Here is a 41,494-nt window from a genome sequence, read left to right on the forward strand (position 1 = left end):
AGCCGCAGGGCTTGCGGTGATAGTCTGTGGAGCGAACATAAGACCCGATGGATATAAGTCCAAAGGGCAGTTGCGAAAAACCCCTGAGCTTCGACAGGCTCAGCTACCGCGTAGTCTCAGGGGTAGGAAGCAGAAACTCAACACCTCGACTCCGTTCGGTGTTGACGCGCTCGCGGAGTCGAAGCGTCAAATCGTGAGGTTTGGGAATCCCTCGTCTCCGGCGAGGGAGGATGTCAACCCTGCAACTTCCCAGGAAGATGTGCAATAATCGGCAAGAGTTGCTATAGTGCGTCTAAGTTTTGTGAACTGACCGCAACGTTATATGAAGTTTTATCGATTTTCAGTAAATCTTGCGGTTCAATAAAAAACTGAAGGGACAGATTGTTACACCTTCATCCCCAAATGCAAGTTTAGCCACTGGTGTCAATGCTTTTTTCTAAGGATCTGGGTATACATTCTGTAGACTGTACTAAGAAATGATAAGGAGCCTCAAATCCTTACAAAGGACAAAGGACGAATGACGAATGACGAATGACGAATGACAATCCTCACCGTTAACTTTACTTTTGTCCGACTACTTATACCGAGCTGGCGTTCCCTACTTAAATGGCTAGCTTTCAACCCAAAATTTGTTTAGTAATCTCTCAACTAATCCCTACTCTCAGCGAAAATTAGTAGAGTAAGGGAATATGTCTGACTACGTTTTCTGTGGAATTTGGTGATCTAAATGACTTCTGCTGCTGAACTTTCAGCTTCACAAGCTGTGGCAAATCCCATCCCTACCTTATCCGAGGAGGCTGGGCGAGACCATGATCCCCTACAGACAGCTAGGGGCGTCTACATAACCGTTCACGGGCATTTTTATCAACCCCCCCGTGAAAATCCTTATCTGGATACGATTGAACGTCAGCCCTCGGCGGCACCGTTTGATAACTGGAATGAGCGGATTCATCACGAATGCTATCGCCCCAACGCCTTTGCCCGGGTGTTAAATGGTTACGGCGAAGTGGTGGGGATCGTTAATACCTTTGAATATCTCAGCTTTAATATTGGTCCGACGCTGATGTCGTGGCTAGAACGCTACGACATGGAAGTGTATGAGCGAATCATAGAGGCGGATCGCAAGAGTTGTCAACGGCTCAACGGTCACGGTAATGCGATCGCCCAAGTCTATAACCATATCATTCTCCCCCTCGCCAATGAACGAGATAAATACACCCAAATCCGCTGGGGAATGGAAGATTTCCGCTCTCGCTTTGGTCGTGATCCCGAAGGGATGTGGCTAGCGGAAACGGCGGTAGATTATCCCACCCTGGAAGCGTTAGTGGCAGAAGGGATTAAGTTTATCATTCTTGCCCCCTCCCAAGCCGAACGCTGTCGCCCTCTGCCAACCGAAGACAATCCTGATCCAGACTGGCATGAAGTCGGTGGGGGTCAGATTGATCCCAGTCGTCCTTACCGTTGTTTCCTGGAAAGCGGTGAATATATCGATATCTTTTTCTACGATGGTCCCATCTCACGGGATATGGGGTTTAGCGATGTTCTCAGTAGTTCGGAACATTTCGCGGGTCGTTTGGGGATCGCGATTCATGGAGATCACCGTCCCTCCCAGATTATTAGTGTGGCAACCGATGGGGAAACCTTCGGACATCACAAACGCCACACGGAAATGTGTATCGCCCATGCCTTTACCCAAGTCTTTCCCCGCCGTAACTGGACAGTGACTAACTTTGCTCATTACCTCAGTATCAGTCCGCCAACGTGGGAAGTGATTCTCAAACCCGTCACCGCTTGGAGTTGTTCCCACGGTGTCAACCGTTGGCAAGATGACTGCGGCTGTGGTGGCGGCGGGGGTTGGCATCAAAAATGGCGGCGTCCCCTGCGAGAAAGTTTGAACTGGCTGCGGGATCAGTTGATTCCGGTGTATGACGAAATGGGACGGCAGTTTTTCCGCGATCCCTGGGCGGCGCGGGACGAGTATATCCAAGTGCTGCGCGATCGCATCGCGTCTCGGAACGAGAATCGCTCGGCGGAAAATGTGAAGCAATTTCTCAACCGTCACAGCGTTGCACCCCTCTCTCCCACCGACCAAATCGATGCCCTGCGGCTGTTGGAAATGCAACGCCATGCCATGCTCATGTATACCAGTTGTGGCTGGTTCTTTGAGGAAATCTCCCGTCCCGAAGGGGTTCAGATTTTACGCTATGCAGCACGGGCGTTGGAGTTAGCTGGGGAAGTGGCGGGTATCCAGCTTGAGCTAGGGTTCTTGGAACGCCTACTTGTAGCACCCAGTAATGTAGACTGCTTTAAAACTGGGGATGTGGTCTATCGGCAATTGGTGGTGTCGTCGCAAATTACCTTTCAACAAGTAGCCGCCCATTACGCGATTAGTTCCTTATTTACCAACTATTCCCAACAAGAACGCCTCTACTGCTACGAAGCCCACCAGCTTGACTATCAACTCCAACGCATGGGTTCACTGACGTTAGCAGTGGGTCAATTGCGACTGGTGTCGGAGATTACCTGGGAAAATATGGAATTGGTGTTTGCCGTTCTCCATATCGGCGGCTGGGACTTCCACTGCTGTATTCAACCCTTTACCGGACGTCGGGCATATACCCAGTTGAGGGATAAGATTTTTGATGCCCTCAAGCAAGCCAGTGCTGCCCATACGATTCTGGCAATGAATCAGATGTTTGGTGAGCAGTCGTTCAGTTTACAGAATCTGTTTGCTGAGGAACGGCAACGGATTATGCAGCTTATTAGTCAGGAAACCCTGACCCGATTAGATCAGCTGTATAACCAGATGTACCGGGATAATTACGGCGTGTTGATGGCATTCCATCGGGATGAATTGCCCGTACCGAAGGAATTGCAAGTGGCAGCAGAAATTGCGTTATCTAACCGTTGTTTAATTGCAATTAAAGCCCTAGACATGGAGGGGAGTGATCCCCAAGCGATCAATGCTCAGATCGCCGAACTGGAAGCGATCGCCATAGAAGCAGGACACCTACGCTGTCATCTGAATATCCCAGAAGCCAAGCCAACGCTGGAAACCTTAATTTGGCGATCGCTGTGGCAACTGTTGCATGAGGGTGATCCCGATACCCTCGGCGAGGATATCCGCCAGATTGATCGGCTGATTGAGATTGGCAATCGGTTAAGCCTCGGTTTAGCGTTAGACCGTTGTCAGGAACTCTATTTCAACTGTTTACATACCTCAATCGTGCCCCAGTGTGAACTGGCAATTCAAGCCCAGCGCTTGAGTGACCAAAAGAATGGACATGATCAGGCGCAGCTTATGGCGGCAAATCCTTGGACAATTATCCGACTACGCCAGTTGCTTCAGCTTGGTCAACTGTTGTCTGTGGAAGTGAGTCCTTGGTTAAGTCATTTGATGTAGAGACGTGATCTGCTACGTTTCTAGATTTCGGTAGGGGCGGGTTTAGTTACTTTAGAGGGTTTTTCCTGAACGTTATCGGTAAAACCCGCCCCTACGTGCCTCTACACTTCCCCAATCCACATTAGGGTAATAGAACCCCGTTAAGCCCGTGAATCATGCCGTTAGAGGCAGGAATATCTGCCATCACGACGGGTATGCCATTGACAGAAACTTCGCTAGCATCGCTAACTCGTATGGTTACGGGTTTACCTGCTAGAGTGGTTAACCGTAAGGTCGAACCGGGAGTTAAGCCAAAGGTGTTAATGTTACCGGGGACAACGTGATAGGTAAGGATTTCAGTTAATCGCGATCGGTTTTGGGGTTGAAGTAACGTTGCCACAGTTCCCTCTGGTAAAGTATCAAAGGCTTCATCAGTGGGAGCAAAAATAGTAATGGGTCTCCTTTGTGCCAGTGCGGAAGTGAGTCCGGCGGTTTTAATTGCAGCCGTGAGGGTAGAAAACGCATCGTTGGCGGTTTCGAGTTCATCGGCTATATTGCTCACCCCCCGTTGAGCAATCAAGTGGAGTCCAGGTTCTGCCTTTAAGAGGCGAGGGGAGTCGGTGACGCTGTTGGCGGGTAATGCGATCGCGGTACCGAGACTGGCTAGACCTAAACAGGCGGTTAGTTTCCTCAATGTGGAAGTAAAAGCGTGGGCTGGCATGAATTTTTCTCCTTGGAGCAGGTATATATAACGATTTGTATACTACTTTAGTCTGAATTCTGACCCTATGCTTCTTTCTCAGGTATAATTTCGCTTTGGCTTTGATTCAGGAGTGGCTTGGATTATGGCGCGATCGGATCACGAACGAGTAAATTTAGATTTCTAAGCCAAGTTCGGGTTAAGCTGCGATCGCAGTAGGATCAAGAGCAAAAGACATTTGACTAGCCCAATGACTCCTCAACTCATGGTTCAGCCTTCAGTCCTAATGACCTCTGGCATTGGAATCAGCGAATTCGGCAACATTTACCTCTTCAGGTTCACTTCAGAGCTACAATTTCGCTTTGAAGAACTTTTAGAAAAGAAAAAAACTGATAGACTCACCCCTGAAGAAGAAGCTGAATACGCAGGAATATCGGAACTAGAGCGTATTTTTACCTTAATTAACGCTCAACTTGCCGCTAAAAGTAAATGGTGTCCAAGGCATGGGATATGATTACGTTGCTTTAGGAGGACTTGCCAGAACACCCAGCCACAAAATTATCGAAATTCTTGAAGCCATTTCCCCCTACTTAACTCCGAACACGCGGATGCATTTGTTTGGCGTTGGACGAATCAATGCAACTCCAGCTTTCCGTCATTCAGGAAGTCAATTGTAGGGGCGGGTTTAGACGCTTAATTTTGGTATATACCGATAACTTCAAAGGCAAAACCCGCCCTTCCTCGTGGTCAACTCAAATTCATTCTTGATATTAATATTTTCTTGGGTAATGTCTGGCAAAGGTAAATGATTTAGGCGTTTAATCTCTTTTGGAGAAATTTGAGGCAGTAAAGCCGTGTGAAAAGCACTCATGCCAATATGCCGAATTAATAAAATTGTACTAGCCGTTACTGACTGGTATGCTGGTGGGCAATGCCCACCCTACGGTATATCAAAGGTTTCGGCGAGCCACAAATGCTTATTTCAATGCCATGAGTAGTGTCCGGTTTTTCACTCAGCGGAAAAATCTCCCTGGGGTATCTCTTGGAGTTGCCCTTTTGGAAAAGCGACTTTTTGCTGACGTTGCGACAAAGAACGCTGCAGATAGATTTTCGCCACCGTATCTTGGGGGTTGATTCGCAAAACCTCTTCAAATCGTAGCTGGGCTTTTTTAAATGCCTGCTTTTTGTAGAGAAATAACCCTTCTTCAAACGTCGTCAGCGTTTCTAACTTGCTCTGCTTAAGCCCTAAATTATCCCCATCAAATACTTCAAACACGGCGACGGCTTTGGATTTGCCTTTAACTTTAACCTGCTCGATGAAGCGAATATTGTACCCGGTGGGATTGTGTAATCGTGCCAAAGTTTGCCCAGAAATTAATAGAGGGACGCCATACTGTTTCGTGAGTCCTTCCAGACGGGCGGCTAAATTTACGTCATCACTAATCACCGTACCATCCATGCGGTTTTGTCCACCGACAGTGCCTAACATCAATGATCCTGTATTAATGCCAATACCAATACGGATGGGCGTATAACCAGCGCGAAGCCGACATTGATTATAGTCACCTAGGCGTTGTAACATGGCAATTCCAGCTTTCACCGCATCATCAGCAATGCCACTAAATAACGCCATAATCGCATCGCCAATATACTTATCAATAAACCCCTGATGTTCAACAATCAGCGGTTCCATACGCTTGAGATAGGCATTGATAAATTTAAAATTTTCCTGGGGAGTCATCCGTTCCGAGAGGCTTGTAAAGTCGCGAATATCCGCAAAGAGGACGGACATCTCTTGCTGGACTTGATCCCCTAATTTAATATCAACAACGCTTTTTTTATTTAAAATCTGTAAGAATTGACCGGGAACAAACCGAGAGAAGGCTTGATTCAGTTGACAGAGTTCATTGGTGAACTTGACTCGCTCGGCTTCGGCTTGTTTGCGAGCGGTAATATCTTCCACAAAACCTTGATAGTAAAGGGGGTTGCCAGAAGCATCATAAATCGTCCGGGCGCTCTCACTAATCCAAATAATTTGACCATCTTTGCGACAAATTCTGGACTCAAAGTCGCAGACGCCACCATGGTGCTGCATTTGGGTGATGAATTCCTGACGACGGCGGGGGTCTACATAAAGTTGATGCTGAGGACTAGAGAGAGTTGTCATCAATTCTTCCGGGGAATCGTAGCCGTAGATTTGAGCTAAAGCGGGGTTAGCATTGAGATAATGACCGTCGAGTGTCGTTTGAAAGATACCTTCTTGAGCATTCTCAAAGATAGACCGATATTTTTGTTCGGCTTTCAATAAAGCGGCTTCGGCTTGTTTGCGTAATTCTAGTTCTTTGTAGACATCGCTAATGTCTCGACCTTCGATAATTAGAAAGTCAATTGTGCCACTTTCATCAAAAATCGGCTTAATCGAAAAATCAATTTTAGCGACGCAATGATTTGCGCCTAAGATTTCCACCTCATACCGAATAAACTGACCTTCAACGGCTTGGCTAATTGCCGCTTGTAACTGGATTTGGGTCAGAGGGGAAATTGTCCACCAGTAGCATTCCCAAAATGGCTTGCCAACGACATCCGCAAGCTGCACGCCACCAAACTCTAATGCAGTTTGGTTCACTTCTAGAACCCTACCATCCAGATGCAGCATTCCTGTAAACTGGAAGGTTTGATTGAAAATTGCCCGAAATTTGCGCTCATTGCTACTGAGTAATTGAATGGAGTGTTCTAATTCCTGATTCAAACGCTGGAGTTTTTGGTTTTGTTCAGCCAGTTTTTTATCCTGGAGATAACTGTTGACGGCTTCTTGAACGGTTAAGGTTAAGTCAGAGGATTGCCAGGGTTTAGCAATATAACGATAGAGTTTAGCATACTTAATCGCATTGCCGATCGCTTCAATATCGGCTTGTCCGGTGAGCATGATTTTGAGGGTTTTAGGTGAGAGACGATGAACCTGTTTTAAGAGTTCATCCCCTTTCATTCCCGGCATAATATGATCCGAGATAATTAACGGGATTTCATAGCCATCTTCTAGGAGTTCTTCGACTAACTCTAACGCCTCCTCCCCCGCTTCAGCAATTTCGATGAGGTATTTTTTATCAATCGCTTCCTTGAGTTCGGCTTTGAGGCTGCTGAGGACTGTTTTTTCATCATCCACACAGATGATTACTTGTTTCACCATGGTTCGATTAGGGGATTGTTATTGGTCAAAACACTGATTTCACGGATTTATTGGAGGGATTGGGGTAGGGGGGTGAGAGGTTAGTTACACTGATTTCACGGATTTATTAGAGAGATTGGGGTAGGGGGTGAGAGGTTAGTTACACTGATTTTACCGAGAACAAGTAATTTGTTATTCTTAACATTAAGGTTTAAATGCAAAACCGCTTAAGATGCACCCCCACTTATAACTTATAACTGATATAATCCTGACTTGATGGTTTCCACTAATTCAGCTTCTGACCAAGGTTTATATAAACATTGATGCAAATTTGCCTGTAATGTGGCTCGTTCAATAGCGGTTTCATCGGCTTGACCGGTGAGCATAATTTTAATTACTTCGGGGAATTGCTGATGAACCTTAATTAGAAACTCGTCTCCTTTCATTCCTGGCATTAACCAATCGGACACGATTAAGATAATGCTGACCTCCTCTTCAGCGAGTTCATCAATTAAATCTAAGGCTTCATCCGCATCTTCGGCGACTTCATAGCTGTAAGTATCACCAAAGGCTTCTTTGAGTTGAGTCTTCAGGCTTTTTAAGACTACTTTCTCGTCGTCAACACACAAAATAACGGGTTTAGTCATTGGTCATTAGTCCTTTGTCATTGGTTATTGGTCATTGGTCGAATGTCACTCATTTAAAGCGGAATGGTACTGACTTAAGCTGGGTTCGTAGTAGGCACGAAGCGTGCCAGAAGCGCTCGCATCGCTGACTACAAACATTAATCATTGCTCATGGATGGTTCATGGGTAGTAAAATCGTAAACGTGGTTTGACCCGGAATAGATGCAACATTAATCTGTCCCTGATGCTTGTCAATAATCTTTTTAACAATATCGAGTCCTAATCCACTCCCTTCTCCGGCGGGTTTGGTGGTAAAGAAGGGCTGAAATATTTTCGCTTGGATCTCTGGGGGAATCCCTTTGCCACTGTCGGTGATGCTAATCTTTGCCTGATTGTCTTGCTGCTGGATTTCAATGGTTAAAGTTCCTTTGTTGTCCATGGCTTGCAAGGCATTATGAATGAGATTTGTCCACACTTGATTTAATTCATCCGGATAACACGTAACTGGGGGTAACTCATGATAGTGGCGGATTACGTCTACCCCATGTTTGAGTTGATTGTAATAAAGGGTGAGTACGGTTTCCATTCCTTCGGTTAAATTGGCGGGAATCATTTCGCCGGAGTGGTCATAACGGGCATAAGTTTTTAAGGCAAATACCACTTTTGCTGCCCGTTCGGTGGCGGTATAAATAGTTCGTGTTCCCCGTTGAAGCCCGGAGAGTTTGTAGGCGGTGTCTAAGAGTTGACTACTATCTGACCGTTTCAATAAGGGGAAATAGGATTCAACTTGGTCGTAAATTCCCATATCGACCAATGTATCCGCGAGGCTATCAGCATTTTCAATTTCTTCTGCTTCCAATTGTCGAGTTAAGCCGCGTCTGAGTTTCCGTTCTTCTCTAGCACTGAGATTCGATTCATAGTCCAAAGACTGTTGGAGTAACGTTAAGAATTCCTGCCCTTGTTCGGGGGAGAGGGAGTGAAATAGTGTGGGCAATTGGGTTAAGGTTTGGGCTAAGAACTTTGCCATATTTCCGGCGGAGGAGCGAATGGCGCCTAAGGGGGTATTAATCTCATGAGCAACTCCGGCAATCAGTTGCCCTAGGGCTGCCATTTTCTCGGATTGAATCAGTTCATCTTGGGTGGCTTTGAGTTGTTTTAAGGTGGTGGCAAGTTCCTGATTTTTATCCTGAAGCGCTTGTTCTGCCCGTTTGCGTTCGGTAATATCAAACATTGCCCCATCTAACCACAGAAGGTTTCCGGCTTCATCAAAGATGCCTTGACCTTTTTCGTAGACCCAGTGAATGGTTCCATCACCATGTAATATTCTGTACTCTAAGATAAACGATCGCCTTTCATTGACGGCGTGATGAATCATCCTTTCAACTGTTTCTCTGTCATCCGGATGAATCACACTGGCGATGGTACGGACTGGATTGTCCATAAAGTCAGTCGCCGGGTATCCATACACGTCTTCGATGCGATCGCTAATATATAAGGCTGTCCAATGTTCGTCACAGAGGACACGATACACGGCACCGGGAATATTGCCGACTAAGGTTCTGAATTGTTCCTCGCTGTCTCGTACTGCTTTTTCAGTTTGTTGACGGTGGCTAATGTCTTTGAGCATTACAGTATAGAGCATCCCCTGACTCAATTTGAGCTTTGAAATTGAGGCTTCTGCTGGAAATTCTTCGCCCGTTTTGCGTCGCCCAAATACACCACCCGTATTAGGACGATCTGCCATGCGTCGAGATGGGGTTTTAGTCTGACCAAAGTGCTGAATATGATGTTGATGACTGTGCCGCACTGATTGGGGCAGGAGGATGTCCAGGGGTTGATTTAATACCTCATCTGCCCGATAACCAAAAATTCGTTCTGCCCCTTGATTAAATAGTTGAATGCGTTGGTCTTCATTAATGGAAATAATCGCATCTTCGGCAATATTAACAATGCCAAAAAACTTAGCTTGGCTTTGCTGCAATGCCTCAGTTCGTTCAGCAACTTGGGCTTCTAAGGTGGAATTATAATCGGCTAATAATTGTGCCGCTTTTTGGCGATCGCTAATATCCTGGAACGCCGCGATCGCATAAGCCACATTTCCCTCGTCGTCATAGATCGGCATTCCGGCATTTTCGATGGGAATCGTCTGATCCGGGCGGCGGATTTCCATATCATCCACTTTGGTACTGTCGCCCTGGAGTGCCTTAACAATGGGATCGCGATCGCTGGGATAGATTTGGTCGGTTCCCGCGAGATAGGCGTGGTATACAGTCGTCATGTCCTCGGCGGAGGTCGCTTCCACCACGTCTTGACCTAAAATCTGCTTGCCCACTTGGTTAGCGTAATAGGGTAAGCCATGGCGATCGATGACAAATACGCCCACAGGCATCGCATCCAGGAACTGTTTAAGCTGAGATTCGCTTTTTTTCACCTGGGCATAGAGTTGAGCATTTGTTATTGCGATCGCGGCTTGTCCGGCGAGGAGTTGAATAACTTGGGTGCGGTTTGAGGTAAATGCCCCTGGGGTGAGATTATTTTCCAGATAAACAATTCCTCGCAGTTTCCCTTGGTTAACTAAGGGAACCGATAAAATGGATTGGGTTTGATGGGTTTGAATGTAGCGATCACTGCTAAAACTTCCTTGGGTGCTAGCATTCTTTAATACGATAGTTTCTTGAGTATGGGAGACATAGTTAATCAGAGAAACTGGAACCTGTTCCGCTAGCGCCCTAGAGGACAAAACAGGAACCGTTGGATGATCCACATCACCCACCACTTCAATCCGCCATTGTTCTCCCTCCTGATCAGACGGCAGTAGCAAAACCCCCCGTTGCGCCCCAGCATTTTCAATCAGAATTTGCATTAATTTAGTCAGTAACTGCTCCAATACAATTTCCCGCCCAATGGCTCGATATGCCTTAAAAACCGTATTTAAATCCAACAGTTCAGTGGATTGAGAGGACGTGCTACTGGTTGTTTGATCAGGCTTTAAATCCTCTTGGATAGTGACTTCAGTGGTGAGAAACTGAGGATAGTGATGATAAAGCTGTTTCACTTTATCCGTTGCGCCCCATCTTAGATAGGCATAACTCGCCTCTTGCCAGTACACCTTGGCAATTTGTTCCTTTCCCTTTGCCATAAAAAAGTGTGCCGCGAGTTCATTGGCTAGTGCCTGGTTTTGGATATAACCATTCTCCCGTGCCGAGGCGATCGCCTGATCATAGTAGTCTATTGCATCATAGCCTTGCTGGGTAATCCGCGCCAGTTCAGCTTCAATGAGTTTAAATTTATGCTGATAGTTCTCCGGACAATGATCTGCCCACTGTTGGAATTTTTCCCGATTCCGATACAAAATTTTCAGGTAATGTTTTTGCGTGTCAGTATCCACTTGGGGATACGCCCGCGACAGGGCAATACTTTGGTGGAAATAGAACACCGGGTTCGTAAAAATTCCCTCAGATCCTTCTACATACTGTTCAGCGTTTTGGGCATAGTCTACCGCTTCGTGTATCTTACCATACCAGTTAGCTAACGCCAGTTTATACACATAGACAACAAAGACCGTTAATAAATCATTAGAGGTTAAGCCAAAGTTCAAAACTTGCTCCTCTGACACCCATTCTCCCACCAGTCGTTCCGGCTGTTCTGCGCCTTGAGTCAGATTGACAATCGCTTCCCTAGCAATGAGTTGATAGTTTAGCATATTGGGATCAATCTTCGTCAAGGTCGGGATAAAGTCTTCAATTATTTCCGCTGTGCGTAGCAAGGATTCATCGCCAAAAAAGCACTGGAACATATAGTTAATCGAACAGTAACCCGACCATTGATAGGAACCCGTTTCAATGCCGCTATTCAACCCCGTTAATAAATAGGGCTTACAGTCACGAATATGTTGTTTATAGAGTAAGATTAATCCCCCCCACATATCTAAAATATTTGCCTCTAATTCCTTGGTGTGAAATCGTTCATGTAGGGTTAAGGATAACTGTCCCATTTCACAGCCCGCTTCAATTTCGCCATAGCGAAACACCAAGTTAAAGGCATAAAGCATATAGCCAAGAACCGAAATTGGCGAGTTTCCATATTGAATCGAAAGTTGGGTGATTTTCATCGCACAGACGTGCAACCCCTTGGAACCGATAAAGTAAGCAATGGGCCACACTTCTTTTAAAATCCGCTGCGCCATTAACTTTTCTGGATCTTGCATAGGGGGCAAGTTTGCCAGGGTGGTAGGGGTTTGGTCTCCAAACCCCATTTCCGATGTAGGAAAAGATAGGGAAGAAAATTCGCCCGTATTTTCTTTATCTCGATCAAGAACCTGATGAATCAGGGCTTTAGTATGATGCAATTCTTGGAGAATATACGCCTGATCAGGATAAGGAGGAAAGTCAATATCCAACAACTTCAACGTCTCTAAGCCCACTTGATACGCCGCGTCTAGTTCATTTCTCATCCGATAACAGACAATTTTGTACTCGTTGATGCGGCATCGATCGAGAATGCTTTTGGCGTGGGATGCGGTATAGTCTAAAACTTGTATCCCTGCTGCATTATTCCCATTTAAATATTCCGCTTCCCCAGCTTCCAAATAGAGTCTCAAGGTTAAGGAATAATTATCCTGCCAACGGGTTTCAGGCAAAAAACGAATCCCAATCCTAAGTAGCTTCAACGCCGTTTTAAAGGCAGACGATGACTTAGCTTTCTGGGCAGCTTGGAGATTCAGTTGGGCAACGTGGTAGCGTTCATCACTATCTGTAATGAAAGCGTCTCCAGCATTGAGGTGACTGATAACATCAAATATATTTTCCTCCAATTCCTCTGGATCAAAGTTATTCAGTAACAATCGCCCCACTTGCAAATGTACCTGTTGTCGATCCGCCTCCGGAATCAGTGAATAAGCCGCTTGCTGAACCCGATCATGTAAAAACTTATAGTCAACTTCCACCGCAGCCGCACAGAATTTCTGTAACTCCGCCTCCTCCAAAACCAGAGGAATCTGATAGCGATCGCTTAAGGGTAAAATTAATCCCGCCACCAACCCTTCCCAGAGTGCGATCGCGGTTTGATTGACGGACTGTTCACTGACAACGGCGAGGATATCTAAGCTGAATCGATTGCCAATGCAAGCGGCGAGTTTTAATATATCAATGGTTGCCTGAGAAAACTTTTGAATTTTGCCAACCATTAATTCCACCACATTATCCGTAATCTCTGCCCGTTCAATCTGCTGAATATCCCACGTCCATTCTCCTTTTTGTCCATCAAACCGAATCAGTTCGTCTTGGTAAAGGGACTTGAGTAACTGAGTTAAGAAGAAGGGATTCCCCTGAGTTTTCCGGACAATTAATTGGGCTAACGGTTGAACCTGCTGGGGCGATGAATTCAGGGTATCTGCAATTAATTCAGCAATATGGGGAACCTGCAAGGCGTCCAGCGTAATCGTGGTAACAGTTCCGCCAGCCGCTTGAATCTCGTCTCGGGTTAAAATAAACGGATGGGTAGGACTCACTTCATTATCCCGATAAGCCCCAATTAGCAACAAATACTCACTCTCCGGATCACTCATCAAGCGGTGAATAAATTGCAAGGATGCAGCATCCGCCCATTGCAAGTCATCGAGAAACAGGACTAAAGGGTGTTCTGCGGCGGTAAAAACATGAACAAATCGTTTAAAAACACGGTTAAAGCGATTCCGGGCTTCAGAGGGCGTCAGTTGGGGGACAGCAGGTTGAGATCCAATTACTAATTCCACTTCCGGAATCACATCAATAATCACCTGACCATTTTCCCCTAAAGCCTCTAACAGTTGCTGTCGCCATTCCTCTAGGCGGTGTTGATTTTCTGTGAGTAACTGCGCCATGAGTTCTTGAAAAGCCTGGATGAGGCAAGAATAGGGGATATTCCGTTTATATTGATCAAACTTCCCCGCAATAAAATAACCCCGTTGGCGTACAATCGGTTTATGAACTTCATTAACCACCGAAGTTTTACCAATTCCAGAAAAGCCAGCCACTAGCATCATTTCCGCCCGCCCTTGGCTAACCCGGTCAAATGCAGCCAGTAAGGTAGCCACCTCTGCTTCCCGACCGTATAGCTTTTCACTAATCACAAAATTTCCAGAAATATCCCGATGTCCTAAAACAAAGGGGAAAATCTTTCTTGTTTCTTGCCATTGATCATAACATTGTACCAAATCCGCTTTCAATCCAGCCGCACTTTGATAACGTTCCTCTGGGGTTTTTGCCATCAATTTTAGAATCAATGCATTCACCATGAGGGGAATAGTGGGAACTAATTCTATAGGCGGTGTTGGGGTTTTAGCGAGATGATAGTGAACCAACTCCATGGGGTCTTGAGATGTAAAAGGAAGTTGTCCGGTCAGGAGGTAATAAAAGGTGATTCCCAAGGAATAAAAATCGCTGCGATAGTCAATCCCACGATTCATCCGTCCCGTCTGTTCGGGGGACATATAGAGGAGAGTCCCTTGTAAAACATCGGGGTGTTGAAGTTCCTGTTTCTGTTTGGGTAAGCGAGACGCAATGCTGAAATCGGTGAGTTTAACCTGTTGGGTGGTGGGATGAATCAGCAGGTTTTCAGGTTTGATATCTTTATGAATAATCCGATGATCATAGAGTCCTTCGAGAATTTGGGAAATTTGCTGGGCGATGTGCAGAAATGCCTGAATACCATCGGTTGTCTCTCCCATCCGTCCATTCGACCATCGCTTCATCTCATCCTTGAGGGAAATACCACTGTCTTCCAGGACTAAGACCAGGCTATTGCGGTAATTTTCCAGGCTATAGGGTTGCACGACGCCAGGTAGATTCAGGCTTTTAGCTAGGGTGTATTGATGGCGAAACTGGACGAGTTCCGAGAGGGTAGGATACTCGCTTTTTAGGCGTTTGATGATTACTGGATGTTGGTCGGATTCACGAATGGCGCGATAGACCAGGGTTTTACTGCTTTCGTAAATTTGGGTAACAATACGGTAGCCGGTGATGTCTAGTGTCATGGATTATTCGTCTTATGTCTTATGTCTTATGTCTTATGTCTTATGTCAAACTTGCTCCCGAAAAGACGGAAGCTGCGTTTAATGACCGATGACAACCGATTCAGTAACGGATGTAATAAGTAGGTGGACACAATTAAAGTTAACGGTTGAGATCAGGGAACAGGGAACGGGGAACAGTAAGGGTTTGAGGGCGATTTACAAAAATTTACACAGTACCGTTTTCTTTTGTCCGACTACTTAGATGCTTTATCGCGGTTAGCACATACGGAACGGCTGCAACGGCGAAGTATCCTATAACCCTTCTGTCCTGAAGCCTTCTCCTATCGCGATGGAAAATTGACTAATTAATCCTTCTGCAAGCACTGGGAAGCAGAAGCAAATCTTTTACCCTTGGTATCGATCATTGCAGCCAATCTACACGAGTCTCCAATCACCCGGAAGACTCAATGCTGACGTTCATTGGCACCCTGGAATGAATCGCTAGCGCACTATATCGACTAATCTTTGCCTAAAATTATACACCGTCAAGGTTTTTTTTCAATTCCAAGGGGAGGTCGGTTTTGGAATATCAATGTAATACAGCCATCGTACTTGTAATACGTTATGGTGAGGATATAAATGACGATTTTGTGAAAAAAATAATAGAAAGATTGCCCACAAAAATTATGGGTTTATTCAACCCATCAATAGTTATTAAGGATTACATCAATAGGCTGATGGAAATAAACTGAACTCGGTGAACTTCTGTAAATCTTCCTCAAACCCTTACTGTTCCCTGTTCCCTGTTCCCTGTTCCCTGTTCCCTGTTCCCTAATCTCCACCGCTCACTTTAATTGTGTCCACCTACTTATACCAATAGCGAGTCTGACCAATGACATTATGAAGAACAACCGAGAGAATCGCTGGTGGCTACGCCAGTTTTAGAATTAATTCCTGACGCCTGCTGACATAAATGTTTCAGTTGTGCGCCATCTAAGAGAGCATCAGTGAAGTCAGCCCCCGTAATTAATGTATTATCAAACACTGAACCCAGTAAGAGAGTTTCGACTAAAATCACATCACTTAAATCTGCACCCGTCAAATCTGCCTGATCTAACATACCGTAGCTTAAATCCGCACCATGCAAATTGGCATGAGTCATCACCGAACCACTAAAAATAGCCCCTCGCAAGTCAGCATAGGCAAAATTACTTAACTGTAAATTAGCATTAGCAAATTCAGCCGTCTGTAAATTTTGACCGGAGAAGTCTTTGCCTGTGAGTTGGGCGTGACTGTAGGATAAGGGAGGCGGATAGTCAGCCGCTTGAGCAGATAGAGGATGAACGACTAGAGCGATCGCGACTAGGAATGCTATCAGTTGGCGAAGAATCATCTCAAATTGCCTGATTGACCTTAATGCTTGTCCCCTATTAAATCGGATTGGTGTTGAGTCGGTCAAATTCAGACGATGGGGGTAGCAAGTGTGCAAGACTTATGTAGTGGCTTGGCACACCTTATTTGGGTATAGTTGCTGACATAAGACCTAATAATGACCAATGACCAATGACCAATGACCAATGACCAAACTTCGAGCATTAATCTTTGACGTAGATGGGACATTAGCCAATACAGAACAAGACGGACACCGCGTCGCCTTTAACCGTGCCTTTGCCGAAGCGGGATTCGATTGGGATTGGTCTGTTTCCCTTTATGGTGAACTATTAGCGGTTGCTGGCGGTAAGGAACGTATCCGCTATTATTTGAAGCAATATCGCCCCGATTTCCAACCTCCGACTAATTTCGACGAGTTCATTGCCAATCTGCACCGGGCGAAAACTCACCATTATCAGCAACTTATCGCCACGGGTTCTATCCCCCTACGTCCGGGTGTGCAACGATTGATTAAAGCGGCGCGATCGCAAGGAATTCGGTTAGCGATCGCCACAACTAGCGCCCTGGCTAATGTAACGGCGCTTTTGCAGCATACTCTGGGGGATGAGAGTCTAAGTTGGTTTGATGCGATCGCGGCGGGTGATATCGTCCCCGCCAAAAAACCCGCCCCCGATATTTACAACCATGTACTGCGGCAAATGGATTTGCCGTCCCAAGACTGTTTGGCGATCGAAGATTCTGATCAGGGTTTAATTGCAGCGACGCAAGCAGGTATCACCACACTAATTACAGTCAACAATTATACAAAAGACCAAGAGTTTACCCAAGCGGTACTCGTGTTAAATCATCTCGGAGAACCCGATCAACCCTTTACTGTTCTCGCTGGAGATGCGGGAGATAAGCGATACGTTGACATAGAACTCCTGAACAATCTCCATCACCGTTAGAACGGCTTAATAGAGTTGAGTTTATTTCCATTAACCTACTTAGGGGTGAAAAGACTATAGTTAATAGCGGATCAGACGCCACCCCAATCACTAATTCTCAATCACTAATCGCCTAACTTTACAAATTAAAGTCCAAAATTCTATTACTATAGCAATTAGCTCTCAGTCATGATATCATGTCCGTCTAGACAGTGATTTTTGACTTTCACCTTGCCACCTTACTTCTTACCTTCTGCCCTAGAGCCTTCTGCCCTAGAGCCTTAAAGAGTACCAACGTGTAGGTATTCAACCGAACCTGATAATGATCTGCTTGTCTCGGAGTGATGGGGTAGCGTTATGACCTATAGCCTTAGAATTACCGATATTCCTGCTAGCGAACGTCCACGCGAACGACTAATGGCGATCGGTGCCAAAAATTTGGCGACAGCGGAATTGATTGCTATTTTGCTTGCCACAGGTCAAGGCAAAGGTAAACTTTCGGCAGTCGGTTTGGGACAATATATTTTGCAGCAATTGAGTCAAGATGAGCGCGATCCCATGGCGGTATTGCGAGATATCTCACCCCAAGAGTTGATGCGTATTCATGGCGTCGGACCTGCCAAAGCTGCCACCATTTTAGCCGCCATTGAACTGGGAAAACGCGCCTTTCAGTCTCGCCCCACAGAAGGTACTATCATTGACAATCCCATGGCAGCGGCGGCGGCTTTCAGTCATGAGTTAATGTGGCAAACTCAGGAACGGTTTGCTGTGTTGCTGTTGGATGTGAAAAATCACTTATTAGGGATTAAACTCATCTCCGTAGGTACCGCCACACAGACATTAGCATGTCCGCGCGAGATTTTACAAGCTGTTTTGCGCCATGGAGCGACGCGGTTTATTGTGGGGCATAGTCATCCAACGGGTAGTGTTGAACCTTCTGAGGATGACATTGATTTGACCAAACAGCTTTTGCAGGGGGCGCTGATAATCGGCGTAGCCGTAGTGGATCACCTGATTTTGGGAAATGGTAATCACCGGAGTCTAAATCACACTACTTCATTGTGGAAGGAATATCCCCAAGATATTTAATTGTGTGAGTTGTAGTTTCAGGCGGCGCTATGTTAATTTAGGGGGCTAGGGGCGATTAGCACAGTGGTAGCGCACTTCCTTCACACGGAAGGGGTCACTGGTTCGAGTCCAGTATCGCCCATTTAAGTTGAATAGCACTGAAATAAGCATTTGGGGAGCGTCAAAACCCTTTATCTATCGTAGGGTGGGCATTGCCCACCAGCCTTAAGTCAGTGACATTCCATTTAAGTTTCATGACAATACCTAATAATTGCGCTTTCAGCGATTAGCTTCGCTAGTGCCAAAGGCAATCGCTGATTTTTCTCTACAAAAATCAATAGAGTGCTGTTTAGTTTTCACTCTCAGAATTTCCACTCTATCAGAAACTGGTATTCCTTCAAAAGAGGATAAATCCTCAATTAACTGATTACAGCACAGCCCAAATAAAGTGACTATTTACGCATTGCTGAAACGCTGACGATACAAGCATTTTCAAAGTTTAATTTTCAGGAAACGACACTCGATTAAGAGCCTCCTGGAACATAAGTTAGTAACACTTTGTCAGAGGATGTAGTTACGGAAAAATCATGTGATGCCCAAGGTCAATGCGTTTGTTAACTAGCAAACGATTCGGACAATTTCATTGAAGTGCTATTTTTAAACCTGGTGAATTATGACTCCCCCTTCAATCGTGAAAAAGTTTTTCCTGACCCCGGTTATGATTTTGGGTTCTACCTTCTTCATTTTAACTTCTCCCCTTCTATTTGTGGGATCTTCGCCGATACAAATTTCCTCGGAAAATGAACCGATATTTTCCGGTAAAGTTAAAGATATAGCCGCTCCTTACCTGGGTTTGGCAACCTTGCTCAGTTTAGGAGCGTCTGTGGGATATGTTTCAGTTAGGGGTTGGCGACAGTCTGCTCATCAGGCGGCGATAACTGCACAGCAGATGTCTATTTTAGAGCAAGAAATCCAGGCGAAAGAAACAGAGTTAGTGGAGTTGAAGGCTTCACAACTCCAGTTAATGGCAGAAGGACTCGATGGATTCTTGGAATAAAAGCATCGTTCATTTAAGGCTCTTAATGTCAATAATGACTCTCATCCTTGTAGTGCGTTAAGCGAAGCCATGCCGCAGGCTTTGCATCTTGCTCGCTACTAACATCCAATTTAAATGCATGACAGCTTGTTAGACTAAGCGACACTCCCCTTTTTTAGATCCCCCTGCTCTTCCTATCTACTACATTTGAGCGCAACTCGGTATTACTTGTCTCCCTTGTCCTCTCTATTAAGCAGGGAGTAGAGTGTCCCCAGAACCACAACGAGGGCGAGAAGTGGAGCATATTCTGGAAACGTGAGAAAGATTACAATGATTTCCAGGATGATTTTCATAGCTTCTACGTTTTGCATGAGTGGTTTTCTGATGGGTTCGACATTTTCATCAAACTCGGCGACTGTCGGAATCAGTGTCGTTCCGACAAAAGTCCGACAAAAACGACAAAAAATCGACATGAGTGAAGCCAGGGGTCAAAGATGAGCGATGTCGGTTAGAGTGGCTCCACAGTACATCCGGGAGGTTAAGCAAGCTTATAAACGTCGCTGTCACACTCAGCAACGTTTAGCTGAGGCGTTGGGGATGAACCGAGACACGATTAGTAAATTTGTCAATGGCAAGTTCATCAGTTACTCCTATTTCGAGGAAATTTGCCAAAAATTAGGGCTAAGTCTGGAAAAAATCGCTGATTTTGAGATTGAGGAGCGTGAACCGTCAGACTCGTCTGAGCGACTTTCTTCCCTAGAAGAACGGTTGCTGGGGTATGGGGGACTTTCTGATCTTCAATCCCCGTCTGATCCGGTAGAACCGCCACCCCAGCAAACTTTTCCGGTTCTGTTTGATCGAATTCTTGAGATTGACTTTAAGGAACAGTCTCAGCGATTTAAACAGGTGATTGAACTTCAGCGCACCGCAGGCTTTTTGGTTCATGGTGAGCCTTGCTATGGACAGCAATTTTTGCTGAATCGACTGTTGCGGTTGATCCCAGGGCGGCAGAATCAATCTCCGATTAAAATTGATGTCAGCTCTAGTGGTGTGGGTAAGAGTATCCCAAACTTGTGGCGAGAACTTACTGCTTGTCTCCAATTACCCAGAGAAGCGACACCTACGGAGATTATGGATCGAGTTTGCGATCGCTGGCAAACTCAGGATGTTATTTTTGTCTTCTATACGGTGGATTATATGCCGCTAGGTATACTTTCTGAATGGCTACAGGAGTTCTGGGAACCGTTGGTGACAAGGGCAAAGAAAAGTTTACCCCAAGGCGACAGGCATTTGTTGATGTTTCTGGTGGATAATTGTGGCAGTGTTGGTCAATCGAATGTTAGGTTAGCTGAGAACTTTGAGCAACCGGAATGCGGTAAGACACGATTAGCGGAGGCGGTGGCTTATGAATTAGGCTTACCTTATGAGCCGTGGTATGTTAAATCAACCAGTCAGGCGCAAGATGGACTTTATACCTACGATGCGGTGCGCCGTCTACACGATGCTCAACTGGTGCGGATGGGTGAAAAAAGCCAGTCTCAGGTGGAGAATTTAGAGCATTATATCAAAATGGGGGCGTTAGGACGGGCGTTTCAAAATCATCAGCGCACCGTGGTGCTAATTGATGAAATTGATAAGGCGGATATCGATTTCCCTAATGATTTGTTGCGGGAACTTGACGAGCAGACATTTGTTATTGAGGAAACGGGGGAGAAGGTTAAGGCAGTTTATCCGCCGATTGTGTTTATTACCAGCAATGATGAAAAAGATTTACCCGATGCTTTTTTGCGTCGTTGTCTGTTTCATTATATTGAGTTTCCGGGGTCAAACCAGTTAGTTGAGATGATTAACGCTCATTTTCCGGTATTGGCGCCAGGGTTAGTTGAGGCGGCGGTAGAGCGATTTGCTAAGTTGCGAGAGAAGATGGTGAAGGGGAAGTCGGGGAAAAAGGTGAGTACGAGTGAGTTATTGGATTAAACCCGATGCCGAATGAGAGTTGGTTGTATACAACGGCGGCGGAAATTGCCCGTTTTGTGCCAATGTTTGAAATGAGTCGTCAGGGGATGAATGCGGCGATTAGCGTATTGCGGGGGCGATCCGGAGTTGGGGATAAAATGTATAGATGAGGGGTAAATCAACCCCTAAATCAAGCCGGGAAATAAATTTCCGGAACCTAAAGCTAAAACCCGTTAAAACGGGTTGAATCATTAGGATGCATGTCAACTTTATAATGGCATGGCACACCTAACTTGAGGGATTTGAATTACGTCCATAAACCGTAGGGGCGCACTGACGTGCGCCCAAAAAAACATCAAATCTATTCCACCATTTTAGCTGTATCATTCCGCCATTGTGAGGAGAGCGAAGCGTAAGCTGTCATGCATTTAAATTGGGCATTAGTAGCGAGCAAGATGCTCGCTCTACGGCAAGGCTTTCGCTATTATTGACATTAAGGTTTAAATGCCGAACAGCTTAACGCACTATTACTCAAGGTTATCATAGCTTACCAAAGCTAGCTTATACTATTAGTCAGTATTGTGTCTGCCTCAATTCCCAATCCCAATCCCCAATCAAAATCATGGCAACAACGAACCAAGAACGAGAAAAGCGAGTCGCTGTTGAGCGGATTGTGGGGTTTGCCAAACAATTTGGGGAAGCCCATCTAAATCTAGCTTGTCACGCCGCCTTTCCTCTAGTTCTCACCCCTGACTTACTCTACCAAATTTGGGCAACCTTCATCCCGGAAACACCTTGGACGGCGGTAGCGCGGGTATTGCTGTCGCGTTTATGTCGGCAGGTTGGCTATGATATGTATGAGATGGATATTCCAGTTCGCAATCTGTTGCTCAGGGAATTGAAGGAACAGTTTGGGCAACAAAGATTGGAGGAATTGGGTGCATTTTTGATTGATTATGTAGCGCAGCAGCTTACTGAAGATGATCCGGCTACGCAGGATTTACGAGAAGCGCAGGAGTGGACGGCATTGGCGTATACGCAACCTGCTGAAGCAGGGCGAAAATTGGCAGAGGTTCTCAGTGAACGTGTGAAAAGAGAGAACATAGATATAGCAGAGGTATTACGCCTAACTTCATTAGTAGAAACCTATGCAGAACCGTTAGAGGAATTTGGATTTAAACCCTTACTGCGTTACAGTCAGGCAATGAAAAGCTTTGTCATTGGTGACATAGCCGATGCAACAGCTAAATTTGACAAAGTGCTTGAAGATGGTAGTCAGGAGGAGATTATTGGGATACAATTACCGATACCATCATTAGTTCCGACCTCTACCAAACAACCTCCCTTATATTCTTACCATGTTGGCGGAAGTTTACCTCTGGATGCTACCAGTTATGTCGTGCGTCAAGCAGACCAAGACCTTTATCAGGCGTTGAAAGCAGGGAGATTTTGTTACGTCTGCAATTCCCGACAAATGGGTCTATCTAGCTTACGAGTGCGAACGAAGAAACGGTTAGAACTTGCAGGAATTGTCTGCCCGGTGGTTGATTTGACTCGCATTGTTCGTCCGACAAATGAACGACAATGGTATAAGGCAATTGCTTACCGTTTAGTCAGTGAATTACAATTGGCGTCTCGGGTCAATTGGAAACAGTGGTGGCAAGAGCATGAATTTTTATCGCCTGTACAGCGCTTAGGTGAGTTTATTGAGGAAGTCTTGTTAGCTATTATTCCTCAACCAATTGTTATTTTTATCGAGGAAATTGATTGTATACTGAGCTTAAGTTTTCCGACTGATGATTTTTTTTCCCTAATCCAATCCTGCTATAACAGACATGACCAGAATCCAGAGTATAAGCGTTTGACGTTTGCGCTGTTGGGTGTAGCCACGCCCTCTGATTTGATTCAAGACAAAACAAAAACGCCTTTTAATATTGGTCAAGCGATTGAATTACGTGGCTTTAGCCTAGAGGAAGCGATGGTGTTAACACGAGGATTAGAAGGTAAAGTAGAAAAGCCTCGCTCTGTCCTCAGAGAAATTCTGAAATGGACAAACGGTCAACCTTTTTTAACTCAAAAGCTTTGTCGGATTACCCAAATGATTACCTATACTATTCCTGCTGGTAGTGAAGCACAGGACATCAACAACTTAGTCAGGTCGCAAATTATTGAAAATTGGGAAGAAAAAGATCATCCTGAACATCTGAGAACTATTCGCGATCGCATACTCCTAAGTAATAAGATTGGTGCAGAATCATTACTTCGCTATTATCAGCAAATTTGACAAAGAGGAGAAATGTTAGCTGATGATAGTCCTGAGCAGGAAGAATTATGTTTATCAGGATTAGTGGTTGAGCGTAATGGTAAATTAACGGTTCAAAATTTAATTTATCAATCTATATTTAATAAGGATTGGGTCAAAGGAGAGTTAGCAAAAATTTCCAGGTAAAAACAGAAAAGATCATTCCCGATATCTTGCCTAATAGCCATCAAATTAATGGGGTGTATAAAACGAGCGATCGCTCCCTTTAAAATCATTACCTCTACCAACCCGTTTTAACGGGTTTCAGCTTTAAGCCGGAAATTGATTTCCCGGCTAAATCTTGTGGCGAGAACGACTAACTCGTTATAACGGCTTTCGCCTCTGGCTAAATCTTATGGCGAGAACAACCAACCCGTTTTCCCTTGCGCCTTGGCTTTGAGGAAATTGATTTCCCGGCTAAATCTTGTTGTAACGGTTTTCGCCTGGGCTTTGAGAAAATTTATTTCCCGGCTCAATCGCCTCATTTCATCAACGCCAATACGGAAAATTATAAAAATAAGGTCAAGATTACCGCACTCCCCAACTGGGCATCCTTTGTCATCATAAAAATAACTCCTCAAGAAATCCATAATCCAGGAGTTTATAAGGCAGCGTTCCGTTATTGGCTAGGAGCGCTGCTTTGTATAATGAAAATGGCAGAGAAAACTACTACACAACCGCCTAAAAAGCGACCACAAAAATGGGAATTGCAACAACAACCTCTACTCGCTGGTGGCATCCAAACTCTCAGAACGGGGAAGTCACCTGCACATTATGTCCGCGAGAATGCCGCATTCGAGAAGGAGACCGAGGGTTTTGCTTCGTGCGGGCGAATGTGGACGGACATCTCGAACTCACCACCTACGGACGCAGTTCTGGATTCTGTATCGACCCGATTGAGAAAAAACCCCTGAACCATTTCTTACCCGGAACACCTGTATTATCATTAGGAACGGCTGGTTGTAACCTGGGCTGTCAATTCTGTCAAAACTGGGATATCTCCAAAAGTCAAACAATGGATACCTTGGCAGATATCGCCACTCCAGAAGCAATTGTCGCGGCTGCTAAACGAACAGGCTGTCGCAGTATTGCCTTTACCTACAACGACCCCACAATTTGGGCAGAATACGCCATCGACATTGCCAAGATTGCCCGCGCCGAGGGAATTGCCACCGTAGCCGTAACCGCAGGTTATATCAATCCTGAACCGCGACGTGAGTTTTATCAGTGGATGGATGCTGCCAATATTGACTTGAAAGGCTTCACGGACAAATTCTATCGTAAGCTAGCCAAGGGACGACTTGAGCCTGTCTTAGAAACGCTGAACTATCTCAAACACGAAACCAATGTTTGGTTCGAGATTACTACTCTTCTGATTCCGGGAGAGAATGACTCACCTGAAGAAATCGATGCTTTGTGTGATTGGATTGTTACCAATCTTGGTTCCGACGTACCCATCCATTTCACCGCGTTTCATCCAGATTATAAGCTTAGACACCTAGCACCAACGCCAAAAGAAACCCTGAAACGGGCACGAGAACAAGCCATTGCTGCCGGAATTAACTTTGCCTACGTTGGTAATGTTTACGATGTTCGCCAGGAGAGTACCTATTGCCCTAACTGCGGTAAGGTATTAATCGAGCGCGACTGGTACGAACTTGGGCAATATAATCTCAATGGCAACCACTGCGGCTTTTGTTCTCAGGAGATTCCCGGCGTCTTTGAGGAAAAAGCGGGTAACTGGGGCGCGAAACGCTTACCGATACGGGTTTAGGGACTTGCGGAAAAAGCGACTTGAAGGGTAGGTAGAGTGTCATATCATGTCCGGTTGAATACTCACATTTAGGCATAGACAAGGCAGAAGGCAGAAGGCAGAAGGCTCCAAGGGAAAGGGGAAAGAGCAAGGTTGCAAGGAAGAAGGATATAACGGTTATTTCGGCGGACATAATATAGCAGGAATCATTGTAGAGACGTTGCATGCAACGTCTCTACATAAATGATATGTCCTAACAGCTATGGCGGTTGCTATATCATACCAAATCCTAAGATTGCCAGCCGACCTAAGCGCTGAATTGTACCTCGACAGAGGGTTGAAACCATTGCCCATTGCCTATCCCCACCACACGATTTATTCAGCAGACCCTAGGTAGGGTATGGCTTATCCGAAAACTTGCAAACAGTGCCGACGGAAGTCATCACCTCGGTGTTCAAAACTTTGATATTGGTCAAAGCTTGCACAAGCAGGTGACAGCAAAACCACACGCGCATTATCTTGTTGTGCTAATTCGGCGGCTCTAGGGATGGCTCTTGCCAGGGTTTCCACAATTTCGTAACGGAAATAACCAACTTCCTGTAAGCGCTGGGCAAATGCAGATGCTGCCTCACCAATCAGTAAAACAGCCGCCGCTTTTGCTTGTATCGTATTCAACCATTGCGTATCATCACCCGCTTTGGCTTCACCCCCCGCAATTAAAATAGCCGGACTATCAACCGCCGCTAATCCCACTTGCGCCGCATCGTAGTTCGTGGCTTTACTATCATTAATAAAATCAATTCCCTGCCAGGTGATAATATGTTCGAGGCGGTGAGGAACACCGGGAAAATTAGTAATTGCCTCAACAATCGCCTGTTTCTCAATTCCAGCTAACCGCGCTGCTGCGACTGCCATGAGTAAATTCTGCTGATTGTGATGTCCCACCATCCGCAAGGAGTCTACAGGAAGAATCGGTTCCGATTCCACCATCACCCAGCCATTTTCAATATACACCCAGGGACGAGGCGTCGCGTCACGTCCCTTGACGCTTGTCCAGTAAGCCTTTGACCAATGAGTGGTTCCCAACTGACGTAAATAGGGGTCATCACCGTTAAAGACTTGATCGTGCGATCGCGACAGCAGCTTGGCTTTAATATTGTAGTAGTTTTCCAGGGTCTTGTGGCGGTTCAAGTGATCAGGCGTAAAGGTTGTCCAAACCCCAATCGTTGGGGCTAACTCCCGTGACGACTCAATTTGATAACTACTAATTTCTGCAATAACCCAGTCAATTTGGGATTGGGAATTAGGGATGGAGGCATTCTCCCTTCCTCTGCTCCCCGGCTCCTCTGCTCCCTGGCTCCCCTGCTGCTTCAAAGCCAATTCACAAGCCGCATAGCCGATATTACCACAGGCAGGTGCATGGAACCCCGCCGCTTGAAAAATAGCTGCAATCAAAGCCGTTGTCGTGGTTTTACCATTCGTCCCCGTAATCCCAACCCAAGGAGAAGATTTGAGATAACGCCAAGCCAGTTCCATCTCGCCAATTGTATCAATCCCGCGATTCCTGGCTTCAATTAAAACCGGAATATCCCAAGGAACACCAGGACTCACCACAATCAGTTCAGGTAAATCCCTATCGCCCAGAGTGAGCGAATAGCCCAGTTTAACCGTAATTCCCTGAGCAGTCAGCGCTTGTTGTTGCTGTTGTAAAGATTCAGAGGTTTTGCTATCACTGACTGTCACCGTCCACCCTTCCTGTTTCAGGAGTCGTGCGGCGGCTATTCCGGAGCGTCCCAGACCAATGACGTGAGCGTTGGGCATAACCTGATGATGGTTCGTTCTTAAATCTAATTACCATGTAGAGACGTTGCATGCAACGTCTCTACAGTCCAGGGACTAATAATTCTACCAGAAGATAGCTGTCGGATTCCGGGTGAAGTGCGAGATTGAAAGAGACATCCGCCGTCATGCATTGGGAATTACAGGTTATCGTGACCAATTTTCCTAACTTTTTTGATCATGTCCGGTTGTAATTTCAATCGTATCATCGATGACAATTTCTGTTTTAGCGAATTCTTATGCCTGTTGACAATAACAACTCCAACGACAACACCAATAAACCATCTGAACAAAAACGCTCCTGGGTTAAACAGTATGGTACGAGCTTACTTCTCCTCGCCGCCACTGTCTTACTGATCAATTTTGGTCTGCTCCCTAATCTCGGTGCTAACCGCCGACAGGTTCCTTACAGTCAATTTCTCGAACAAGTCCAAGCCGATAAAGTTGAGCAAGCGACGATTGGTCGAGAGCAAATTCGTTATCAACTTAAAGAAGGTGCAACATCCGAATCCCAAGAGTCTCGTAGTTTCGAGACAACACCCGTTCCCCAGGATCAGAAATTAGTCGAAATTCTGCGACAGCATGATGTCGAGTTTACCGGCTCACTCGCTGAAACAGATGGCGGAATCGGTGGCTTCCTGAGTTGGCTGGTCATGCTGCTTCTATTCTTCGGCTTTTGGATATGGTTATTGCGCCGTGCGGCTGGGGGAGGAGGTGCTGGAGGACCAGCCGCTTTCAATGTGGGCAAAAGTAAAGCCCGTATATATTCTGAAGGTCGAACAGGTGTTAAATTTGATGATGTCGCTGGGGTTGATGAAGCCAAAGCCGAACTCCAAGAAGTTATCGACTTCCTCAAAAATTCCCAAAAATACACCCGTTTAGGTGCCAAGTTTCCCAAAGGAATTTTACTCATTGGTCCTCCGGGTACAGGCAAAACCTTATTAGCTAGAGCCGTTGCGGGTGAAGCCAATGTTCCCTTTTTCAGTCTCTCGGGTTCTGAGTTCATTGAATTATTCGTCGGAGTTGGTGCGTCTCGTGTACGCGATTTGTTTAAACAGGCAAAAGAAAATGCTCCCTGTATTGTCTTTATTGACGAATTAGACGCCTTAGGAAAATCCCGTGGGGGTGGCAATTCCATGATTGGTGGCACCAATGATGAACGGGAACAAACCCTGAACCAACTCTTAAATGAAATGGATGGGTTTGAGCCGAATATCGGTATTATTCTGATTGCAGCAACCAACCGTCCCGAAGTCCTCGACCCAGCGCTTCAACGTCCGGGTCGCTTTGACCGACAGGTTGTCGTAGACCGTCCGGATAAGATTGGACGCAAGGCAATTTTAGCGGTGCATGTCCCCAATGTGAAACTAGCCGACGATGTGGACTTAGATAAGCTGGCGATTCGGACACCCGGTTTTGCTGGGGCTGATTTAGCCAACTTAGTGAATGAAGCGGCACTGCTGGCAGCACGCCAAAACCAGGATACCGTGACTATGGCAGATTTTAATGAAGCGATTGAACGAGTCATCGCTGGATTGAAGAAAAAATCTCGTGTGCTAACGGATACAGAGAAAAAGACAGTAGCGTATCACGAAACGGGTCATGCTTTAGTCGGTTCCCTAATACCGGGAGCGGGTACTGTCGAGAAAATATCAATTGTACCCCGTGGTGTCGGTGCTTTAGGCTACACCTTGCAACTGCCAGAAGAAGACCGCTTTTTAGTCGGTGAAGATGAAATTCGCGGTCGCATTGCGATTATGCTGGCGGGACGTTCAGCCGAAGAGTTAGTGTTTGGCAAAGTATCGACAGGTGCCAGTGATGACATTCAGAAGGCGACGGATATGGCAGAACGATTTGTCACTATCTATGGCATGAGTGATAAACTAGGACCGATCGCCTTTGATAAGCCCCAATCTCAGTTCCTGGCTGGAATGGGCAGTCCGCGTCGTTCAATCAGTCCCCAAGTCGCCGAAGCGATTGACCAAGAAGTGAAAGCGATGGTGGATGGTGCTCACCAAATGGCGCTGAAGATTCTTGACGATAATCGAGAGATTTTGGAACAAACCGCCCAGGTTTTGCTTCAAGAAGAAGTCTTAGAAGCGCAAGCCCTTCTGGAAAAGTTAGAACAGATGCAGCCACCCAAGGGATTGGATGAATGGTTGCGAACTGGGAAACTGCCTGAACATCAGGATTTATTGCCGTCGATGAATTAGGATTTGGCTACGTCTCTACAAATTTTGTCGGGACGTTCCCCTAAAACCTCTCTACATGTATAATGTCGAAGGTCATCGAATGATTTTCCTTGACATCAAACAAGGCTTGGCATGAAGACTCTTAAAATGAATGTCGCTGACTTAAGCTGGGTTCGTAGTAGGCACTTTAGTGCCAGAAGCGCTAAAGCGCTGACTACAAACATTTCTTTTAAACGTCTGGCAGCAGCAATGGGTTTAACCCTACTGAGTTGGACACTACCCACGAAGGCACAACCCCTATTGGAGCAACAACTTCCCTCCAGTATTGAGCAACTCACCAACCCGGCACAACTGCGACAATTTCAACAACGCCTTCAGCGAGAACAGCCCTTTTTGTATTTATTTTTACAATTAGAATCGGCTCAGACTGAAAATTTGCAACAGAAAGCCGAACAAGAAATTCGACAACTGTTGCAACAGCCGCCATCGCTACAACAGCAGTTATTCCAGCAACAAATACGAGAACCGTTGCAGCTAGAGGACTTGTAAAGGTTGTATTTAGTCGCGAAATAAATTGAATTAGGTTCCCTGGAAACAAGTATTTTATTTTTATAGGGAACTTATTTTACTATTTACATCGATAATTTATCTATTTTTATTGAGAGAAAATACCTCAGTTGTCTAATTCTGAGAAAACGTTTTTTTTGTAGACTAAAAAAACAAAAGCAAATAGTATTGTTTCACCAATCAAACAAAACCAAAACAAATGTTAAGTATTGTTAACTTGCTTGCCTAATTCGCTAATAAGGCTCTATTAATGGAACAAGGTAGAGAACATCGTGATGACAATCTATTCAAATCAAATAGACAGCACGATGTTAAGTTGAAACCCTGCTGTCAGAAAAAAATACAGCAAATTCAACGATTACTGGATCAGGGGTTTGCTAACCATTTCGCAGAAAAATAATAGGCTTCAAGTAGCACTTTAGTCAAATAGTCTTGGAGAACAAACAATGTCACAAGTGTTCACGGTTCAAAACCGGAAAGACAGCGGACAAGGTTCCTTAAGAGATGCGATCGCGCAAGCCCAGTCAGGAGATACAATTAAATTTGCCTCTCGTCTGAAAAATAAGACCATTAAGCTGACCAGTGGTCAACTCGAAATTGATAAAGACCTAACGATTGATGGGTCTAAGGCTAAAGGTTTAGCCATCAGTGGAAATAACGCCTCTCGTGTGTTTTTTATTCAAGATGATCCAACAGGGGGAGCTGTAGAGGTTACCCTAAAGAATCTGATCATCGCCAATGGCAAAACGACGGAAAAAGGTGAAGACGGCGCTGGGGCTGGAATTCGGACAGAAAGTCACACCACACTAACGGTAGAAGATAGCGAATTTCGGAATAATCATGCTAACGGTGAAGGAGGTGGTGCCATCTTTGCCGGTTGGCGCAGTAGCACGAGTGTAATTGACTCTGAGTTTGAGAATAATAGCACATCGGGAAATAGTCAGACCGGTAAGAGTGAACGAGGTGGTGGTGCGATCGCCGTTGGTAGTGAAAGTTCTCTCACCGTCAAAGATAGTGAGTTTACGGAAAATACCGGAACCAATGGTGGGGCGATTAACACCGTTTTGGGGGGATTAATCGTCGAAAACTCCACCTTCACCGATAATGACTCTACTCCCGGTGGTCCCCTTGGTCCCCATACAAAGGGCTATGGTGGTGCAATTTTTACCGATGGTGCTTCCGCAACCAGTGATAACAGTACCAAGGGTAAAATTGAGATTCGTAATAGTCGGTTTGAGGGTAACAAAGGAGCCGGACAAGGAGGAGGACTGTTTTTATACGCCTATCCGGGCGACGAAGTGATTATTGAAGATAGCACAATCATCGATAATCAGGTGATCAAAGATGCCAAAGGTGATGCTCTTGGCGGTGGAGTGCGGCACGGGAATAGTAAATTGACCGTGGGTAACACCACCTTTGCTGATAATCGGGCGCTGGTGCAAGGCGGTGGTTTGTGGACAGGAGAGAAATCCCCGGTCACGATTGACAACAGTATTTTCTACGGCAATGAAGCCAAGTCAACCAATGGTAAGAAGGGTTTGGGAGGAGCAATCCTCTTAGGGAATGGTTCTGGCAAAACGAAGATTACTAGCACCACAATTGCCAATAATTATGCGGGATGGCAAGGTGGAGGATTCTGGGGCGGTGGCAATAATGTTACCCTCAAAAAGACCCTAGTTGCCGATAACTTAGCCAATAATGGTGGCAACAAGTGGAATATTTACCATCACACCGGTAAAGTATTTAGTGATGGGGGCGGTAATTTTCAGTCAGAAGATCCCAATCCTAACGATACGAAAATAACAGCTAAAGCCAAGCTGCTAGACCCTGAATTAGGAGCCTTTACCGATAATGGAGGTGCTGTACAAACCGCCCCGATACCGGGCAATCCAGAGGTGACAGGCGGATCTACACTGGCGCCGACAGCAGGCGGTAATAGTGTGAGCAATAATGAACTCCAATTAGTCGCAGCGGTTGCTGATCAAACGACTGAGGTAGACGAACCCTTGAGTTTTGATGGCAATAATCAGGATACTACACCTGCCCAAAATGACTCCATCCTAATCACTGACGGGGAACCTGAACTCATCGACTTGCAAGATCAAACCAGTCCAGTATCAGCTAAGTTTTTCAATATTGAGAATAATGCTGGCTTTGACAATTCTGTCGGTTTTTATGCCGTTGAAAATGAGCAAGGAGATGTGAAAGATAAAGTAACGGGTGAACTGATTAGTCCAGATGAGGCAGGGTATGCTGAAGCGGCTTTCAGCCAACAAGTTGTTGGCGACATGAACCGAAATACCGGAATATTTGAAGCAGAATTCCAGCCAGGAACCATTTTAGCGCCTTACATTATTGCTAATGGTACGACAGAAGAATGGCTGGAAACCAATCCAAATAATCAGCGCCTTGGTTATGCAGATCCCACTGCCTACTTTGCCTATTTAGGCGCAAATCCTGATGGGAAAGATCATGTCCGTCTACTGGGTGAGAATAAGTTTGGCTTTGAAGATTTATTTGGGGGTGGTGACTTAGATCATGATGATATCACCTTCGAGGTTGATTTAACGGTTGCCTAAATTTTCTGACCCGATTGGGTTGTAGAGACGCGCCATGGCGCGTCTCTACTTGACGATCGCGCCAAATTCTGCCAATACCCGGGCGTGGTTCCGCAGTAACCCCAATAGGTTCAGCCGATTGCGCCGAATCTCTGGATTTTCGTCCATCACCATCACCCCAGCTTCCTTATCATCAAAGAAGGTACTCACAATTGGCGTAACTTCTGCTAATGCATCAACAATTTGCTGATAATTACGCTCTTGTTGTGCGGCTTGAGTACGGGGAACTAATTCAACTAATGCCTCATAAAAAGCAGGTTCACTTGATTTTTCAAACAAATCGGGACGCACAACCGCTTTGGGATCTAACTGTTGGAAATCTAAGTCTCCTTGCATCGACAATCGCGCCGAACGGTTCACCGTTTCGTAGATTTCATCTAGTTTTCCATTATTCCGAATTCCTTGCAGGAACAAAGCGCGATCGCGAACATCTAATACGTCTTTTAATGCTCGTTGGGTATACTCGCGATCGTTCTCTCCTAGCACCGCATTCACCAAGTCATAATCAATCATCTTTTCGTCTTGCAGCAAGGTGCGAATCCGTTGGATGAAAAACTCTTGTAAGGCTTCAACGGGCGATGATTTTCCCGAATAAGCGGCGACAAAATCAGCAGAAACATCTTGCAATAGCTGCTCTAAATTAATCGCTAAATTTCCCTCCCAAGTAATATTAACCACCGCATTCGCGGCACGGCGCAAGGCAAAGGGGTCAGAGGAACCCGTGGGAATCATGCCTAAGCCAAAGATACTCACCAATGTATCTAGGCGATCCGCCAATCCCACCACTTGACCGATTAATGTTTCTGGTAACTTGTCCCCAGCACCTCTGGGTAAATAATGCTCAAAAATCGCGGTGGCTACCGCCTCAGATTCACCACTCGCCAGAGCATACTTTTGTCCCATGACACCCTGTAATTCAGGGAACTCATAGACCATTTGGGTGACGAGATCTGCTTTACAAAGAGCGGCGGCGCGAATAATATCATCCCATTGTGTCTGTGACACTGCTAATTGTTCGGCAATCCGTGAGGCGGTTTTTTCGATGCGCCCTACCTTCTGACGCATGGAACCTAATTCATCTTGAAAGGTTACGGTTTCTAACTTGGGTAAATAATGGGCTAGGGGTGAGGCTAAGTCTGTTTTATAGAAATACTCGCCATCTGCTAAACGGGCGCGAATCACTCGTTCATTTCCGGCGGCGATAATCTCAGATTTTTCTGGATCACCATTGGACAGGGTAATAAAATGAGGGAGTAATTCGGTCGCTGTTTCATCCTTAAAGACTGGGAAGTAACGCTGATGGGTTACCATTACTGTTTTCACTACCTCTGGCGGTAGGATTAAGTATTCGGCGTCAAATTGACCGACAATAGCGGTGGGATATTCGACTAAATCTGTGACTTCATCCCATAATTCCTCATAGAGTTGGGTATGACCGTTGAGTTTTTGCGCGGCTGACTGAACTTGGTCTTTGATGATTTGTTTGCGGCGATCGCGTTCTACAATCACAAAGGCTGATTCTAGGGATTTCACATAGTCCTCAGCCTGGGTAAGGGTTACCGAGTCTGGGTGTAAGATCCGATGTCCACGGGATGTGCGATCGCTGTTTATCGTTTCGGAACCATTAACTAATTCAATTGGCAACACTGTATCATCCAGCAGCGCCACCAACCAGCGAATCGGGCGAGAAAACTTCAAGTCTCCATCCCCCCAACACATAAACCGCTTCCCTTCTAAACCAAAAATCCACTGGGGGATGACTTCGGGGAGAATTTCAATCGCCGAACGACCAATTATTTTCTTGACAACAAAGACAAATTCCCCTTTCTTTGTCTCTCGGATTTCTAAATCATCCAGGCTAACGCCCTGTTTGCGGGCAAACCCTTCAGCGGCTTTGGTGGGTTTCCCGTCTTTAAACGCGGCTTTGACAGGTGGACCCTTGACGTCTTCTTCGCGATCGGGTTGTTGGCGGGGTAATCCCTGAATCAGTACCGCTACACGGCGAGGTGTGCCGTACACCTGGATACTGTCAGGAGTCAGCAGGTGTTCATCAAGGCTTTGTGACAGGCGCGACTGCCATTGTTGAATCGCACTCTCGACGAAATTTGCGGGTAATTCTTCTGTACCGACTTCCAATAAGAATGTGGGCATAATGCGATCGCGCTTCGTGGACAAGGGTTGGGTGTGAGTAGGATGAACGGCTAGCAGAGTCTAGTGGCTGCCAGTTTTCCTAGTTTAACCCTATTCTCGACATCCTCACCGTGAGGGGTTTGGGAACCTACCAGGGGTTTGGGAACCTACCAGGGGTTTGGGAATCGGGGTTTGGGAATCGGGGTTTGGGAACCTACCAGGGGTTTGGGAATCGGGGTTTGGGAACCTACCAGGGGTTTGGGAACCAAACCCCTACTTCGATGCTCAAATTCGGAAACTGTAATGGAGAAATCCGATCATTTTCCGCCAGGATTATCTCTCGCTGATACCCTTGTGGAGTTGGTTCTCGAAAAACGTGCAGTTGACGTTGCTTGAGGTTTAGCACCCAATACTCTTGAATGTCAGAGTTGGCATAATCATTTGCCTTGATACCGCAGTCTGTATTGAGTGTTCTATCGGCAACTTCAATAATCAGATAAATTTCTGAGGGGTGAGGGTGATGATCCAGGTAGCGTAAGACATCGGGCATAACCACCGCCACATCGGGTTCGGGTTCTGAGCGATCGCTTAATGTTACGGGAAGTTGTGTCCTGACTAGCACTTGTTGTCTTAAGTTATTGTCTAACAGCAATCGGGTTAGGGTAATGGCTGTCGCATGGGGCGTTCCTTGGGGACTCATTTTTCGGATAATCTGTCCGGCTATTAATTCGACGGGTTGATCGGGTGATAAAATGCCCACTTCTGCCATCCGGTGATAGTCTTCAACTGTCCACAGGTGTAGGGGGATTTGGGTTTCGTGTTGGCTTATTGGCATCAGTTTTAAGTAGGTAGAGATTGTTAAAGTTAACGGTGGTGATCGTCATTTGTCATTCGTCATTTGTCATTTGTCATAAGCTGTTCGGCATTTAAACCTTAATATTAATAAGAATGGCGCAATCCTTGTAGTGCGAGCATCTTGCTCGCTACTAATACCCAATTTAAATGCATGACAGCTTACTCAAGGGAGCGCCAAGCAAGCTACCTTTATGTAAGGATTTGAGTTGATTTTACATAACTTAATATGGTTGAATTTATTTTCACCTATTCACTTATCAGTTTAAGACGAAGCCTTCTCGTACTCTAGAGGAGAACCCGAAGGGTTGAGTAACCTCACATTAGGAAGACAAATACACAATAGCGAGCGAGACGCTCGCACTACAACCATTCCCCATTCCCTATTCCCTATTCCCTATTCCCTATTCCCTGTTGCCTCATCTCAACCGTTAACTTTCATTTTATCCGACAACTTAGAAGCTAAGATAAAAGCTAAACCTGTCTCTTTGCAGGAGTCGATTGAGTGTATGTGGGCAACGCTGAGAAAACAACTCTGGCAATGGCGGGGTGTGTTTATTGCTGCTCCTACTGTAGCCGGAGTCATCATCGGGTTACGCTGGGCGGGATGGCTGCAAGAACTAGAACTCGCCGCCTTGGATCAATTTTTTCGTTGGCGTCCCCCTGAAGCGGTGGACTCGCGGATTGTGATTGTTGAGATTGATGAACAGGATATCCAAAAACTCGGCAACTGGCCCCCCTCTGATCAAACCCTTGCCCAATTACTAAATAGGCTCAAACAACAACAACCCAGAGCCATCGGTTTGGATCTATATCGGGATTTACCTGTAGAACCTGGGCATCAGGAATTGGTCGAAGTTTTTCAATCGACGCCGAATTTGATTGGGATTCGTAAGGTAGCCGGAGATGCTGAGGGAACGGCAGTTAATCCACCACCAATCCTGAACGAATTGGGTCAGATTGGCGCAAATGATTTGGTTGTGGATAGTGATGGTAAAGTTCGTCGCAGTTTACTGTCTCTGGGAACTCAATCTGGTGACATTATCCCTAGTTTTAGTACGATGTTGGCTTTGACCTATTTAGAGGCAGAAGGGATTACGCTTGAGCCAATAGATGATCAAGGAACTCAGTATCGGTTGGGCAAAGCTGTTTTTACCCGTTTCAATCAGAATGATGGAGGCTATGTTCGCACCGATGCAGGTGGATTTCAGATCATCTCTAATTTTCGCAATCTCAGCCAAGGGTTTCAGTCAGTTTCGTTCACGGATGTCCTAGCGGGAAAACTACCAAAGGATTGGGGACGCGATGCCTCCGGCGCTGCTTTGGCAGGACGCATTGTTTTGATTGGAGTCACCGCTGAAAGTGTCGCCGATCACTTTTTCACCCCCTATAGTCACGGGTTGGTGAATCGATCAACGGGGGTGGAAATTCATGCAGATGTGGTGAGTCAGATGGTGAGTGCGGCGTTAGAGGGACGTCCCCTGATTCAGGTTTGGTCGGAACCCTGGGAAATCCTGTGGATTGTAGCTTGGACGGTAGTCGGGGCGATATTGACCTGGGGACAGCGCTATCGGGGGGGTGTGACGCTGCGATCGCCTGTTAAGGTGGTCAGTCTTATTTTCGTTGCAGGTGGCTTGGTTGGCGGCTGTTACTGGGCGTTTTTGCAGGGATGGTGGATTCCCCTGGTGCCGCCGATTCTGGGGTTAACCGGGTCTGCGATCGCGATTATTGGGTATGTGGCTTATGGTGCAGGTCAGATGCGCCGCATATTTGGTCGCTATGTCACGGATGCGGTGGTGGAGAATTTGCTGGAGACACCTCAAGGATTGCAGTTGGGTGGAGAAAACCGCCAGGTTACGGTTTTATTTTCCGATTTAAGGGGATTTTCAGCAATTTCCCAACGAATGTCGCCGAAAACAGGCATGATGGTCATTAACCATTACTTGCAGGTGATGACGGATGTGATTGACCAGTATCAGGGTGTGATTAGTGAGATCATGGGCGATGGGATGCTGGTTATATTTGGTGCGCCGATTGAACGAGAGGACGATTGCCAACGCGCGATCGCTTGTGGGATTGCCATGCAGTTGGCGATGGCGGATGTTAATCAGTACAATGACACCCTAGATTTGCCCACCTTAGAAATGGGGATTGGTATTCATGGGGGAGATGTATTAGCCGGGAATATTGGGTCACAAAAACGGGCAAAGTATGCGATTATTGGTAGTCCGGTTAACTTGGCGTCTCGGATTGAGTCCTATACCGTTGGCGGACAAATTTTAATTTCTGAGTATCTGTTTAAGCAGGTAGGTTCACTTCTCAGGGTTGATGGCAAATTTAAGGTTCACCCGAAAGGCTTTTTTGAGCCGATTACGGTTTATGAGATTGGTGGAATTGGCGGTAAGTTTAATTTATTTTTGCCGAAACCGGAAGCAGATTTGGTCGTTTTAGTGAAGGAAATCAAAATACAGTACACAGTTTTAGAGGGGAAATATTTAGGGGAAATAGTCGGTCACGGGGCGATTGTCAAATTATCAACTCATGGAGCTGAGATTCACATCCAACAGTCTGTGGAATTGTTCAGTAACCTCAAGATTAATTTAGTCACAGGAACCCACAAGGCAAAGGAATTGGGAGATATTTACGGGAAAGTTGTGGAGAAATCGGTAGATAATCCCAGAGGTTTCGATATTCGGTTTACTGGTATTCCTCCAGAAATCGCAGCGATGTTTTATTATTTGCGTCAGTTTTCTTCAGATTGACTCATCTATCTTTTATTATCTTCAATGTTTGTCAGGGCGTCCTCTTCGCCACCCACCAAACCATTGCAAAATTGTAGTGGCGTTGCACACTAATTTTGTGGATTAGAATTGTAGGGGCGCATGGCGTGCGCCCAGAAAATTTGCAAAATCTATGCCACCATTTTAGCTGTGCCACGCGATTAGTGTTCTAGATATACCGTAGGGTGGGCATTGCCCACCAGCCTTAAGAAGCGTTACATTCGACTTAAATTGGTAGGTTGTTCGGGCGCACGTCGGTGCGCCCCTACGGTTCCTTTGCCGTCATTCTAATTGCTCATATTTCCTGTCTCAATCCACTGTACAAGCCTATAATAAAGGGTGCAATACCAGAATAGGTAGGTTAAAGAAAGAATCAGCAATCCTGTCAATTGTAGAGACGTAGCATGAGGAGTCTCTACGGGGCAGAAACCTGACAATTGACCGAATTTTGCCAACCGTCCTGAGGCGTTCCATTGGGAACATTAGCCGTCAACACCACATTACCTTCAGCATCAATAATCCAACCTTGAGCTTCAATAATCTGTTTGGGAGGATGAGAAATAGAAGAATTCTCCTCGTCTGCTTGTCCTTCTGTTTCGTCATCTTCCTTCCTGGGTATCACCGTGCCAAAATCATCTTGTATCCAGTCAGGACTGACTAAATCCGTCGGGTTTTCCGGTAAACCCCCTCGCCCCGTAACCATAAATTGATTCTGGCGATTACTAGGGGCACAAGTCCGATTAATTTGTCCAGAGGGGTCAATAAAAGTGCTGGGTAATTGAGTCAGTCCTCGACTGGGATCAAGGGGTACATTGGTTATGACTTGACCGGGATTGCCAAACTGAGAACTGGCATCAATATCGTTAGTCCGATTGCCGGGAATAGCTGGACGTTCCTCAATGCCAAAAATGCCTTCACCAGTGATGATAATGCGACCCCCATCACCCCGTTCAGCACTAGCAATAATATCACTGCCGTTGACACCTTCTGGGGGCAGGACTAACAGAAAAAGGGTGTTAATATCGATATTACCGCCATTGGCATCACCAGAAGCTTTGGCAGAAATCAAGCTTTCATCCCTCATGAGTAATGTGTCTAAGCCGCCCAAACTGATATTCGCCCCAGCTTCTACACCACTGGTTCCAGTTTCCGCCGTGAGTTGACCTTCATCAAGAACCAAGGAGTTTGCCCAAATCGTCAAATTTCCGGCTTGTCCCGAAGGACTACTCACGGTTACAGATGACCCATCTTCGACAGACATCTGAGAGGTTTTCACGGTTAAGTCACCGGCTGTGCCACCTTGAATCGCTTCTACAGATAGGCGACTATCATGACTCACTTGCACTGAATTAGCCAGATTGGAGTTAGGATTAATTCTTAAATTTCCGGCTACACCTGTTTCAGTCGAAGCCGAAATTGCACTATTATTACTAACACTCAAGGTATCCAAGCCTTCTAGGAGAATACCCTCACTCCGACTGGAGATATTGGATGCTAGTATCTGTGCCTCATTTTCCAGGGTCAATTGCGGAGTATTTAAGATAATATCTCCAGCAGCACCTGTCGCCGTGGCATTAGCACGGATAGCACTATCCCCAATCAATTGGATAAAGTCTGTGGCAGAAATTCTTACCCCTCCAGCCCTACCCGTACTTTGGGTTTCGGCAGAAATTTGAGCGCCATTAGTAGCGGTTACAGAGTCACTCTCAATGTCTACTCCTCCAGAATTCCCCTTAGCTCCCGGCTGCACTGTACTAAAAACACCACTGGCGAATCCTTGACTATCTTCCCCATCAAACAAAAGCCTATCCGTTGCCCGAATCACTATCTGACCCGCATTTCCTTCTCCTGCAGTACTGGCAGTAATTCGAGCGCCATTGGTGGCAGTTACAGAGCCACTCTCAATGTTTACACCCCTAGAGTTTCCCGTGGCTCCTAGATGCACCGTACTCACAATACCACTAGAGAATCCTCGACTAGCTTCTCCATTCAATAAAATGCTATCCGTTGCCCGAATCACTATCTGACCCGAACTGCCTTCTCCAAAGGTAGCGGCAGAAATTTGAGCGCCATTGGTAGCGGTTAAAGAGCCACTCTCAATATCCACATTCCCAGAATTTCCGTTGGCTCCTGATTCCACTCGACTAAAAACACCACTAGGTAATCCTTGACGAGTTTCCCCATCAAAGAAAAGGCTATCTGTTACCCGAATCACTATCTGACCCCCATTTCCTTCTCCTGAAGTACTAGCATCAATTTGAGCGCCATTGATTGCGGTTAAAGAGTCACTCTCAATATCCACATTCCCAGAATTTCCGTTGGCTCCTGATTCCACTGTACTAAAAACACCACTAGGTAATCCTAGACGAATTTCCCCATCGAATAAAATGCTATCTGTTGCCCGAATCACTATCTGACCCGCATTTCCTTCTCCCAAGGTAGAGGTAACAATTCGAGCGCCATTGGTAGCGGTTAAAGAGCCAGTCTCAATGTCCACGCCCCTAGAATCTCCCTTGGCTTGCGGATACACTGTACTCAAAACACCACTGGGTAATCCTTGACGAGTTTCCCCATCGAAGAAAAGGCTATCCGTTGCTCGAATTATGACTTTACCCGCATCTCCTTCTCCAAAGGTAGCAGCAGAAATTTGAGCGCCATTGGTAGCAGTTAAAGAGTCAGTCTCAATGTCTACACCCCCAGGATTTCCCTTAGCTCTCAATACCACTCGACTAAAAATACCACTAGGTAATCCTTGACGAGTTTCCCCATCTAATAAGAGGCTATCTGTTGCCTGAATCACTATCTGACTCGCATCTCCTTCTCCAAAACTAGAGGCATCAATTCGAGCGCCATTGATTGCACTCAAAGAGCTACTCTCAATGTCCACTCCCCCAGCATTTCCATTAGCTCCTGGCTGCACTTGACTAAAAATACCACTGGGTAATCCTAGACTATTTTCTCCATCCAACAAGAGATTATCCGTTGCCCGAATTACCACCTGACCCGCATCTCCTTCTCCAAAAGTAGAGGCATCAATGCGAGCGCCATTAGTGGCAGTTAAAGAGCCAGTCTCAATATCCACACCCCCAGCATTTCCCGTGACTCCTGATTCCACTCGACTAAAAACACCACTGTTTAATCCTTGACTATTTTCTCCATCCAACAAGAGGTTATCCGTCGCCCGAATTACTATCTGACCCGCATCTCCTTCTCCTGCG

Annotated in this window: 25 protein-coding genes, 1 tRNA gene and 2 pseudogenes; 17 read left to right on the forward strand and 11 right to left on the reverse strand. The window is 45.9% G+C overall.

Translation table 11 applies throughout. From position 1 onward, the window contains the following. Positions 1-727 precede the first annotated feature (727 nt). Entirely contained in the window at positions 728-3,403 is a 2,676-nt protein-coding gene (locus RIE73_RS33070; RefSeq protein ID WP_446405199.1) for a DUF3536 domain-containing protein, read from the forward strand. Between the two features lie 121 nt (positions 3,404-3,524). On the opposite strand, the gene RIE73_RS33075 is transcribed toward RIE73_RS33070, so the two are convergent. Continuing rightward, complete coding sequence (locus tag RIE73_RS33075; protein ID WP_446405200.1) at positions 3,525-4,103, reverse strand: fasciclin domain-containing protein; 579 nt, start codon at positions 4,101-4,103, stop codon at positions 3,525-3,527. Between the two features lie 229 nt (positions 4,104-4,332). Here RIE73_RS33075 and RIE73_RS33080 point away from each other — a divergent pair, with 229 nt between their 5' ends. Together RIE73_RS33080 and RIE73_RS33085 are read left to right on the forward strand one after the other, a co-directional pair. Next, a complete protein-coding gene (locus RIE73_RS33080) occupies positions 4,333-4,596 on the forward strand; it encodes a hypothetical protein (protein ID WP_446405201.1) in 264 nt (87 codons plus the stop codon). Continuing rightward, complete coding sequence (locus tag RIE73_RS33085; protein ID WP_446405202.1) at positions 4,586-4,759, forward strand: hypothetical protein; 174 nt, start codon at positions 4,586-4,588, stop codon at positions 4,757-4,759. Before RIE73_RS33080 ends, RIE73_RS33085 begins: the two co-directional genes overlap by 11 nt. 41 nt (positions 4,760-4,800) lie before the next feature. Here RIE73_RS33085 and RIE73_RS33090 read toward each other — a convergent pair whose 3' ends face one another. From RIE73_RS33090 to RIE73_RS33110, 5 genes are all read right to left on the reverse strand, one after another. After that, positions 4,801-4,953 (reverse strand): hypothetical protein, encoded by a 153-nt coding sequence (locus RIE73_RS33090; RefSeq protein ID WP_446405203.1) that lies wholly within the window; start codon positions 4,951-4,953, stop codon positions 4,801-4,803. A gap of 138 nt (positions 4,954-5,091) precedes the next feature. Beyond that, a complete protein-coding gene (locus tag RIE73_RS33095; RefSeq protein WP_446405204.1) occupies positions 5,092-7,269 on the reverse strand; it encodes a PAS domain S-box protein in 2,178 nt (725 codons plus the stop codon). Between the two features lie 230 nt (positions 7,270-7,499). Further along, positions 7,500-7,895 carry a response regulator gene (locus RIE73_RS33100; protein WP_446405205.1) on the reverse strand — a complete coding sequence of 132 codons (396 nt, stop codon included), beginning with the start codon at positions 7,893-7,895 and terminating at the stop codon, positions 7,500-7,502. Positions 7,896-8,043: 148 nt separating this feature from the next. After that, positions 8,044-14,886: an AAA family ATPase gene (locus RIE73_RS33105; protein WP_446405206.1), complete on the reverse strand. Its 6,843-nt coding sequence runs from the start codon at positions 14,884-14,886 to the stop codon at positions 8,044-8,046. An 877-nt stretch (positions 14,887-15,763) separates the two neighbouring features. Next, positions 15,764-16,258 carry a pentapeptide repeat-containing protein gene (locus RIE73_RS33110; RefSeq protein WP_446405207.1) on the reverse strand — a complete coding sequence of 165 codons (495 nt, stop codon included), beginning with the start codon at positions 16,256-16,258 and terminating at the stop codon, positions 15,764-15,766. 184 nt (positions 16,259-16,442) lie between these two features. Between RIE73_RS33110 and RIE73_RS33115 the strand changes: the two genes are divergently transcribed. The 4 genes from RIE73_RS33115 (at position 16,443) to RIE73_RS33130 (ending at position 19,308) form a co-directional block, all read left to right on the forward strand. After that, positions 16,443-17,204 carry an HAD family hydrolase gene (locus tag RIE73_RS33115; RefSeq protein WP_446405208.1) on the forward strand — a complete coding sequence of 254 codons (762 nt, stop codon included), beginning with the start codon at positions 16,443-16,445 and terminating at the stop codon, positions 17,202-17,204. A 336-nt stretch (positions 17,205-17,540) separates the two neighbouring features. Next, positions 17,541-18,272 (forward strand): RadC family protein, encoded by a 732-nt coding sequence (gene radC, locus RIE73_RS33120; protein ID WP_446405209.1) that lies wholly within the window; start codon positions 17,541-17,543, stop codon positions 18,270-18,272. Between the two features lie 49 nt (positions 18,273-18,321). Continuing rightward, positions 18,322-18,393 (forward strand) — tRNA-Val (locus RIE73_RS33125). 531 nt (positions 18,394-18,924) lie between these two features. After that, the gene (locus RIE73_RS33130; RefSeq protein WP_446405210.1) at positions 18,925-19,308 is read left to right on the forward strand and encodes a hypothetical protein; all 384 of its coding nucleotides are present in this window, start codon (positions 18,925-18,927) and stop codon (positions 19,306-19,308) included. Between the two features lie 203 nt (positions 19,309-19,511). On the opposite strand, the gene RIE73_RS33135 is transcribed toward RIE73_RS33130, so the two are convergent. Further along, positions 19,512-19,760, reverse strand: a complete 249-nt coding sequence (locus tag RIE73_RS33135) for a hypothetical protein (RefSeq protein ID WP_446405211.1) — start codon at positions 19,758-19,760, stop codon at positions 19,512-19,514. Positions 19,761-19,788: 28 nt separating this feature from the next. Here RIE73_RS33135 and RIE73_RS33140 point away from each other — a divergent pair. The 6 genes and pseudogenes from RIE73_RS33140 to amrS form a co-directional block, all read left to right on the forward strand. After that, a pseudogene (locus tag RIE73_RS33140) lies at positions 19,789-20,583 on the forward strand (helix-turn-helix domain-containing protein); the annotation flags it as partial. A gap of 66 nt (positions 20,584-20,649) precedes the next feature. After that, positions 20,650-21,261, forward strand: a pseudogene (locus RIE73_RS33145) (AAA family ATPase); the annotation flags it as partial. Between the two features lie 8 nt (positions 21,262-21,269). Further along, the gene (locus RIE73_RS33150; RefSeq protein WP_446405212.1) at positions 21,270-21,413 is read left to right on the forward strand and encodes a hypothetical protein; all 144 of its coding nucleotides are present in this window, start codon (positions 21,270-21,272) and stop codon (positions 21,411-21,413) included. A 452-nt stretch (positions 21,414-21,865) separates the two neighbouring features. Beyond that, on the forward strand, positions 21,866-23,527 hold the full coding sequence (locus RIE73_RS33155; protein WP_446405213.1) for an AAA-like domain-containing protein: 1,662 nt from the start codon (positions 21,866-21,868) through the stop codon (positions 23,525-23,527). Between the two features lie 12 nt (positions 23,528-23,539). Next, positions 23,540-23,692 carry a hypothetical protein gene (locus tag RIE73_RS33160; RefSeq protein ID WP_446405214.1) on the forward strand — a complete coding sequence of 51 codons (153 nt, stop codon included), beginning with the start codon at positions 23,540-23,542 and terminating at the stop codon, positions 23,690-23,692. 553 nt (positions 23,693-24,245) lie between these two features. Beyond that, complete coding sequence (gene amrS / locus RIE73_RS33165) at positions 24,246-25,319, forward strand: AmmeMemoRadiSam system radical SAM enzyme (protein ID WP_446405215.1); 1,074 nt, start codon at positions 24,246-24,248, stop codon at positions 25,317-25,319. 384 nt (positions 25,320-25,703) lie between these two features. On the opposite strand, the gene murD is transcribed toward amrS, so the two are convergent. Further along, entirely contained in the window at positions 25,704-27,119 is a 1,416-nt protein-coding gene (gene murD / locus RIE73_RS33170) for a UDP-N-acetylmuramoyl-L-alanine--D-glutamate ligase (protein WP_446405216.1), read from the reverse strand. Between the two features lie 257 nt (positions 27,120-27,376). Between murD and ftsH the strand changes: the two genes are divergently transcribed. The 3 genes from ftsH to RIE73_RS33185 all read left to right on the forward strand — a co-directional run bounded on the left by ftsH (position 27,377) and on the right by RIE73_RS33185 (position 32,475). Beyond that, on the forward strand, positions 27,377-29,350 hold the full coding sequence (gene ftsH, locus RIE73_RS33175; RefSeq protein ID WP_446405217.1) for an ATP-dependent zinc metalloprotease FtsH: 1,974 nt from the start codon (positions 27,377-27,379) through the stop codon (positions 29,348-29,350). Between the two features lie 111 nt (positions 29,351-29,461). Further along, the gene (locus RIE73_RS33180; RefSeq protein WP_446405218.1) at positions 29,462-29,878 is read left to right on the forward strand and encodes a hypothetical protein; all 417 of its coding nucleotides are present in this window, start codon (positions 29,462-29,464) and stop codon (positions 29,876-29,878) included. Between the two features lie 464 nt (positions 29,879-30,342). After that, entirely contained in the window at positions 30,343-32,475 is a 2,133-nt protein-coding gene (locus tag RIE73_RS33185) for a DUF4114 domain-containing protein (RefSeq protein ID WP_446405219.1), read from the forward strand. A gap of 45 nt (positions 32,476-32,520) precedes the next feature. On the opposite strand, the gene glyS is transcribed toward RIE73_RS33185, so the two are convergent. Beyond that, positions 32,521-34,665 carry a glycine--tRNA ligase subunit beta gene (glyS, locus tag RIE73_RS33190; RefSeq protein WP_446405220.1) on the reverse strand — a complete coding sequence of 715 codons (2,145 nt, stop codon included), beginning with the start codon at positions 34,663-34,665 and terminating at the stop codon, positions 32,521-32,523. A gap of 226 nt (positions 34,666-34,891) precedes the next feature. Beyond that, entirely contained in the window at positions 34,892-35,479 is a 588-nt protein-coding gene (locus RIE73_RS33195) for a Uma2 family endonuclease (protein ID WP_446405221.1), read from the reverse strand. A 325-nt stretch (positions 35,480-35,804) separates the two neighbouring features. Here RIE73_RS33195 and RIE73_RS33200 point away from each other — a divergent pair, with 325 nt between their 5' ends. After that, positions 35,805-38,258: a CHASE2 domain-containing protein gene (locus RIE73_RS33200; RefSeq protein ID WP_446405222.1), complete on the forward strand. Its 2,454-nt coding sequence runs from the start codon at positions 35,805-35,807 to the stop codon at positions 38,256-38,258. Positions 38,259-38,691: 433 nt separating this feature from the next. Here the strand turns inward: RIE73_RS33200 and RIE73_RS33205 are convergent. Beyond that, positions 38,692-41,494 (reverse strand): beta strand repeat-containing protein (locus RIE73_RS33205; protein WP_446405223.1); only part of this gene is annotated, 2,803 nt, incomplete at its 5' end.

The sequence above is a fragment of the Coleofasciculus sp. C1-SOL-03 genome (assembly GCF_040220555.1).
Taxonomy (GTDB): Bacteria; Cyanobacteriota; Cyanobacteriia; order Cyanobacteriales; family Coleofasciculaceae; genus Coleofasciculus.

Excerpts from the sequence above, each read along its gene's own strand:
- RIE73_RS33135 (WP_446405211.1), bottom strand. The coding sequence starts at position 19,760 with ATGTCGATTTTTTGTCGTTTTTGTCGGACTTTTGTCGGAACGACACTG.
- RIE73_RS33150 (WP_446405212.1), top strand. The coding sequence starts at position 21,270 with ATGCCGAATGAGAGTTGGTTGTATACAACGGCGGCGGAAATTGCCCGT.
- RIE73_RS33100 (WP_446405205.1), bottom strand. The coding sequence starts at position 7,895 with ATGACTAAACCCGTTATTTTGTGTGTTGACGACGAGAAAGTAGTCTTA.
- RIE73_RS33160 (WP_446405214.1), top strand. The coding sequence starts at position 23,540 with ATGTTAGCTGATGATAGTCCTGAGCAGGAAGAATTATGTTTATCAGGA.
- RIE73_RS33110 (WP_446405207.1), bottom strand. The coding sequence starts at position 16,258 with ATGATTCTTCGCCAACTGATAGCATTCCTAGTCGCGATCGCTCTAGTC.
- glyS (WP_446405220.1), bottom strand. The coding sequence starts at position 34,665 with ATGCCCACATTCTTATTGGAAGTCGGTACAGAAGAATTACCCGCAAAT.
- RIE73_RS33185 (WP_446405219.1), top strand. The coding sequence starts at position 30,343 with ATGTCACAAGTGTTCACGGTTCAAAACCGGAAAGACAGCGGACAAGGT.
- RIE73_RS33115 (WP_446405208.1), top strand. The coding sequence starts at position 16,443 with ATGACCAAACTTCGAGCATTAATCTTTGACGTAGATGGGACATTAGCC.
- RIE73_RS33105 (WP_446405206.1), bottom strand. The coding sequence starts at position 14,886 with ATGACACTAGACATCACCGGCTACCGTATTGTTACCCAAATTTACGAA.
- radC (WP_446405209.1), top strand. The coding sequence starts at position 17,541 with ATGACCTATAGCCTTAGAATTACCGATATTCCTGCTAGCGAACGTCCA.
- RIE73_RS33095 (WP_446405204.1), bottom strand. The coding sequence starts at position 7,269 with ATGGTGAAACAAGTAATCATCTGTGTGGATGATGAAAAAACAGTCCTC.
- ftsH (WP_446405217.1), top strand. The coding sequence starts at position 27,377 with ATGCCTGTTGACAATAACAACTCCAACGACAACACCAATAAACCATCT.
- RIE73_RS33180 (WP_446405218.1), top strand. The coding sequence starts at position 29,462 with ATGAAGACTCTTAAAATGAATGTCGCTGACTTAAGCTGGGTTCGTAGT.
- RIE73_RS33195 (WP_446405221.1), bottom strand. The coding sequence starts at position 35,479 with ATGCCAATAAGCCAACACGAAACCCAAATCCCCCTACACCTGTGGACA.
- RIE73_RS33075 (WP_446405200.1), bottom strand. The coding sequence starts at position 4,103 with ATGCCAGCCCACGCTTTTACTTCCACATTGAGGAAACTAACCGCCTGT.
- RIE73_RS33130 (WP_446405210.1), top strand. The coding sequence starts at position 18,925 with ATGACTCCCCCTTCAATCGTGAAAAAGTTTTTCCTGACCCCGGTTATG.
- RIE73_RS33090 (WP_446405203.1), bottom strand. The coding sequence starts at position 4,953 with ATGAGTGCTTTTCACACGGCTTTACTGCCTCAAATTTCTCCAAAAGAG.
- RIE73_RS33085 (WP_446405202.1), top strand. The coding sequence starts at position 4,586 with ATGGGATATGATTACGTTGCTTTAGGAGGACTTGCCAGAACACCCAGC.
- RIE73_RS33155 (WP_446405213.1), top strand. The coding sequence starts at position 21,866 with ATGGCAACAACGAACCAAGAACGAGAAAAGCGAGTCGCTGTTGAGCGG.
- murD (WP_446405216.1), bottom strand. The coding sequence starts at position 27,119 with ATGCCCAACGCTCACGTCATTGGTCTGGGACGCTCCGGAATAGCCGCC.
- RIE73_RS33080 (WP_446405201.1), top strand. The coding sequence starts at position 4,333 with ATGACTCCTCAACTCATGGTTCAGCCTTCAGTCCTAATGACCTCTGGC.
- amrS (WP_446405215.1), top strand. The coding sequence starts at position 24,246 with ATGGGAATTGCAACAACAACCTCTACTCGCTGGTGGCATCCAAACTCT.
- RIE73_RS33070 (WP_446405199.1), top strand. The coding sequence starts at position 728 with ATGACTTCTGCTGCTGAACTTTCAGCTTCACAAGCTGTGGCAAATCCC.